We start from the raw sequence: 57,671 nt of genomic DNA, 5'->3' as shown, positions 1-57,671 counted from the left end.
CGGGATATGGAGCCAGCCCGCCGGGGTCCTTAGAGCTTTTGCCGCGGCTTCCAGGAAACCGGACTCTCTTAAAATCCCCACTGTGGCCATAAGACCGATCAGAGTGGGAAGGATGCCCGCAACTGTCTTCATCCCCTCGGAAGCCCCCTTTAAAAAATCATCAAAGACCGGCCGGCCAGACAGTATCCCAAACCCCACAATATAAAAAACCGCCAGCGGAACCATAAATTCCGACAGAAAAACCAGTATGTCCATAAGCTCTGCTCCTCTATGCCTGCTTTGAACCATTGTATTCTCTCCGGAAATCAGATATACTTATAAAAAACAACAGGAGGTTGTGCATATGAGTCTGTTATTTTTAGAGTATCCGCCCTGTTCCACCTGCAAAAAAGCAAAATCCTGGCTGGACGCCCACGGGGTCCAGTATACCTCCCGCCACATTAAGGATCAGAATCCCTCAAAGGAGGAGCTGAAGGCCTGGTATCAGAAAAGCGGACTGCCTTTAAAGCGCTTCTTCAATACCAGCGGCCTTCTTTATAAATCCATGGCCTTAAAGGACAAGCTGCCGTCCATGACTGAGGAGGAGCAGCTGGAGCTCTTATCCACCGATGGAATGCTGGTAAAGCGTCCCATCCTGGTATCTGAAGATTTTGTTCTCGTAGGTTTTAAAGAAAGCGAATGGAGCGAAGCGCTCGGCTGATCAGGAGCCTGGACCCTTGTCCGGGCTTTCGCTTTCTCTCTTTTCTCTTCTTCTGGACATCCATAAAAGCGCCGTGCCTCCCAGGATCATAATGAAAAAACCAGTTCCAAAAACCACTTTGGTCAGATGTTTTTTTATCCAGTACAGGAACCTCTCCGCCGCACTGAGCGTTTTTTTCTGCTCCTCATGCGGAAGCGTTTCCATTTTCTCTGTTTTTATTTCTGTTTCCCGGCTCTTTTCTTCCTCCTGGCTGCTTTCCGGCTCCTGTCGGATCTCCTGGTACAGTCCGATATATTGTTTTCCCTTTACCTCCGGTGTTTTTACCTGTCCGCCGTACCGTACCTCCACATTTCTCACCAGCTTTTCCCCGGTGGCCCGTGCGTCCCGGCACAGGATCCCTTCTTTTTCATAGGTTTCCCCGCTCCATTCCACATTCTCTACACGATAGCACTCTTCCGGAAGGCCCAGGTACTCCAGAAATTCCGTTCCATAAGAGGACAGCTCCGCATCTTTCGGTATTTCCGCGTTCCCCAGCTGGAATACATCTGCATCATAGCCGGACACTGTGATCAGGAACTGAAAGCCGCCGGTCCACTGGGCGCTGGTCTCCTCCGTCTCCAGCCTGGGGATCTCTCTTTCATATTCCTGTCCGGTCTGCTCATCCGTCAATGTGACCCGGGCCGTTTCCGGGGGCTCCTGCCTGCCCTCCAGGACATATGGAACCGTGACAGAAGCATACGTCATGGTCCCTCCCTGGCTGACCTGGCGGATCCGCCTGGAAACGAGCCGGTACTGCTTTCCATCCCGTTCCAGGATCTCCTTTAGCTCCGGGGCCTGTCCCGCATCGGTAAATACCGGGCCTTCAAGGGTAAGCGTCTCCGCCGCCGGTGTCTCTTCTGTACGGTCCGGCAGGTTTTCTGCACCATAAGCGGCGGCTGCTCCGCTTATGGCACAGGAACCGGACCATATCCATGCCAGGCAGAAGCTTATCCCAAAAAGCACAGCCCCGGGGACTGATCCCTGCCTCTTCCATCCTTTATTTTTCAAATGTATCCCTCCTCCAAAGGATCAGACAGATGCTTCCGCCCAGGATCCCCAGAACAGCCAGGGCTCCATATACCCAGGGCCTTTGCTGGTCTCCTGCCCTTGGGATCTTTGTCCGGATCCTGGATGGGCGGCTGATCCGAAGCTCCCCTCTGCCATCCAACTCGATCTCATACCGGGCAGTTATGATTCCTTTTTTCCTGGGCTCCTCCGTCGGCTCAGTTTCCGGAGTCTCTGTCTCATCTGGCGTTTCCGGTTCCGTTTCTCTGTCATCATCCGGTACCGGCCGTTCCGGTTTTTCCGGTTTCCCTGGTTTTTCTGGTTTTTCCGGCTCCTTTCTTTTATCCTCCATGACCACCCGGTCTATGGTCCCATCCTCTGATACTGTAAACGTCACCTCCTCTGCGATCTGATATCCAGAAGGCGCCGTCACCTCTGAAAGTGTATACGCTTCTCCTGCGTTGAGTCTTCCCATAATCCTGTGAGGCGTATTCCCCGATGTCCACCGGTCCACCACATGCCCATTCTTATCCTTCAGGACCAGGACTGCTCCGGGAAGCTCCTCCCCAGTGACCATGTCGGTTTTTCGGATCTCCGCCTGGGTGGGCCTGTCCTCCATCCTCACCCTGTGGATGCCTCCATCCCCGCCGACTGTAAATGGGATCTCCTCCGCCCAGGCATAACCCGTGGCAGGTAAAACCTCGGCTAAAAGATACGTTTCTCCCGGCTTCAGGATTCCCGTGATCTGGATCTCCTCTCCGGATACCCATTCCTTTAGCAGCTTTCCATCCAGGCTTTTTATGGAAAGCACTGCCCCGGAAATCTCTTCTCCTGTGATCAGATCCGTCTTTCGGATCCGCACGTCTGTCTCCTTATTTTTCAGATCTGCCAGGATCATTTTTCCGTTTTCACCAATGGAAACGGATACCCGTCCGGATAAAAATTCGGTTCCATCGCTGAAGACTACAATTTCCTCCAGGGTGTATGCCTCTCCCTTTGCGAAAAGCAGTTCTCCCTGTCCGTTTTCTTCATTCACGATTTCATGGGTCAGTCCTCCTCCCTCTGTTTTCCAGGTATCCAGCACCGTATGTCCTTGTCCGCAGAATACGTACCGTGTCCCGACAGGCACCCTCTTACGGCTTTCCAGGATACGCTCCCGGTTTTCATCCGAAAGGCAGATCGTCTCCCTCTCTAAGAGCATGCTGCTGCCATCGGAAAAACCGATCGCTTCTTCCCAGGTAAGGACCGCTCCTGTATTTTCCTGTTCCACAGCCTCTCTAAAAGCCGTAAGCTCTCCTGTCATGGGAGCCGTAAGGATTTCCTTTCCATCCCTTTTTAAGGTGATCCATCCTCCCTGGACCCTGCGTCCCCTGACAAGAATCGATCCGATCCTGTCCTTTTCTGCGTCATACAGGATCTGGATCAGACTGGATGCGCCGGATATCTCAGCTATGCTCCGTCCGTCAGCCGATACGGTAAACATCACCGGATCCGCTGCGGAGTATCCCTCTGGCGCTTCCTCCTCCACAAGGAAGTACGTTCTTCCTCCGGATAATTTTCCCGATACCAGGTGGGGCTCCGGACCGGAGATCCATGTTTCCAGCGGCTCTCCCCAGGGCTGCATTTTTCCATTTTCTGCCTTTGCATTATAAATGGACAGCCGCGCCCCCTTTACAAAGTGATCCGTATGAAAGCTGCTTTTGGAAAACCACAGCCTGATTTCTTCATTTTCTGCCTTTATTTTCTGCACGGCCACCGGCGTATGGTCATTGCTAAACCAGAATTTCCATACCCTATGGTCCAGACAGAAGCCCTCCGGGGCCTGGATCTCCCGTACCTGGTATTCATACGGCACAGCCCTTCCATCATCTCCCAGATATGCCGCCGGAAGTTCTCCGGACACCGCTTTCCCATCGCTGCCGGTCACCATACGGAAAAGCTCCCCGGTCTTTGCATTTTTCACCTCAAACCATGCTCCCGGAAGCGGTTTCTCGTGCCACTGGGCATCCAGCTTTAAAATCTCGATCCGTCCTCTGGAAAGACGGTTCACCGCCTGGATGATCCCACCGGAATCCTTTCCGATCTCGATCTTCTGCGGCTCCATGGCTGAAAAATGATCCGGCGTCCTAAGCTCTGCCAGGTAATAGGTCCCCTCCCTTACAGGAGGGAGCCGGTGCAGACGCAGGTCGCCTGGTCCATACCCCTCCGGGATCCTTCCCTCTGCCAGATCATCCGCCGTATAGGTCCCTTCCCCTCCCGACGTCCAGGTATCTTCCAGAAGCTCTTCCTCTGCGGAAAATCCCCCGTTTTCGTCTGCCCGGTAAAGGGCCAGCCTGGCTCCGCGGATCTGCCGTCCATTCTCATCAGTCTTGTCTGCATACCACTGTCTGCGCCTGTTCTCCATATAATACCGGATCACCTGGTTCTCTTTCTTCACCTGGACCAGCACCGGCTCTGCCGTTTCATAGCCCCCTGGCGTTTCCGTTTCCACCAGAACATAATATCCTTCCGGGATACGGTCGATCCGGTGGAGGCCTCCCCTTGTATCAAAGCTGCATGCCGCCGGGGCATCCCGGAACATACCTGTTTTATAACGGTACTGATATTCAAATTTCCAGTCCCCATCTGGTCCGGTCCGGGATGCAGTCACCCGCAGACAGCTTCCGTCCGAAAGGCTCCAGAGCTGGACGACCGTTTCCCCATTTCCTGTGCTGCGGCTTTCCGTCCGCTCTCCTGCCCCGGTACGCTTTCCATCGTATACCTTCCAGGAAAAGTGTTCAAAATCCTCTCCGTATTCCCGGAACATGGCCTCATACGCCTGGGAGAGCTCCGTTCCGTAAAAGGAAAGATCATCCGCAGTCCAGGTATCCACAGGGTTTCCCTTCTGGTATACATACGCTCCGTTTTCCGTCATGACCGTTCCATTTTCCTCCAGAACCGCAGGATAAAGAGCGAGCCCTGCTCCATGGCGCTCCGGCAGAGGCCTCCGGATTCCCTTTTCATCCTCCTCATATTTATAAATTTCCACCTTCGTATGATCGTCCTTTAAAACGAAGCTCTGGAGCTCATCCACTGGCCTTATGGTAATCTCCATGGAGGACGGCAGATATCCGGGAGGGGTCTTCAGCTCCTCCAGGATATAATCTCCTGCTGGAATCCCCTCAAAATACATCGGACGCCCATCCGTTATCCACCGGGCAGTCTTTGAAACCGGGTGATTATCCACAGGATCCTCTGTATTCCACACAGCCGGAGTATTTCCTTTTTTCACAAGGTAATAGCCCTTGGGATACTTCTCCAGATCCTTGGAATATACTCTTCTGGCCGGATAAAGGGCCAGCTCTGCCCCCTTCACCATCTGATGGGAATAAAAGCCCTTTCCCTCCACAGTCCATTCCTCTGTCTGCCCGCTTTCCCCATTTACCACAGGGATCCTGTACGTCTCCGTTCCATCTGTTTTCAGTATTTCTACCCGTATTTTTTCATCCGTCATGGCGGTCCTCTGAATGTCCCGGGTCTCCTCTACCCGGACTGCCTGCGGAAACGCCCGCGTATACCCTGGCGGAACACCGGTTTCTTCCATGATATAGGTTCCAGGGATCACGCGCCGGAGCATATCCGCCTGCCCCCAGGTCATCTCCCCTTCAGACGGATCCTGGGGCGACCTCTCCCCGGATATCCACAGATTCGGAATGATCCAGAACTCCCCGTTCCGGTGCCGGACGGGTTTTCCGTCCCCTTCTGTCTCTGGATCTCCCACATCATAAAGTGTTTCCGGCTCTCCTATGGTATAGGAAGCCTTATGGTACTGCTCCAACAGGTCGTCATACCGGAAATACAGATAATCCCCATCCCTGTCATAAACCGCCTCGCCCTTTTTGTACGTTTCCCCATTGACCGGATAGTAACGCACCATCCCATAAGAGTCATAAAACGGCTTCAGCCTTTTCTCCAGTTTTCCTGTCTCCGGATCCCAGGTTCCCGTAAGATACGCATTTTCTGTTCCGGCGTTGACCTCTCCGGGACGTCCGGTGAGGATCTTTTCCCTGGCGATCCGGTTCCCATATGGATCATAAAAGGAGATCACCGGCCATACAAAATAGTGGGCTTCTTCCTTTCCAAGGGGACCGGTTCCGGATTTTTCCACATAAGCCAGCCCCGTGTATGGATCCACACAGGCATCCCGCTGCATCTCCTGGTTCAGATGGTAGATCTCTGTTCCCGGATCCATGGACAAAAACGCCTTTGCCCCAGGGTCATAGACCAGACTGGACAGATCCCCTCCGGCCAGCTCAAGGAACGGCTGTCCGCCCTGGAATGCGTAAACAGACCGGGTATCCGGAGTGATCCTTATTTTTTCCCCATCTCTTCCAAATCCGTATACGATCCCATCCTCTCCTGTCTCCAGTACCTTAAGATTCCCCAGATCGTAGAACAGTACCGAGGTATCATCCCGCTTCTCCTCCTGTAATGACCAGCGGCCATTGTCATCCTTTTTTAACCGGAAAGCGCTGCCTGCATACCCTTTCTTCACCTGGATATCCAGAACGTTTCCATTCCGGTCTCTCTGGATCTCTACCCCCTCCATCCTGTGATCCCCCGTATCGCCGGAAGGACGCACCTCTATGGCTTCAAAAAGAGCCATTTCCGCCCCGGCCACATACCGGTTCTGATCACCGGCTGTTTCCAGTGTCCTGGTCACATAGCCATAGCCCTGGAAGATCCCATTTTCGTAAACGATCTCCACCCGCTCCCCGGCTGCCTTTCTTTCCTCCAGATATTCCAGGGTCCCTTTTTTCCATCCAAAGCCCTGGTACGTTCCCATGGAATTATATGCAGGCTCCAGGTTTTCCAATCCGTAGACCGCTTCCAGGAAGGAAAGGCTTCCCTCTACGCGTCCCGAGACCTTCATCCCCTCGTAAGACGCCGGGGTCTTCACTTTGGATACCTCCAGGCTGACTCCTGTGTTGTTTACATAGATCCTGGCTGTGTCCTCCACAGCTTCATCCTCGCCCTCCTTCCTGGAGCTGAAACGGACCGCCGCCCTTTTATCCTGGGAGTCTCCGGTATAATACCAGATCCCATCGCTGTATATTTCCACGGGAACAGGCAGACTCCTGGCGTACCCGGCCGGAGCCAGAAGCTCTGCCAGAACGTACACCCCTGCTGTCAGCGGCTCTGGTGTCTCCACATAGCCGGTGATCTGCAGTGGTTCCCCTTCATCCCCGTCATAAACGGAGGAAAGGGCCAGAAAGTCTCCCGTCCTCACTCCGGACTGGTCCCTGAAAATAATACAGTCCTCTTCCCGGCATACAGGCGTTCCTGCGGGCACGGTTCCATAAAACAGACTGCCTGGCCCCTGGATCCTGGCAAAGGGCATGATCCCCCTTGCTCCCATGGCCTCCAGAAACGCCCGGCTTCCCTGGATCACCGTCTCTGCTTCATACCGCTTTACAGCGCCGTCCCCATCCTTCTCCTCATTCCGGTCTGCTTTATAAAGGGCAAATACTGCTTCATCATGGAGGATCTGCTCTCCGGTCTCCGCATCCAGCTTTTCGATCCGCAGCCTGGTCCGGTACAGCCTGTTTAAAAAGGTCCGGAATACAAAATCCTCAGTCTGGCTCCACGGCTCTAACATATGGGCATACTTTCCATCCCAGGACGACCTGTCACGCTCCTCCCCATAGGGATATACATAGAAATCCCCGCTGTGGCCATGGCCCTTTACCACATATTTCCCGTCCGGTTCCCTTTCGTTTCCTTTCTTTACTCCGTCAAACCGGATTCGATACCGCCCGGCTGTTTTTTCCGGCGGCTCCTTACTGTTGTACACCAGCTCCTCTGAAAGACGGTCCGGGATCTCCGCCCATCCGTCCTCATACACCGATGGGAGAACGATCTCCTTCGGCGGATCGATCCGGTAATGCCGGTTCTCAAAATCCATCCATTGGGCTTTAAAGGGCTGCTGCTCTGCCAGGACATAGGTTCCATATGGCAGATACTCCGATATCCCGAAGGCGTACTCCGCTTCTCCCCCCTGCATTTTAAGCTGCCAGGCGGACAGGGTCGTCTTATCCCGGTCAATCCCTCCATTTTCCTCACTGTCCCACCGGATGGAATACAGAGAATCCAGATCATACTTAAAAAATGGCTCCAGATACTCCTCCGCCCTGAGGATGGCTTTATAAAGAGCCCGGTCGTATACCTGGTCCCCATAGGCGGCCTCTGTTCCATTCTCTGCCAGTTCCTCCTTTACCTGGTCCTCCAGATACCAGGTGACTGCAAACTGGCGTACTGCATCGGACCGCTTTGCATTTTCCCTGGCCTCCGGCGAGGAATTGACTGTATTTTCTATTCCCGTAAGAAGACTCCTGGCAAATGGCTTAAAGGAGGAATTTACCACCTGGCCCCCCAGGTCCCACTTGTCCTTATCCGCCGTCCGGACCGCATGGAAAAATTTTTCATAATTGTGATCCTCCAGGACTCGTCTTTCCGTCTTTACCGTATACAGCTTCTGCACCAGCTCCGGAAATACCCTGTGGTACTGGTCCACGTCCACAGCCGTTCCGTTTTTATCTGTCCATGTGATCGCTCCGTCCTCGTCACAATACAGCCGTTCCAGATTGGATCTTAAATAAATTTTAAACCGGAAATTCCCCAGGGCCTCCCCGCTGTCCACATTCTTTACGACCTTTACCCTCTGCCTGACGGGGCGCTCCAGGACCTGGACCGGAGCCAGGCCTGTATCGCCATCCTCCGTGATCTTATGCTGGCCTCTGTAAACCAGATGCTTTGCCACAATATATGTATCGGCCCCTCCATCCCCTGTAAAAGCCGAAGCACTTATGGAAATATTTCCAAACCGCGCAAGATATTCTGCAAAGCCGATCGGATCCCCGGCCCGGTAGCCATATACATTCCCTGCTCCCAGGCTGTCGACCTCCGCTTTTGTAAGCACGGTCTGCTTTCTGGGAAGCTTCGCCATAAAGGAAAGCGTCAGCCGGCCATTTTCGTCTGAAAACGCTTTTCCAAAGCTGTCGGTGCCCTTAGAGGCGACCCGGACCCTGTGTATCCCCATTTTCCGGTCATACTCTGCCTGTTCCAGCCTTACATCTGTATCCGCCAGCTCCTTTTCTGTGGTGATCTCAATTTTATCTATGGTTTCTGTGAGGGGGACCTGCCAGCCGTGCTCCGGGTCTCCATCTATATAATCCACGATCCTTTCACCGGCTTCATGATATACCATCACCTGATGGTCCATATCCTGGAGCTGACCTTTTCCATCCACAAGCACCGCCGGGGTCAGGACCACGTCTATGTAATACCGCTTTCCAGCCCCGCTGCCCATATAGTACCGGCGTTCTGTCTGGAAACGGTGGCTTCCTTCCCGTCTGTATTCCTGATACACCCACCGTAAATGGACCGGATCCTCCAGGACGGAATATACCTTATCCACCTCCGCTTTTCCGTTTTCCTCCTTCATGGTAAAAAAACGGCGGCTTCCCCGGACCGACGCGCCCGCATACAGGACCGCACGGCATGTATCTCCGGACATTTCAAAGGCGTCGATGCCGCCAAAGCTCCACTGGGGGTGCTCCGCATACCATAAAAGGATCTTCTCCAATACGGCGGCGATCTCTGCGTCCGGCCCCAGGCCTTCCAGGGAAAGAGTCGTGACCGCTGCTCCATAATGCGTTTTTACTGCTGGTTCCCCGGGAGCGGCTGTCATGCCAAAAATATCCGTCTGGCCCCTTTGGACCCCTCTGCTGTATACCGGAAGCTCTCTCGATGAGCAGGTCCCGTCCGCCATGACAGGGATCTCATATCCATTGCGGTTCAGGATCTCCTCCACCTCTGCCTTCAGATACCGGAACGCCGGGTCCTCCGGATCCGTAAGGTCGTGGTCCGCCGCCTTTTCCCTAAGCATCGGCTCTGCCTCATCCAGCTCCAGATCTGTGAGCCCCATGACCGGCGTCTGCGGAACATGCTCCGCCCTTAAGATCTGCGGCTCTGTCCGGCTCATGGGATGCTGCCCGGTGATCCTGCCGTCCGGCCCATATTCCGGTTCATATCTCACATGGCTCCGGTCTGTGTCCGCAGTTTTCCATACCTGGTCCCCATTCTCATCCTTCACAGGGACCTCCTCTGTGCCAGTCACACGGGGACCCGTCACCTCCTTCTCCCCTGTATCCACCCGGAAAAATTCCGTATCCTCTGGAAATCCGGAAAAAATAAGCTCATATCCTCCGGTTCCCGACTCCGGATCCACAGTCCCGGAAGAGGTCACCATAAATGGAAGCTGGTCAAAGCCGTTTCCGCTTCCACCCTCTCCCTCCATGGAAGCGGAAAGCTCCGGCATGGAGACAACGGACGTCCCCCTTAAGGAGGCTGCCCCCTCTGGCGTTTCAAAGCCAGATCCTTTATTGGTCCACTGCCCGGAGCGTCCGTTGACTGACAGCTCATATCCCTCGCTTCTGGACAGTTCCTTCACATAATACCGTCCCAGGATCAGAGGTCTCCCGATCCAGCAGTTCCCATTGACGGACAGATTTTCCCCATAACGGTTTCCAGGACCTTCCCAGCCTGGATCCGTCCGTCTGACCGTTTTTCCTGCATCATAATCAAAGGTGGTTCCAGGCGCCTCTGTATAAACGGTAAATCCAGCATTTCCATCCCGGTCGGTGGCTGCCACCGCCGTAAGATCATCCTTTTTATAAACAATCCCCGTATTGGTCAGCTGCCCATCCTTTCCCAACTCCGAGTCTGGATGAACGATATCCTCGGCTGCAAACAGGCCGTAAACGGCTCCCTCCAGGCTTCCGTCCCCTTCCGTATCCCCGAAAGAGGAATATTCCTCTGATTCTCCCTTATAAAGGTTCAGATCCCGCTTGTTAATATGGATCTCTCCCTCGGTCCTGTGATCCTTAACGATCCATGAATCCCCACAGCCCTCCTCTCCATTGCAGTGAGAAAAGATCCCAGGATCCCCAGTCTCCAGATGACGGATCCCGTCCGGACGGGCATTCTCCAGATACGACTGGAAATCTCCTCCCCCCTGTTCCTCCCAATCCTCATCCTCCGGCTCCCCTTCGTCTGCCAGCAGCATGGAAAACAGCTTCCAGGCATTGGAGGAAGTAAAGATCCGTCCTGCGTTGGAAGGCGTAAGGAGCCTCTCTGTATCAGACGGGGTGGAGATCCCAGAAGCCTTTAAGGTCTGCACCTTCCTTCCGGCAGTCTCCGCCTGTATTTCTCCGCTGTCTCTGGAGCCCGTATACCAGATGTTTTCTGTAATGTCCCCGCTGTCTCCCTCTGCCCGGCTACATACAGCCCCGTTCTGGGACGATGTGGTTGTCACCAGCTCCACAGGAATATCGTCGTTATGGAGACCATGAAGGATATAGCCATTCCTGGCCTGTATCTCCTTCCACGTATAGGTAAATCTCAAGGAAGTAAAATTCTCATATGTCTCTTCGCAGTCAGCCCTGCAGCCGGACGCCTCAAAGGCGCTGCCGGACCCCGTATCCTCTTCCGGTCCGCCTTTATCCCGCTCTCTGGCCTCTCCCCCGCCGGTGCCGCTTTCCAGAACTCCGGCCACCTGGTCAAACGCGCTTTCATCAGAAACCCAGTGAAAATGAACGCCCCCCTCTGCCTCTGCTTCACAGGCCTCCACCAGGGACAGCCATTCCTCTGCCGCCGCACGGTTCTTATCCCTTGTGACCTCTGCCGCCTCTTCCCAGGAAGCATCCCCGCTCCTATCCTCTTTTCCTGTGCCGGAGCCTGGATCCTTTTGGGGAATATCTGCCCATTGGGGAACTCCATGGCCATCGCAGTACGTTTTGGAATACCCGTAGCTCCGGCTGTCCGTATGGGAGATCTCTCCATTTTCGTCTGTGGTCCCCTCGGCAAAGATCTGAAAGCCATCCCATGGAGCAAAGCTTATATTTTCCGTCGAAAGCCCGGCTCCTCTTTCACCGGTCCCAAGGCTTCCCCCATCCTCAAACCGCTCATACAGATAAAACTGGCTCCCCTTTAAGGGCATTCCAGTCTCATCGTCCAGCTTTTTCAGCCGCACGTTATAATCGGACTGAAAGGTTTCCTCGTGGCGGAAGACCTGGAAAGACAGCTCCGGCTCTCCGCCCCCGTAGGCCGGCTCACGGTCGTCGTCCGGGCCGTCTCCATCCCCCTCCTGGCTTACGACTATATAAAAGACCATATCCGACGGAACGATCTCGATCCCGGCCTTATAAAGCCTCTGGTGCTGCGGAGCATTGACACACGCCTTAAAGTCCATCCATTCATGGAGATAGTCGTCGTTCCAGCTTCCCTCCGTATACCAGCCGGAATTTTTCCGCATGGTGATCTTATAGCGGACCATGGTCTTATTGTATTTCTGCTCCTCTGTCATGGTACTGTCCAGAGCATTCTCATTGGCTGTGGCAGAGCCGTTATTATGGATCTTAATGGAGTCTCCGCTCCAGGTGATCTCATATAATTCCTCTCCCAGAACAGACCTGGCGATATTTTTATCCTGGGATGCGTCCAGCCAGCCCACATTTCCTCCCGTGGAGCCGTTGTCCCAGACGCTCTGGGGCTCGATCTTTGCAATATCCCGGATAAACTCACTTCCCAGGAAAAACTCTGTATCCAGGGCTCCTGGACCATCGGAGAAGGGCAGTACCGTAAACGGTACTGCCGTTTCCTCGGAGGTGGCATCCCGGATGGCGTCCGGCGCTTCTTTTCCTTTCTCCCCACCATCCGCTGCCATCTGCTCCATGGCGGCTATGGCCCTTTCCTCGATCTCCGGGTGATCCGCCACCCACGCAAACCTTGTACTGGGATCGTCCTTCACCCGTTTTACCACATTGGGGCCCGATGCCGTGGAGGCGATCTCCCCATAAAGCTCTGGATCAAATTTCCGGGCCGCCTCTTTTAATGCGGTCCAGTTACTGGGATAGGACCAGAACAGCCGTTTCGTCTGGGTCTCTGTCAGCGGCGACGGCAGGGTATCGTATTCATAGATGTCATACCGGTCCACCTGCTTCCATCCCCTTCCTCCATCCAGACAGTAAAACGGAGCCGTTGCCTTCTGGGGCCATACGCTGGAGGCCCTGGCCGGGAGGGGAAACGGCACAGCCAGAGCCAGCAGGACTGCGGCCATGACCAGGGCTGTCCCCCTTTTTACTGATTTTTTATTCCAAATGCATTCCATCATATCCATGTCCTTTCTTGATCTCCCGGCCAGGAAAACAGCCTGCTGGGACCGGCCTACCGGCCCTCCTCCAGATCCCTTCCCAGGACCTGTACCTTTCCGTTTACGGTCCAGGCTCCGGAGCTGTCCACCGTATACCCGTCGGGCGTCACTGCATCCGACAGCATCCTGCCGCTTTCCGGCTCCAGATAATAGCACCTTCCGTTGATCCAGTTCCATCCGGTCAGCATCCTGCCGCTGGGGCCGAAGGCGTACCAGCTTCCTCCGATCCTGTGCCAGCCTGTATACATACGCCCCAGACCGCCGTCGGAAATATCATGGAGGTAATACCAGTTTCCGTCTGCCGGATCCTGGAACCAGCCAGTCACCATGGCCCCGTCGCTGGAAAACCGGAACCAGGACGTGCTTTCCTGTCCCTCGCCCGCATAAGGATTATGGATATAGGCCCATTCACCGGCATAGGTACGCCCGCCGCTGGTAAAGATCCACCTTCCCGAGCCATCCTGTACCCATACGCCTGTGACGCTTCCTTTGGGAGCCTGTACGTCCGCCGTCTTTTTCCCCCTGGTGGTGATCCCCGAAGAAGCGCTGCCCGAAGAGTGGCCTCCGGAGCTGCCGGAGCCCGATGGACGGTATGTCCGGTCCTCCATTTTGAAATTCAGGACCACTGTGACCTCCTTCTTCTTATCCCCGGAGCCCACAACAGCCGTTGTAGTTTTCTGTGCAGAATACGGATATTTCTTCATGGCCTCCTGGATCCATCTGGCATTCACTGCCGGAGTTACCAGTCCGTCCCCGCTGACGGACAGAAGCTCTCTGTCAGCCTTCCACTCCAGCTCCGGCCAGTCCTCCTCCGCTTCCCCCTCCGGTCTCTGGGGATACAAAACTGCCGTCACCTTCTGGCTCCCTGTCCCGGTCCATGTGAGCACCGGATCCGAACGGCGGCCGGTCTTTGTAAGCACCATGTCAAATTCCAGCTTTTCCCGGTCTGTCTGGATCTCCTCCGCCAGTACCTTTGTCTGATCCACCGTCACAAACGATACCTCTGCCCGGCAGGAAGCCGTCTGCCTGTTTCCCAGGGAATCATCCGCCGTGACGGTCACAAAGGCCGTCCTCTTTCCTTCCCCGCTCCGTCTGGAATATGGATCTGCCTCGTGGACCGCGTCATCCGCTGCCATGATATCCCGGATCCACCGGGTGTCCTTCACAGCTTCCACTCTGGCATTTTTATAATCCTCCTCCGTATTTCCCTGTCCGTAGCCTCCGGCGTCCACCCGGATCACATTTTTATCGTCCACAGACCAGGAAACATCCCTTTTATCAAAATGATCCGGAGAAAAAACGGCGCTCAGTGTCTGCGGGCCGGTGACCGTTACTGTATCCACCGGAGTTTTTCTGTCTCCCGTCAGCGTCCTTGTGACCGTAAAGAAAAGATTCTCCCGGTCTAAGGAGGCCCCCTCTGCCGCCACCCGGGTCCTGTCCTTTATCTGGAAGGTGACCGGGATCCGGCAGTTGGCCGTCAGGGGCTTTCCCTCAAAGCTGGCCGCAGGCCTGGTCTTTGCAGTCAGCACAGCCAGACCTCCCAGGGTGCCGTTTCCATATATGGTATCGGGGATCGGATACTTAAATCCCTTATCTGCCTGTTCCTTTTCCGCCTTCTCTATGATGTCCCGGAAGAAACCGGCCTTCAGATCCAGCTCCATGGATGCGCTCATCTCCGTATAGCCCTCGCTGTCCTCATCGGGATTCTGCTTTAAAAGAAGAAGCTCTCCGTCGTCCACGCTCCACTGGACACGGCTGTCTGCCACATCGTTGTTCTTATCCACAACTGCCTCCACCTTCACCTCCTGGACCTTTGTTCCCTCTTCCAGACTTCCATTTATGTATCTGGCGATCAGCTTTCCCGCGTCATTTCTAACCTCTGTGACGATAGAAGGGGACTTTCTGTTCCCGGTCCTCTCCTCTGTCACATGGAAGGCCAGCTCCTCCGGCGTCACCCGGATATCTGCCGCCACCTTTTTATACACGGCCGAAATTTCCGTATCATGCTCCGGCATCACAAAGGCATAAGAGCCGCCGGTCTGATACGCCATGGGTGTTTTCCCGCCCCCGGGTTCCGTATAAAATGGAACTCCGTCCATCTGATATTTCTCCTCCCCGTTATTTCTGGGGGCCGTGATCACTGTGACCGTGTCTCCTGCCGCCACAGCCCCCCGGTGGGACTTATCCAGCTCCTTACTGTAAGCGGATCCGCCCCGGGCCGTCAGCGACGCCACATCATAATAATTCTGTACGTTGGCTGCCGTATCGATCTGGAGCACCGAGACCAGGAAGCCTCTGGCTGGCCGTCCCGTCTTTCCCGGTGCAAAATGGTCCGGGGAAAATTCCATCTCCTTCACCGAATCCTCTGTGTCGATCACATGAAGCGCTCCTTCCTCCAGCTCCTCATAGAAGTACCGTTCCTCCTCCGGCCTGGTGCTCTGTCCCTGGACCAGGGTAAACCCATTGTCCTTCCCGTGCCAGAAGCCGATATGGGCGTCGTAGCCAAACCGGTTATCGTCCGGGATCCCGGAGCCGCAGACTCCGGCCATGATCTTTCCCTCTGTATCCGCAAACAGATAGGCCAGATCTGCCCCGGCCTCCGTTCCATAGCGGAAATGAAAGCCCGTATCATGGGTCCCGATGAACGTTCCCTCCCGGGCGCTGCTCCCCAGGCCCGAGCTGGCGATCCTTCCCTCAAATCTGGCCACCTTCATTTTGCCCGAGGCATATTTTCCTGTTACGCCCCCAATGGCCTGGGACCCGCTTCCTCCAATGGTCCCCATGACGTGGGCATTGAAAATATCTGTATCGTTCTGGAAGCCTGTGATCCCTCCCACATAGCCGCCGCCCTGGATCCTGGCGTTCAGGCTGTCTCCAGTATTTACCGTGCAGTCTGAGATCACAGAGCCTGCGGCCTTTCCGGTAATCCCCCCGGCAAAGGTCTCCTTTCCCTTTCCCAGATCCATGGCCACATGGTCCGCCGTACAGTTTTCCACCACCGTATCCTCGATCTCCCCGGCAACCCCTCCGGTGTTTCCTGCTGTCTTTAAGGCTCCTGCCACAGCCACATTCCGGATCACACTGTCCTGTACGCTGCCGGCCAGGATCCCAGCCGTTTCACCCGCTGTGATCACATGCCCGGGACTCACTGTAAGATCTGTGATCTCTGAATCCCTTACGGCCCCGAACAATCCCATATGGCTCCAGTCCGGGCGGTAAAGACGGAAATTGGAAATGGTCTTTCCATTGCCGTCAAAACGCCCCTGGAAGGCCGGGATATGATCCGAATGGATCTGGGAGCTGTTCCGGTAAAAGCCTATGGGGATCCATTCCATCCCTCCCAGATCGATGTCCCTTGTAAGCTCAAAGCATGCCCCTGAATAATCGCCCGGATACGTTCCCTCTCCCTCTTTGATCTCCATTTCCATGGCCGCAAGCCTGGAAAGGCCCATGAGCTGTGCCTTTGTGGAGATCTGGAACGGCTTTTCCCGGCTTCCGTCCCCTCTGGTCCCATCCAGGAATCCCAGGTCTCCGACCCAGTTTTCCCACAGATCTTTGGACTCAGGCATCAGAAGCGGACGGCCCAGGGCATTGGAGCCTGTGGCCCTGCGGACGTATTCCGTCTGCTCCCAGGCAAATCCTTTCATCGGATCTCCCAGCACCAGACCTGCGCACAGGCAGAATACTGCTGCCCGGCCGGCCTTCCCGGCCAGTCTCATTTTCATTTCATGTTTTTGAAACTGCATATATTTTCCTCCTGTTACAATAGAAATCCATAACCTCTGTTCCCAGTGCCTGCCAGATCCCGGAGCACCGGCTATGACTGCGGCAGACAGTACGCTGGACGGAGGCCGAAGCTTCCGTCAGAAACCTCTGCCGGGCCTATGGTCCCATCCCTCAGATCCACCGCATATGCCTCCGTTCCATAGATGAAGCCTCCGTTTTCTCCCTCCTGATAAACAGGAGTCCTGAGCCAGTATCCCCGGCTGTACGGACTTTCCTCTGACACTGTGTCCCACAACTCCTCCCTGTATTTCAGCGCCTCCTCCACCGACAGAAGGAACATCCGGTCCGACATCATCTGCGGAAGGAGCGTATATTTCACCAGCTCCGTTTCCGCCGCCTCTCCCTCCGTACCTGGAGACGTCTGCCCGAGAAAAGCCGTGCAGACCCCGACGTTTACAGGCATAAGGGCCCCGGCTCCCATCTGGAGACCGGCTTCTCCCGTACAGCGGTCCCGGAGCCATTTCCGTATCCCCGAGTCCTTATAATTATTGTTTTTTCCAAATGTGATGATCTTTTTCTGGGAATCTGTACTGTCCATATCTGACCGTATGACAGTTTCGCATAAGAATAATGCGTATTTCTGATGATCGGTTCCTGCACTGCTGTAATCGTCGTCCACGCACCGGAACTGGTATGTGTCCTTCCCAAGCCTTCTCGTCTGGATGTCGCCCACGGCCCACCGGCCTGTCTCGATCGGTTCATCCCCGTTCAGAGGATCCCTGCACCGGTCACAGAGCCTGTCCCGGTCCGCATCCAGGTGCCCCAGGGCAGCCGGGGACCGGACCTTTCTCAGCCCGCAGAGGCGGCAGGTCAGTTCCTCCTTTCCTCCCCAGAGACAGGTCCCGGCCTCCAGGATCCTGGTCTCCCACCGGTGGGTACACGCTTCCTGGTCCGGCTGCCGCTCAAACCCGATGCGGCAGGTCACATATCTGCGGCCGTTTTCCTCATATTCCTCGATTTTTGTGTTGGAAATATTGACGGCGGCCGGGAACATCTGGGCGATCACCAGGGTCTCCGGCTCGTAATCCTCCCCGGTGATAAAAAACTCCTCCCTCTCCTTCCCGGCTCCTGCGGAAACCAGTTCCATAAGAAGGCGGCGGCATTCCTGGTCTCCGGAAACCATATATTCCGTCTCTCCGGACATCCGCTCCTTATCCAGCAGCCCGGCGTAGGATTCCATATCCAGGCAGAAAGCCCTTCCTGTACAAAGCCCCGACAGGACAGCCGCCGCCCCGGCCGCTGCCAGAACTCCCCCTATTCTCTTTTTTTTCATAATACCTCCAGGATCTTCTGGCTGATGACGCCAAAGCATTGTGTGTGTTCAAAGAAATGAATTTAGAATATTTACAGACAGTATACCCCTCCGGGTGAATTGGGCGCCTGGATTTTCGCGGTGTACGCGAAAACCAGATGCGCGGTGGTATAATGTCTGTTTTACAGACAGTATACCATTCACCTTTCCGGTGTGTCCATGGCGGATCCATAAAAAATGCATGGCAAAAACCATGCATTCCGCCAAACTTGATAGTAATAAAAAAATGATTTCCTGTCATTCTGCCAGTCCATCGGAAGACAGCCGGGCAGAAAAGCCATGGTCCTGGGGCAGGACCACGGCTCCGCCTCCGGCTGCCTATGGCCTCTGTTCTCCAAAGGTCAGCCGTTCCAGCTCCTCCGCCGTTGTGATCCCCTGGTCCACCAGCCGCAGAAGATCGTCCCGCAGCGTCCTCATTCCCAGGATATTTTCTGCATAGGAGGCGATCTCCTCCTCCCGGCAGCCTCCGGCGATCATTGCGCGGATGGTCTTATCCACCGCCAGTACCTCATGGACAGCGGTCCGCCCCTGGTATCCCGTATAGCCGCAGCGGGCGCAGCCGGTTCCGTACCGGATCCGGCGGATTCCCGGTCCCAGAAGCTTCCTTTCTTCCCCGTCCGGTTCCCTTTCTGTCTTACAGTCCGGACAAATCTTCCTCACGAGCCTCTGGGCCAGGATGCCGCTCAGGCTGCTGGCCGCCAGATACGGCTCCGCACCCATGTCCAGCATCCGCACCACAGTCCCCGCCGCGTTGTTCGTATGAAGCGTGGAAAGCACCAGATGGCCCGTTACCGCAGCCCGGACACTGGTCTTCAGCGTCTGGCTGTCCCTGGTCTCTCCTACCATGATCACGTCCGGATCCTGGCGCAGGGCAGCCCGGAGCCCCGTTTCAAACGTAAGCCCGGCCTGGGTATTGACCTGCATCTGGCTGATGCCCCGGATGTGCTTCTCCACTGGATCCTCAATGGCCACAATGTTCACCGGAAGCTCCGCCAGTCTCTCCAGGATCATATAAAGCGTCGTCGTCTTGCCGGAGCCTGTGGGCCCGGTGATATAAAAAATCCCGTTGGGCCGCTTTAAGATATCCAGTACCTTTCCATAGTTTTCCTCACTCATGCCGAAGGTTTCCGGGCTGTCAATGACTGTATCTGTATTCAGAAAGCGGAGGACCGCCTTTTCGCCGTGTATGGTTGGGATCACGCTGACCCGCAGATCCGTCGCCTTCCCCTGGATGGAAGCCCTTATGTGGCCGTCCTGGGGAAGCCGTTTTTCCGCAATGTCCATATCCGCCATGACCTTCACACGGGTAAGGATCATAGGATGGTGCCTCATTTCCACAGCCGCACATACCTTCAGCCGCCCGTCTGTGCGCATCCGCACGGTCATCTGCTCCTCTCCCGGCTCCAGATGGATATCGCTGGCCTTTTTCCGGAGCCCCAGGGCCAGCAGATGGTCTACAAACTGCACCGCCATGTTTTCTCCGCCCTCCAGGCCCTTTAAAATTTCCATTTCCCTCATGAATCTCCTCCGTCTATGTACCAGACCGCCGGATAAGAAGCTCCCTCCGCGGCAGACTGCCCGGTCCTTCCGCTGCCTTCGAGCCTTCCAGTTCCATAAAAAGGAACGTTCAGAAGCTCCACCCTCCCAGTCCTCTCATATAGAAGCTCTTCTCCCTGGTTTACCCGTACCGTCAGCCAGAGGCTTCTTTCTCCTGCTGCCCGGATCCCGATCTCCACATCGGAAAAGCTCCCGAACGTATCCCCATCGATGCGCTTCCACGGCTTTTCTGAAAGCGATACAGATTCTGCGTATCTGAGCTCCCCGGCTGCCAGCTCAAAGACCGCGTCCCCTCTCATGGCTGCTGCTGTTTCACCGGACAGCCTGCGGGCAGTCCGCTGGGCCATGAGCATCAAGGGAAGGGCGGTCAAAAGCGCCGCTCCTGCCAACATGGCAGCCGCCATCAGCTCCACCAGCGTAAATCCCCTGGTCCCCTTCATTCTGTCTCCCTCTGATCCGAAAACACAGGATCCAAAGACTGCCGTTCCAGCTCTCCTGTTCCCGGCTCCATTCCAAAGCCATAGATAAAAAGCTCTCTGTTACGGCCTGTAACCGTCTGGCGGCGCACACAGCCCTCTCCGGATATGACGGTTCCGTCACCTGTCCGCATCCTGAAGCGCGCCGGGACCTCCCAGACCGTCTCTGTATTCTTCAGCTGTTCCGCCCGTCTCTCCATACGAAGGCCAAAGGAGATCCCCAGGCTCAGAATGCCCGAGGCCATCATCACCAGAGCCACAGCCGTGACCGCCTCCACCAGCGCGTATCCCTTCTTTCCCATTTTCATTCCTCCAAAGGCTCTGCCGGAGCATACCGCACCGGCCTCCAAACCGGCGCTGCCGCAGATGAAGGCGTGACACCGCCGCCGCTTCCTTCCGTTTTCTCCAGGAGCAGGGAGACGGCCTCCGTCTGCCCTCCATAGGCGCACATCCCGTACAGGACCAGATTTCTGCCTTCCTCTCCGGCCCAGACGGTGACCGGGACCGTAAACGTTCCCAGACCGTCCTCCGGGATCACCTCCAACTCCGTTTTCTCCGGCTCCATTTCCTCCCCTGGTCTGTTTCCTTCCATAATATCCTGCGCCAGAAGCCTCACCGCTGTCAGAGCCCCATCCCGGGCCACATTTTTCTCCAGAGTCCTCACGGTCTGCCGGTTCAGGGCCCGCCCAGACGCAAACAGGACGGAAGCCATCACCAGAAATACCAGGATCACTGCCATGGCCTCCAGCATGGCTGACCCCTTCATCCTCCGGAGCCGGCCTGCCCGGCGGCAGAAAATCTCCTTCCTGCACCGGGACCGTCCATTCCTATCCCATGTACCCATACATCCTCCAAAGCGGAACCATGATCCCCAGAAGGACTGTGCCGATGACCGCTCCCAGCCCCAGGATCATCACTGGCTCCACCAGGCTCACCAGACGGGAAACAGCCATATCCGCCTCGTATTCAAAGCTGTCTGCGGTATTTTTTAACATCACGTCCAGCTTTCCCGTTTCCTCCCCTGTGAGGACCATGAGAGCCAGCCTCCGGTCCAGCCCGTCCACATCTCTTATGGCCAGGCTGAGGGCCTCCCCGTTCTGAAGCCGTTCAGACAGGAACCGGGTCTGAAGCTCCACATACCGGTTTCCCACAGTCCTTCCTGCCATTTCCAGACACGTCAGCATGGGGATGCCGCTGGCATACAGAATGCTTAAGGATTCAGCAAACCGGAAGGTATAGACCGACCGCAGGAGCCTTCCAGCCACTGGAAGCCTCAGACACAGACGGTCCAGAAACAGCCGGATCCTCCGTTTTTTCCCCGCGCGTTCCCAGACCGCTGTCCACAGGACCGTGAAAACCAGGACCAGATACCACCATTCCTTCAGAAATATACTGGCCGCCATGAGAAAACGGGTGAACCGCGGAAGCTCCATTTCTCCAAGCAGCGGCTCCAGCGTGGGCATGATCACAAGAAAAACCGACAGAACCAGAAAGACCGACAGGATCCCCAGAAATTTCGGATACAGGAGCGCTCCCTGGATCCGGCGCTGCATCCGGTGCTCCTTCCGGTAATGGACCGCCAGCCTTCCGGCCATTTCCTGCACGGTCCCTCCCGCTTCCCCTGCACGGATCATGTTGACGGCCATTTCCGGGAATACGCCCGTCTGCTCCATGGCGCTGCTGGCCAGGGTCCCCTTCTCCATCTTCCTGCGGAGTTCTTCATATATTTTCCGGAACCTTCTGATGTCCGTACAGTCCCCAAGGATCCCCAGAGCCCTGCATAACGGGATCCCCGATCCGGTCATCACCGCCATCTGCTGAAAAAAATCAGCCAACTCCCCGGATCCCCATTCCTTTTTTCTTTTAATGCCTTCCATATATACGTCTCCCTGCGCGTACTCAGCCAAAAAGCCCCGCATACCAGAAAAAGATCCTCTCTCCATAAAACAGGCTGATCCCAAGTCCCAGGCACAGGGCCGGGCCAAAGGCCATATGGGCCCCCTCCCCAGGCTTTGCCCGTCCCGATGCCAGAAACCATACCGCCTCCAGCCCGCCCAGCAGAAAGCCAATGAACACGCCGGGAAGGAGCGCCCTCCAGCCCAGATAAAAGCCCATGATGGAAAGCAGAAGGATATCTCCGCCGCCAAAGGCCTCCTTTACGACCATGCATAATGTATACATAGGAACCGACACACAGACCATGCCCATCAGACGCTCCCCCACAGGCAGCCCCGGGAAAAGAAAAAAGTCCGCCAGGGCACATATGGCCAGAGCGCCGCTTAAGGCGTATGGGATCTCCATGGTCCTCCCATCGATCCAGCCAATGACTGCCAGCAGACCCGCTGTGACGAGCTCCAGTAAAAGTTCCTCCATTCCTTGCCTCCAGTATAGCAAAAGCGCCGCACATCTTTTCATGCGCCGCGCCAGAGTTTATGCTTCTGTATATGTCCCGTCCACGGTATCAAAGACCCAGTCTGAGCCTTCACCATGAAAGACGACCGCCGTACAGGCGGCTCCGTCCCTTCCGTTTTCCAGGTAAATGGAAAAGGTTCCGGCAGAGCCTCCGCTCCCCGGCGTTCCCTCTCCGGACCCGATTCCGCCAACACCGGAAAGCTCCTCCACATCCTTCAGAAACCTTTCCATATCCAGGTCCTCCACTGTGACCGTGCCTTCTCCAGCCTTCAGAAAAGCCTCCTCCAGACAGGACTGGGCCGCCACATAAATGGCCCGGCATTCAGACAGATGCTCTGCCGCCCTGGCCTTTTTCACATAGCCCGCAAAAACCGGAGTTGCCGCAGCGGCCAGGACCGCCATGATCACGATCACGACCATCAGCTCCACCAGAGTAAACCCCTTCTTTGCTTTCTTCATCCTGCTGTCCTCCCAGATCGTACTCTCCCGCCGTCAAATGCGCGTCAGCACCCTAATCTTAATAAAATTGCCAGAATTTGTCAATCTTATCCAGATATTGCGGATAGATGGAGGATCCGGCTGCAGATCTTTTCCAAAAGCTCCTGAGAATGGCTCACTGCCACCAGGGAGATCCCACGGCTCTGGGTCTCCTTTAAAAGGGCGCTCCAGATCTGCCTCTGGGTGATCAGATCCAGCATGGCCGTGATCTCGTCGGCCAGAAGGATCTCCGTTCTCTGTCCCAGGGCCCGGGCGATGCTAAACCGCTGGAGCTCCCCGCCGGATACCTCTGCCGGATACCGTTCCTTCCACTCCTCCAGGATCCCCATTTCCTTTTCTATACGCCCTCTCATGACGCCGCCGTCCTCCGGCCAGTCCCCCTCCGCCAGCACCGTTTTCAGCCGTCTGGCCGGGTTTACCGAAAGCTCCGGGTGCTGCCAGATCATCTGGACCGGAACATATCCCCGGAAGCGCTCCAGAGGAGTCCCGTCCAGCAGCACCTCCCCGCTTTCCGGCCTTTCATATCCGGCCAGGATCTTTAAAAGCGTAGTCTTTCCAAAGCCGCTGGGGGCCATGATCCCCACCCGTTCCCCGCTTTCCACAGTCAGATCCACGTGGGCCAGGACCTGTCTCTCTCCTTCCCCATACCTAAAGGAAATATCCCTTGCTTCCAGCTTCATCGTCCATATTCCTTTCTCATATATTCCAGGATCCATTCACCGGGGATTCCGTCCTCCCGGTCGTTTTCCAAAGCGTCCGCGGACGGCCATTTCCCCGGCATGGACCGGCACAGGGCCTTTGTATACGGATGCTTTAGCAGACCTTCATCCAGAAAGGAGGAGGCTTCTGTTTCCTCCACGGTCCTGCCTCCGTAAAGCACCGTCACCCGGTCCGCCGACCGGACCGCCAGCTCCAGATCATGGGTGATGAGGAGCACACCGGCCCCCCGCTCTGCCATCTGCCTGAAATGATCCATGACCCCCATGGCCGTTTCCTTATCAAGCCCTGACGTGGGCTCATCGGCAATGACTAACTCTGCGTCCTCCATGGCCGCCGTGGAGATCAGCACCCGCCTGGCCATACCGCCCGAAAGCTGGAAGGGGTACCTGTCCATGACCTCCAGGCCCAGTCCACAGGAGCTCAGGATATTTTTGCATTTTTCCAGAATTTCCGGATTTTTTCTTCCTTTTGTTAGCTGCTGCCCGGTCTTCATCAGCGGATCCAGATACGTCACGCTCTGGGGCACCAGGACCAGCTCATGGCCCCTCAGCCGCCGGACACGCCCACTGGTCAACGGCGTTCCTTTAAACAGGATCTCCCCGCTCATGGAGGCATTATATGGAAGGATCCCCATGACCGCATGGGCCAGCAGGCTCTTTCCTGATCCGCTGGCGCCCACCACGGCCACGATCTCCCCGCTCCGGATCCTCAGATCCAGGTCTGTGACCGCCTGGATCTCCTTCCGTCCAAAGCCCCGGTCATACTGGGTGAAGGATACGGACAGGCCCTTTACTGTGAGGATCTCCTCCTCTGATCTGTGATTCTCCATATGTTCCTCCTCTTTACTCATGGACACTGCCCGGAGCCGCCATCCGGCATATGGTCTGCCCCGCATAATGGAACATCAGCACCACCGCCGTCAGAAGAAGCCCCGGAAACAGCGCCAGCCACCATTTTCCCATGGCCAGATATTTCATGCTCTCCGATAAAATGATCCCAATGGCCGGTTCCTCCGGCGAAAGGCCGAACCCCAGAAAGGTGATGCTGGCCTCGTGGAGGATGGCATGGGGGAACATGAGGATCAGCCCGGTGATAAACTGCGGCAGAAGATTCGGTGCCATATGATGGAACGCAAGATAAGCCCTGCTCTTTCCCAGCTTCCCGGCGATCCGGATATACGGACTCTCCCGGAGCTGGAACACCTCCCCGCGGATCAGCCTGGCCAGAGACGCCCAGTGGGTAAGTGCGATGCCAAGGGTCACGCCCCAGAAGCCCTTTCCGCAGGCAAAGGAGATCAGGATCAGAAGCAGCATGTGGGGGATCCCCATGACCAGATCGATCAGAAGGGTCACAAGCCCGTCCACTGCCCGTCCCAGGACCGCGGCCGAAAGCCCCAGGAGAAAGGCGATGACCGCGCTGACCGCGGCCGTTAAAAGTCCCAGGCGGATGCTCATGGAAAGGCCCGCCACAGTACGGACAAACATATCCCGCCCCATCCAGTCAGTGCCGAACAGATATCCGGCACAGGGAGGAAGGTTCTTCCTTGAAAAATCCGTGACCGATGCCGCATCCTGCCATACATACCCAAAAACGGCCACCAGGAGCAGGAACAGGACCGACGCCCCAAACAATCCCATGGAAAAAAGGCGGCGGTTCCCCAGCCTCTTCCCGTTTTCTCTTTTCTTCATACCGCTCATCGGGCCGCTCCTTTCCGGATCCTGGGATCCACGATTCCATAAAGAACGCTGGCCGCCAGGTTCCCGGAAGCTGCCAGTACCGCCGTGACCACTGTGATCCCCAGAAGAAGGGGCACGTCGTTTCCCAGTCCGGCTGTCACTGCCGCCTGGCCCAGTCCCGGATAGGAAAATACCTGCTCCACCAGAACAGAGCCGCCGATGATCTCGCTGATGGATGCAAACTGCAAGGTCATGGCAGGGATCAGCACATTCCGGAGGCCGTGGCGGAGGACGATGGACGTTTCCGACTCTCCTCTGGCCCTGGCAAACAGCACAAAGTCGCTTTCCATGATGCTGACCATTTTTTCCCTGGTATGGAGGGCCACTGAGGAGATCCCCGTAAGACTTAAGGCCGCTGCCGGCAGGACCGCATGGCGGATCCTGTCTCCGAGGGCGATCTCCTCCGCCGTTACGCCGATGGGGACGCTTAAGCCGATGGGAAACCACTTAAAATAAACGGCAAAGACCATAAGAAGGACCATGGCGGTCCAGAAGGCGGGGGTACTGGCCGCCAGGAGAGAATATCCCGTCACCAGCCGGTCACAGAGCCCTCCCCGTTTTCTTCCCGCCAGGACGCCCAGGGTAAAGCCCAGCAGGCCCGACAGCAGCCAGGAAGAGGCCAGGAGCCAGAGAGAGTTGGAAAGCTTTTCCCAGATCACCTCCGCCACTGGTCTCCGATACAGAAGGGAGGTCCCCATATCTCCTCTCAGAACATCCGCCGCCCAGGAAAGATACCGCTCTGCCGGAGGCAGGTCCACTCCCCAGTATCCCTTAAGCCGCTCTACCTGCTCCGGACTCATGGCTCCAAGGGCCGCCTGGCCCACATTGGTCTGAAGGGGATCCACCGGAGAAACAGAAAGAAGGACAAAGGCCAGGATGCTCACCAGGGCCACCAGAAGGGCCATGCGGGCAGTCTGGAAGACCAGAAGCCCCCAGACTGTTTTTCCAGTTCCATAGCCCGTCCTTCCGCTCCGGCGCGCCTTCCGGCCTACTCCCATGTCCACTGGTCCACATTATTTACGATGGACCAGCCATGGCCGTGGGGATGGAGCTTCTGCTCCGCCACCTGGAGCCCATCCTTCACCCAGTACAGATGATCGATGTTCACCAGCCAGATCCAGGGAAGATCCCCCTCCTGGGTAATGCCGGACTCTCCGTCCCACTGGGCCTTTTTCCACAGCTCATAAGAAGCCTCCAGATCCGTACAGGCCAGGGCCTCGTCCATATAGGCGTCCACAGCCCCGTTGGCATAGGGAGAATACTGGGCATACTTCCCGCCCGGCCTTGTGTGGTAGATATTATAAAGCTCCATGGGCGTGTGGGCTCCCCATCCCCACATCAGAGGCTCCGACTGGGCCCGGTCATAGGCCGTATCCCAGCCCACGCCTTCCACAGTCACATGGATCCCAAACGCTGCCAGCTGGTTGGCCGTATCCTCTGAAAGGGCCTGGCGGACCGAATCTCCTGCGGAGTAAAGCATTGTGAATCCAGCCTTCTTTCCATCCTTTTCCCGGATCCCGTCCGCTCCTGTCTTCCATCCGGCTTCATCCAGAAGCCGCTCCGCCTCCTGGGGATCGAAGGCAGCTTCAGAATCCTTGCTGTACCAGGGCATCTTGTCGCAGACGCTGTACGCAATGGTCCCGTGGCCGTTGAGCACATGGTCGATCATGGCCTGCCGGTCGATGGCCAGGTTAATGGCCCGGCGGACACGGACGTCACTGGTGAAATCATTTCCAATGGGAACTCCGTTTTCATCGGTCTCCCCGGCCGGCACAGCCGGAAGATTAAAGCCCCGGTTGTCCACCGTCTCACAGGAAAACAGCGAAAAGCCGTCCATGGTCTGGTCCGAGTAGGCCGCCGAGGTGTAGGCCAGATCCACCTGGCCGGAAAGAGCCGCCGCATAGGCCGCGTCCTCCTCCATGAACAGCACCGTCACCTTCTTCATCCTCGGAGCTTCCCCGTAATAATCCGGATTGGCCTCAAAGATCACCTGCTGCCCCTTGTCCCACTGCTTTAAAATATATCGTCCGGAGCCAATGGGCTTCTGTCCGTAATCCGGGCCATAGGCGTGTTCCGGCACGATCCCTGTGATGGCCATGGTATAAGGCCAGATGGAGTAGGGCCGGTTCATATGGAACTCCACGGTGGTATCGTCCACCGCAACGGCCTCCTTCAGCATGGTAAAATCGTTGACAGAGCTTGTATCCTTCAGCGTGTTATAGGTAAAGGCCACATCCTCTGCGGTCAGCGGCTCTCCATCCGTAAATCTCACATCATCCCGGATCTTCACCTGCCAGGTGAGCCCGTCCTCACTGGCCTGGACGTCCTCCGCCAGATCATAGCCGATCTTAAGGTCCGGCGTGGTCACCGTCAGAGTGCTCTGGATCAGAGGCTCGTGGACGTGCTCACCGGCTCCCCAGCCGTATGCCGGGTCAAAGCCTGCCTCCGGCTCCGATGTGGGGCCCATGACCACGACGACCGAATCCCTGGTCTCAGTCTCTGCGGACTGGGAGCTTCCGCTTTCCGCCGTCCCGGCTCCCTCTGTCCCCTTACTGCCTTCTGCCTCTGTATTTCCTGCCGTTTCTGCGTTTTCCTGTCCGCCGGAGCAGCCCGTCACACAGGAGGCCGCCAGCGCCGCCGCCAGAAGGGCGGCTGTCACTCTCCATTTTTTCTGATGTCTCATATACGTTTCCTCTCCTTTTTCTGCAAAACCATAAGAAATACGCTGCGCAAGTTTCTCATGGCTATCGCGGTAGTCGCCAAGGTCTCGTGCACACGCAGACTTTGGCTCGCTGCCCGCGCAAATAAAAAGGTACCAGAAAAATCAGGGAGCTTCTGTTCCCTGTACCTTCCTGGTACCTGATATCTGCGTGTTTTTTAGTCGCGGCCCATGCCGCCTGCATCCTTCTGGGTGCGGTATGCGGCTTCTGCCGCGCATATGTATTATCATAAAGTCTCCCGCCGGAAAGGTCAACTATTTTTTAAATTATACCGGACACCATATAAATCGTTCTCCTTATATGATACCATATCTTTGCTGTCGACTCTTTCCAGCGGGAGGAGGTGAGCAGATGGAGCTATTGGCTTCATTTTTAGTTTCTGTCGGAGCAAGTGTAGTAAGTTACTACATATGCAGATGGCTGGATAGAAACTAACGGACAGTAACAGCCTGAACGGACCAGCTCACCGAAACGAGCGAGAAACCCCAGCGGAGTCAGCACCTCCTCTGGGGTTTCGCTTTTGCAGATGAAACTATTGGCTGTTTTCATATTGATGATATATATATAAATGAAAAATGTCAAGTGTCTCCGGTATAAAATCGTATCAGGATCTCCTCACCTCCTCCGTTTCAGAAGACAGTACGCCACCCCTGTCAGAGTGCTCACCGCCGTCGCCGCCAGCGCCGGGCCCACGATGGCAGACGGGCTCACGCTGCCGTACTGGCTCCGGTAGGCGATCATATTAATGGGGATCAGCTGAAGGGACGAGATATTGACGATCAGAAATGTACACATTTCATTACTGGCCGTTCCCCTTCCGAAGGCCCCCGGCTTTTTCTGCCTTCTCCGCTCCTCCTCCAAAGCTTCCAGTTCCTCCATGGCCTTTAGCCCGGCGGGAGTCGCCGCCCAGCCCAGGCCCAGCATATTGGCGATCATATTGGTGGAGATATGGGCCGCCGCCGGATGGTCCTCCGGCATATCCGGAAATAAAAGCCTGATCACCGGCCTCATCTTTTTTGTCAGCGCCTCGATGAGCCCGGCCTCTTCCCCGACCTTAAGGATCCCGCACCAGAAGGACATGATCCCCAGCATCGTTAAGCACAGGGTCACCGCCTCTCTGGCCGAATCCAGCGCTCCATTGGTCACCTGGGCCAGATTTCCATGGAACGCTCCCCACAGGATTCCCAGGGCCATCATCCCGGCCCACAGATAATTTAACATATAAAAATCCCACCCTTCTGCCAGATTTTATGACAGAAGGGCGGGATTTATTCGCTTTCCTCCTCCGGCTCCACGCCGCAGAGCTTCCGCATTACCTCCGGCACAGTCTCGATCCTCTTGCACCGGTACGCGTTGCTTCCGCAGAACAGCAGGGCTTCCTCTATATTTCCCTCAGCAGCATGGATGAGCGCCCGGGTGATGCAGTACGGGGTCTCCGCCGGATTGCAGTGCTCCAGGCACCGGAAGCACCCCTTCACCGGGATCCTTCCCTCCTGGACCCTTTCCAGGAACCGGTTCCGTATGGCCCTTCCAGGCATTCCCACCGGACTCTTTACGATCACGATGTCCTTTTCCTCCGCATCCAGATACGCCTGCTTATAGGCAGGATCCGCGTCACATTCCTCTGTGGTCACGAAACGGGTCGCCACCTGGACGCCGTCGGCCCCCAGACGGAGCTGGCGCAGCACGTCCTCATGGTCAAAGATCCCTCCGGCCATCACCACCGGGATCTCCTTTTTATACTTTCCGGCAAACTCCTTCACCACGCCGATGATGCCGCGGATCTCCGTTTCATACTTCTCTCTTTTATACGTTTTTGACACGCACTGAGTGTCAACTTCATATTCAGAAAGCTCTTCCCTGGAAAATCCCAGGTGGCCTCCGGCACATGGCCCCTCCACCACCACAAAGTCTGGAGCCATTTTATGCTTCCGGTCCCACATCTTGCAGATCACCGACGCCGACTTGATGGAGGAAACAATGGGAGCCAGCATGGGACGGCGAAGACACTCTTCCCCCATTTCCTCTGCAGTCTCCTTCACATATCTGGGCAGATCCACCGGAAGCCCCGCGCCGGAGATGATCACATCCGCTCCAGCCTTCACGGCCTCCTTCACATACCGGGCGTACTCCTTCGTAGCTACCATGATATTAAAGCCCAGGATCCCATCCGGGGCGGTCTTCCTGGCTTTTTTAAGCTCCTCATGGATGGCTCTCAGATTGGCTCCCATGGGATCCTTAGAAAAATCCGGATCCTTAAAGCCGATCTGGGCCGTGGAAATGATCCCGATCCCTCCGGCCTTTGCCACAGCCCCCGCCAGGGACGAAAGGCTGATCCCAACGCCCATGCCGCCCTGGATCACCGGGTATTCTGCCGTCAGCGGACCGATCTTCAACGGCTTTAACTGTAACGCTGCTTCTCCCATAACTCCCTCTTTTCCCCGGCTTACGGCCGGTCTGTCCTAAAATCTGCGGAACCGCTCATACCGGAGGAGTGCCGTCTCCTCCGGATCCACGTCTCTCCAGTCCTCCAGGAACCGGCTTAAGGCCTGGTCCAGATAAGAAGCAATGGCCGGAAGCGTTTCCTTACATGCCGGCTCCTCCTCCGGGATCACCCGCTCGATGATTCCCAGCTCATAAAGTTCTCTGGCCGTGATCTTCATGACTCCGGCCGCCTCTCCGGCCCGCTTGCTGTCCTTCCAGAGGATCGAGGCAAAGCCCTCCGGCGACAGTACGGAATAAATGGCATTTTCCATCATCCATACCTCGTTGGCCACGGCCATGGCCAGGGCGCCGCCGCTCCCGCCTTCTCCAATGACAATGGAGAGCACCGGAACCTTAAGCCCCGACATCTCCATAAGATTTCTGGCAATAGCCTCGCCCTGGCCCCGCTCCTCGGCCTCAAGGCCGCAGAATGCGCCGGGGGTATCCACAAAGCAGATCACCGGACGGCCGAAGGTCTCCGCCTGCTTCATGAGCCGCAGGGCCTTCCGGTAGCCATCAGGAGAAGGCATCCCGAAATTCCGGTGGATATTGTCCTTGGTGGTCTTTCCCTTCTCCTGTCCGATCACCGTCACAGGGATCCCATGGAACTCTGCGATCCCGCCGATGATGGCCCCGTCGTCTTTGAAGTACCTGTCTCCATGAAATTCTATGAAATTTTCAAATAATGCATCAATATAATCAGAAGCCACCAGCCGGTCAGCCTTCCTTGAAAGGAGCACCGAATCCCAGGCGCTCCGGATCACGGCTCCGGCCTTGCTCTGGACGGCTGAAAGAAGAGAGCCTTTGATGCCGTCGGAGTTCTCTGCCTGCTTCCGTGTCCCGCCGCCGTTCCTGGCGCTGTCTCCGCCAGCTGTTCCTTCCTCTTTCCGGTGGAGCCGCAGGATGGTCTCCAGGGTCTGTTTTAATTCCTTCCGTTCCACGATCTTATCCACAAAGCCGTGCTCCAGAAGAAACTCTGCTCTCTGGAACCCCTCCGGCAGCTTCTGGCCGATGGTCTGCTCGATGACCCTGGGGCCCGCAAAGCCGATAAGGGCCCCCGGCTCCGCCAGGATGATATCTCCCAGCATGGCGAAGCTGGCGGTGACGCCTCCGGTGGTGGGATCCGTCAGCACGCTGACAAAGAGCTGGCCTGCGTCATGGTGGCGCTTCAGGGCTGCCGCCGTCTTGGCCATCTGCATCAGGGAAACGATCCCTTCCTGCATCCTGGCGCCGCCGGAGCAGGCAAAAAGCACCACCGGAAGCTTTTCCCTGGTGGCCCGTTCCACAGCCCTGGTGATCTTCTCACCCACATTGTGGCCCATGCTGCTCATAAGGAACCTGGCATCACAGACGCCGATCACCGCCGGATTGCCGCCGATCCTTCCGCAGCCGGTGACGATGGCCTCGTTGAGCCTGGACTTTTCCCTGGCTGCCTCCAGCTTTTTTTCATATCCAGGGAAGTTTAAGGGGTTGGAGACCTCCATCTCCCGGTCCCACTCCTCAAAGGTGCCTGGATCCGTCACCATCTGGAGCCTCCTCCAGGCATGGACGCGGAAATAGCCTCCGCATTTGGGGCAGACGTAAAAATTCTCCCTTACATCCTCCACATAGATGGGTTTCCCACACTTATTGCACTTTCTCCACATTCCAGCCGGAATCCCCGGTTCCTCTTCCTGTTTTTCCGTCTGCTCCTCCTCCGGGGCACGGTATCTGGTGTCGATCTTTGTATATGTTTTCTTGAACATATCCCGCAGCATGGAAAACCTCCTTCACTATCAGCAGTCTGGAAAATGGGACGGGATAAAATCCGTATCCACATTTCCCTCTTCAAAATCCCTGTCTCCGATGAGCTCATACTGGAAATCCACATTGGTGGTGATCCCCTCAATGACCAGCTCTCCCAGGGCGCTCCGCATCTTGGCAATGGCCGATGGCCGGTCCTTGTCGTGGACGATGAGCTTTAAGATCATGGAATCATAGTTGGGCGGGATCGTATAATTATTATAGACCGCCGTATCCACCCGGACCCCGCGCCCGCCGGGAAGATGGATATCCGTAATGGTGCCCGGACACGGCATAAAGTGCTTATCCGGGTTTTCGGCATTGATCCGGCACTCAATGGCATGGCCGGTGATCTGGATATCCTCCTGGGTCACAGACAGCGGCTCCCCCGCCGCGATCCGGATCTGCTCCTTAATAAGGTCCAGATCCGTCACCGCCTCGGTCACCGGATGCTCTACCTGGATCCTGGTATTCATCTCCATAAAATAAAATTCTTTATTTTTATCCAAAAGGAACTCAATGGTCCCTGCATTCTCATAATGTACGGATCTTGCGGCCTTCACCGCCGCCTGGCCCATACGCTCACGAAGCTCTTCTGAGATAGCCGCCGACGGGGCCTCCTCCAAAAGCTTCTGGTGGCGTCTCTGGATGGAGCAGTCCCGCTCTCCCAGATGGACCACATTTCCAAAGCTGTCCGCCAGGATCTGGAACTCGATGTGTCTGGGACGCTCCACAAACCGCTCGATGTACATGGTATCGTCGGAAAATCCCTTGACCGATTCCATCTGGGCATTCTGGAAATTGGACGCAAAATCGTCTTCCCCATAGGAGACCCGCATCCCCTTTCCGCCGCCGCCGCTGGACGCCTTGATCATCACAGGAAAGCCCACCTCTCTGGCAGTCTTTAAGCCCTCCTCCACCGTAAATACCGGCTCCTTACTTCCAGGGATCACCGGAACTCCGGCCTCCATCATGGTCTTTCTGGCCTCGGACTTATTTCCCATCCGGTGGATCACCTCTGCCGGAGGGCCGATGAACCGGATATGACATTTCTCGCACAGCTCTGCAAACCTGGCGTTTTCCGACAAAAATCCAAATCCTGGATGGATGGCATCTGCCTTCATGGCCACGCAGGCCGTAAGGATCTGCTCCATATTCAGATAGCTTTCTGCCGACGGGGCGGGGCCGATGCAGATGGCCTCGTCCGCTAACAGCGTATGAAGGGCGTCCCGGTCTGCCTCCGAATAGACAGCCACCGTTTTGATCCCCATTTCCCGGCATGCCCGGATGATCCGCACCGCGATCTCCCCGCGGTTGGCGATCAGAATTTTCTGAAACATATCTTCACCAGCCCTAACCGATCATAAACGTAAGCTCTGCGCTCACTGCGATCTTTCCGTCCACGGTGGCCGTGGCCTTTCCAACGCCCACCGGCCCTTTCCGCTTAATGATCTCACATTCCAGGCGGAGTCTGTCGCCGGGAACTACCTTTTTCTTAAATTTCACCCGGTCCATGCCGCCGAAATACGCCATTTTTCCCTTATTTTCCTCCATGCTGAGGACGGCCACGGCTCCTGTCTGGGCCAGGGCCTCCACGATCAGAACGCCCGGCATCACCGGCTCCTCCGGGAAATGGCCGGAAAAATACGGCTCATTATATGTGACTGCTTTATATCCAACAGCCCGCACGCCCGGCTCCAGCTCCTCGATGCAGTCCACCAGAAGAAATGGATGGCGGTGGGGGATGATCTCCTTGATTTCCTTGATTCCCAGCATATCTCTGCCTCCTGTTGTTTAACGGATCCTGAAAAGCGGCTGACCGTATTCCACGGTCTCCTCGTTTTTCACAAGGATGGCCTCCACCACGCCGTCATACTCGGATTCGATCTCATTCATCAGCTTCATGGCCTCCACGATCCCGATGACCTGGCCTTTTTTTACATGGTCCCCGACCTTTACAAAGTCCTCGGCATCCGGAGCCGGAGAGGAATAAAACGTTCCCACCAGCGGGCAGGCAACGACCCGGTCGGATACAGCCGTATCCGTCTGCGGAGCAGGACTGCCCTGGTTCCCGTTTAACGGCATTCCGGAAACGGTCTGGACGGTCTGGGTCACGGCTCCATCGGCCGGCTGGCAGCCAGCCAGCGCCGGAACCGCCTGGATGACTGCCGGCTGCTCCTTTTTAATGACGATCTTCGTATCGCCCTGCTCGATCTTAAAGCCCGTCAGCCCATTGTCTGAAACGGCTTTGATCAGTTCGATGACATCCTTGATCTCCATGGCTTTCCCTCCTCTTTATTCTTCAAACTTCTTTACAAGCAGGCTGGCGTTGTGACCGCCAAAGCCCAGGGAATTGGAGATCGCACAATCCACATCCATGGAAACGCCGCCGCCCATTACATAGTCCAGGTCACATTCCGGATCCGGAGTACGAAGGCCCGCTGTCTCATGGACAAAGCTGTCTTCAATGGATTTCACACAGGCGATGAACTCCACTCCTCCGGCCGCTCCCAGCAGATGGCCCACCATGGACTTGGTGGAGCTGATCTTTGTTTTGTATGCCTGGTCTCCCAGGGCCAGCTTAATGGCCTTTGTCTCAAACAGGTCATTGTGGTGGGTGCCTGTGCCGTGGGCGTTGACATAATCGATCTGCTCCGGCTTTACTCCGGCATCCTTCATGGCGTATTCCATGGCCTTTGCAGCCCCGCTGCCGTCCTCTGCCGGAGAGGTGATATGATAGGCGTCGCTGGTGGCCCCATAGCCCGCTAACTCTGCATAGATCCTTGCGCCCCGGGCCTTTGCGTGCTCCAGGGATTCCAGTACCACGACGCCTGCGCCTTCGCCCATAACAAAGCCGCCGCGCTCTGCATCAAAGGGAATGGAGGCCCGCAGAGGATCCTCCGCTGTGGAAAGAGCCGTCAGGCTTGTGAAGCCGGCCACACCAATGGGAGTAATGGAGCTTTCCGTGCCCCCGGCCACCATGACCTCTGCCTCTCCGTGCTGGATGGCCCGCATGGCCTCTCCGATGGAGTGGGTCCCGGTGGCGCAGGCCGTCACCACATTCAGGCTCTTGCCCTTTAAACCAAACTGGATAGACACGTTTCCAGCGGCCATGTTGCTGATCATTAACGGCACCAGAAGGGGATTGATCCGTCCCGGCCCTTTTTCCAGAAGCTTCTGATACTCCCGTTCAATGGCCTGGAGGCTGCCGATGCCGGAGCTGACGCAGACGCCCACCCGGTAGGGATCCTCTTTTTCCATATCAATTCCCGCATCCTCTAAGGCCTGCTTTGACGCGGCCACAGCCAGCTGGGAGAACCGCTCCATTCTTCTGGCAGCCTTGGGATCCATATACTGCTTCGGGTCGAAATCCTTCACCTCTGCCGCCAGCTTTACTTTATAATCTGCTGTATCAAAGCTGGTGATGGGCCCGATGCCCACCGTTCCCTGCTTTAAGCTGTTCCAGAACGTATCCACATCGTTTCCAACGGGGGTGATGGCGCCCATGCCAGTTACTACAACTCTGTTCATTCTCTTGCTCTCCTTTTTGTCACACTGACTCCTACATGGCCATGCCGCCGTCCACCTGGAGGACCTGGCCGGTGATATATGCTGCCCCGTCGGATGCCAGGAAGGCCACTGCCTCCGCCACATCCTGCGTCTCCCCGAACCGTTTTAAGGGGATCTGGTCCCCCATGGCCTTTTTCACATCATCGGGCAGAACGTCTGTCATTTCTGTATGGATAAAACCGGGAGCCACTGCGTTGGACGTGATCCCGCGGCTTCCCAGCTCCCTGGCCACGGATTTTGTAAGGCCGATGAGCCCCGCCTTGGAGGCGCAGTAATTGGCCTGGCCTGCATTCCCCATGACGCCTGAAACCGAGGAGATATTGATAATCCGGCCGCTTCTCTGCTTTAACATCTGGCGGGAAACGTGCTTCACACAGTTGAACGCACCCTTCAGATTGGTGGCGACCACCGCGTCAAAATCGTCCTCCGACATTTTCATGATCAGATTATCCCTGGTAATCCCGGCGTTATTGACTAAAATATCCAGCCGCCCGTATTTCTTTACGATAGCGTCGATCAGCTCCCTGGACTGGGAAAAATCTGCCACACTGCACTGGATGGCCTCCGCCTGGCCGCCGTTTTCCTCGATCTCCTTCACTGTCTCTTCTGCCTTTTCCTTAGAGCCATTGTAATTTACGATCACTGTGGCTCCATATCCGGCCAGGGTCAGCGCGATCTGACGCCCGATGCCTCTTCCAGCCCCTGTCACCAGAGCAATTTTTCCGCTTAAATCCATGGTCCGCCTCCTATTACAGTTCTTTTAACTTTTCCAGATCGTCCAGCTTTTCAATATTAACGGCCTTCACATCCCGGCTGATCTTTTTCACAAAACCGGTCAGGGTCTTTCCAGGGCCGATCTCCACGAACCGGTCCACGCCGTCTGCGATCATCCGCTCCACACTCTGCTGCCATTTTACAGAAGAATACACCTGTCTTTCCAGCAGAGGCTTTACCTCCTCAGCCCGGGTCACATATTCTGCGGTCACATTGGCCGCATAGGGGATCACGGGATCCGAAATCTTCACATTTTCCAGGAATTTCCCAAGCTTTTCTCCAGCTTCCTTAAGGAGCGCGGAATGGAAGGGGCCGCTGACGTTTAACGGCAGAACTCTTTTGGCTCCTGCCGCCTTTAACTGCTCTGCGGCCTGTGCCACTGCTTCCAGACTTCCGGAAATAACGATCTGTCCCGGACAGTTATAATTCGCCACCTGAACTCCGTCTATGGGATCCACAACCTGGTCGATGGCCTCTGCGTTCATTCCCAGGACAGCGCTCATTCCCCCGCTCCCGGCAGGAACAGCCTCCTGCATGAGGATGCCCCGGCGGCGCACCGTAAGGATGGCGTCCTCCGGAGTCATAACGCCGGAAGCTGCCAGGGCGCAGTATTCTCCAAGGCTTAAGCCAGCCGTCACATCCGGCCGGAAGCCCTGCTCCTCCATGACCTTTAACATGGCAACGCTCACTGTCACCATGGCCGCCTGGGTATACTCTGTGATATCCAGCCGGTCATTTTTTTCAAAGCAAAGCTCGGGCATGGAAAATCCCAGAAGCTCTGAAGCCCGGTCAAAAATTTTCCGTCCCGTCTCTGTATGTTCATAAAAATCCTGGCCCATGCCGCAGACCTGCGCGCCCTGTCCCGGAAAAATAAACGCCGTCTTTCCCATCTGTTCTCCCGCCTTTATCTTGCCAGCAGCTTTTCTGCCTGCTCCATCATCTCTTCGATCATTTCCTTACAGGTCTGTTCCTTTTTCACCATACCTGCGATCTGTCCGGCCATGACCACACCGTCGGTCACATCGCCGTCCATGACTGCCTTTCTGAGGCCGCCCAGGGTCAGGTACTCCAGCTCCTCAAAGCTCTTTCCCTCTTCCTCCAGCTTCACATACTGTCTGGTCATCTGGTTTCTTAAGCAGCGCACCGGATGGCCGTGGCTCCTGCCTGTGACGGCGGAGTCGATGTCCTTGGCTCCGATGACCCGCTTCTTATAATTTTCATGGACGATGGACTCCTTTGCCACCACGAACCGCGTTCCCATCTGAACCGCCTCCGCTCCCAGCATGAAGGCCGCCGCGATGCCGCGTCCGTCTCCGATGCCTCCGGCGGCGATCACCGGAATGCTGACCGCATCCGCCACCTGGGGAACCAGGGTCATGGTGGTGGCCTCACCGATATGGCCGCCGGACTCGGTGCCCTCTGCCACAACGGCGTCAGCGCCGCCCCGTTCCATGAGCTTTGCAAGGGCCACGGAAGCCACCACAGGGATCACCACGATCCCGGCGTCCTTCCACATCTTCATGTACTTTCCAGGATTCCCGGCCCCGGTGGTCACCACCTGGACGCCTTCCTCCACGACCACCTTTGCCACCTCGTCGGCGTAGGGGCTCATGAGCATGATGTTGACGCCGATGGGCTTTTTCGTCAGCTCCCTGGCCTTTCGGATCTCCTGGCGGACCACCTGGCCCGGCGCGTTGGCGCCGCCGATCAGTCCCAGGCCTCCGGCCTCAGAAACGGCCGCTGCCAGATGATGCTCCGCCACCCAGGCCATTCCGCCCTGGATGACCGGATATTCAATTCCCAACAATTCTGTGATTCTAGTTTTCATTCCGTTTCCAACCCTTTTCGACCGCTCTGCGGCTTATTCTACGCCCTTATCCTTTAAATACTTCATTACGTCGCCCACAGTCAGCAGATTCTGAAGATCCTCTGCCGGGATCTCCACAGAATACTCGTCCTCCAGGGCCATTACCATCTCAAACAGATCCAGGGAATCGGCTCCCAGGTCATCCTTAAAGGAGGATTCCTCTGTGATGGCTGCTGCGTCTGTGTTTAACTGCTCTGCGATGATCTCTTTCATTCTTTCTAACATGGTCATGATCTCCTTTTTTTCCTTTTGATTTTTTACCATTCCATGAGTACGGCTCCCCAGGTCATCCCTGCGCCGAACCCGGACAAAATAATCTTATCTCCCGGCTGAAGCATATTTTTTTCCGCCATATCATTTAAAAGCAGCGGAATGGAAGCCGAAGAGGTGTTTCCATATTTACTGATGGTCATGGGGAACTTTTCCATGGGCTCCTTTAACCGTCTGGCGGCTGCCTCCACGATCCTCTCGTTGGCCTGGTGGAGCACATAATACTTGATCTCCTCCCTGGAAATATGATTCCGTTCCAGAAGGATCTCAATGCTCTCGGGTACCTTTTTCACTGCGAACCGGAATACCTCCTGGCCGTCCATGGTCATGAGCCCCAGCTCCGGCTTCGTTCCCGTAAGGAAATTTCCCAGGGTCCTGGAGGTGCAGGAAAGGATCGGCCCCTTCGTCCCGTCGGAACCCATGAGCATATCCTCGACTCCCGTTTCCTCTGCCTTTAAGACTGCCGCCCCGGCTCCGTCTCCAAACAGCACGCAGGTTCCCCGGTCCGTCCAGTCCGTCACCTTGCTTAAGGTCTCGGCTCCGATGATCAGGGCCGTCTTATAGATCCCCGCCTGGAAAAATCCATGGACGATGTTCATGGCGAAGATAAATCCCGCGCAGGCCGCCGAAATATCAAAGGCCACGGCGTTTTCCGCGCCGATCATGGCCTGGACGCTGCATGCGTCGCTGGGATAATTGTTATCTGGCGACGAGGTTCCCAGGATGATGATGTCCAACTCCCGGGCATCCACGCCCGCGGCCTTTAACGCCCGCCTGGCCGCCTCCGCCGCCAGGTCCCTGGTGGTCTCCCCTGTGGAGATCCGCCGTTCCGATATGCCGGTGCGGCTTCTGATCCACTCATCGCTGGTATCCACGATCTCTGATAGCTGGTCGTTGGTCACGACTCTCTCCGGTGCATACGCGCCGATTCCTGCAATTCTGGCTTTCATACTCTGTCCTTGTCGAATTTTGTTTTTGGTTTCAAATATTTTGATATTCAAATTATATTGCCTATGGTACGTCCTGGAAGAAGATTTGTCAAGAGGTTTTTCTGGATTTTTGTTCATATCCGCCCTTTGGCAGCTTTTTTTTGTTTTTTCCTCCCGCCCTCTCTATCTGGCCTGGTCAAATATTCCAAAATTGGCTATTTAAACAATGCCATTTTTTCTATATGATGATGCCATAAAGTCAATCGGCTTCCAGGGGATCTCAGATCCCCACGATTTCCCCATGATCCTGGAAGCCAGAAAAGCCAGCCGGAAAGGAGAACCCGTCATGTACACAGATACTACATTTGCACGCTTCAAAAAGATCGACGCCCACACCCACATCGGCGCCTTCGGAAGCCCCTTTAACATCCACTTTGATACGGAACGTCTCTTACAGCAGATGGAGACCTACAAGATAGAAAGGACTATCCTGGTGGCCAGCGGCCCCCACGCCAACGAAGATACCGCGTCGGCCTTCCGGGCAGAGCCCCAGAAGATCATCCCCTTAATGTGGATCAACTGCGCCGAAGGAAAGGAGGCTTACGATGCCCTGGAACACTATATCCGGGACGAGCATTTTGCCGGAGCCAAGCTCCAGCCCCTCTTTGACGGCTACACCGCCGACGCTCCCTGTGTGGATCCCGTGGCAGAGATCTGCGAAGCATACGGAAAGCCCCTGTTCGTCCACTCCGGCCACCCGCCCTTCTCCCTTCCCTGGCAGATCGGCCTCTTAGCGGAGCGTCACCCGAAGCTTCCCATGGTAATGATCCATATGGGCCATGCCCACGGCGTCTATGTGGACGCAGCCATCACCATGGCCAGGAGATACGAAAATATCTGGCTGGAGACCTCCGGCACGTCCATGAGCTGCCAGATCGCCAACGCCTATGAGACCGTGGGCCACGAGCGGGTCATGTTCGGCATCGACTCCCCATTCCACCATCCCACTGTGGAGATCCAGAAGGTCATGGCCTGCGGAGTAAACGACGAGGGCCTGGAAAATATTTTCTATAATAACGCTGCAAAATTCATGGGACTGAAATAAAATCCCGGAACAGAAACGAAAAGGAGCGCCTGCTATGCAAAAAACTCATTCCTCCGGACCAGCCCGTGCCTGCGATCCCACCCTGGATATGGCCATCACCGGCCTCATGGCCGCCCTGGTATTCACTGGAACGTATTTTTTCAAGATCCCCACAGCCTTTGGCTACACTCACCTGGGAGACTGCATGATCATCCTCACGGTCTGCCTGTTCGGCACCCGCAGGGGAATGCTGGCCGGAGCCATCGGAGCCGGACTTTCCGACTTCATCGCCGGATACGCCGCCTGGGTCCTGCCTACCATTGTCTTAAAGGGCGGCTGGGCGCTGATCATGGGACTCATCATGTACCGGCTGCTGCCCCATTTTAAATATTCCTGGCTGGCCGGGGCCGTCACCGGCGGCATTTTCCATGTGATCGGCTATACCTTAGTAAAGATCCCCCTTTACGGCGGAGGCGTTGCCATGGCCGAATGCTTCACCCTGATCGCCCAGACTGCTGCCGGGATCGTCCTGGGCGGCGTGGCCTACACGGTCCTGGCCAAGTCTCCGGCCATCCGGAACCTGCGGGTGAAATTTCTTTAAAAAGTAAAAAAAATTACTTTTTTCCAGTTTTTTTATAATTTTTATTCCTAGCGGAAATATTTTTACAAAAATACGCATCCTGTACCATAGTATAACGGATCCTTATATAGTAAAATTGTGTCATTCTTTTAAAAAATTTTATTGAATCCGTTAAAGGAGGTACTCTTATGGATGCAATGCAGCTTGCAAACAGTCTTCCCATGTGGCTGGCCTGCGGAACCGCCGTACTTCTGGTGGTATTCCAGGCTGTGATCTTCACAAAAAAGGCCATGGACGCCGCCCCGAAGGTGGGCCTTACCAACGACCAGGTGAAACGGGCAATGAAAAGCTCCGCCCTCACCTCTCTTGGCCCGTCGGTCGTGATCCTGAGCGGAATGCTTTCGCTCCTGGTATCAGTGGGCGGCCCCATGGCCTGGATGCGTCTTTCCTTCATCGGCTCCGTTATGTTCGAGTCCATCGCAGCCGGAATTGGAACCGCATCCGCCGGTGTCCAGCTGGGCGTGGATGAAATGACCACCTTTGCCTTCACAATGGCTGTCTGGACCATGATCCTAGGCTCCATCGGCTGGATCATCGTTTCCACTCTCACCGCTGACAAAATGGAAAAGGTACAGAACAGAATGGCAGGCGGAAACTCCGCTTTAGTGGGCGTGATCTCCGGGGCTGCCATGGTCGGCGCCTTCGGCGGCATGGTGAGCCAGAAGCTGGTTGCAGTGGATAAATCTGCCCTTTCCTGTGTGCTGGGCGGCGTATTTATGGCCATTCTGCTCTATGTTTCCGGAAAATTCAAAATCTCCTGGTTAAAAGAATGGAATCTGACCATCGCGATCCTGGTCGCCATGGTCATCACAGCACTGGTATAGGGGGGCTTATTTTTATGGACAAACATTATTTCACCAACGATTACTTACCAAAAATGCACCGGATCGGAAAGATCACCGGCATTCTCGGCGTTTTCGCCTCTTTCCTTCCCGCCCTTGTTCTTGGCTTTGGCCATGGTCTCTGGCCGGATCTTGCGCTGTTGGCTACCTGCTTCATTACCGTTACCACCAGCTTCGGCTTCCTCTGGGTCATTGAGCCGATCTCCTATTATCCGGTCCTGGGGCCTGTGGGAACCTACATGGCGTTCCTTTCCGGAAATATCTCCAACATGCGCGTTCCCTGTGCCAGCATTGCCCAGGTTTCTGCCGGTGTGGAGCTGGGATCCGAGCAGGGCTCCATCATCTCCACCATTGGAATGGGCGTTTCCATTATCATCAACATCATCATTCTTTCCGTTGGCGTCATTGCCGGAAGCTCTATTCTGGCCATGCTCCCGCCTTCTGTTACCGCAGCCTTAAACTACCTGCTTCCGGCCCTCTTCGGCGCTCTCTTCGTACAGTTCGCCATGAACCAGAAAAAGCTGGCCGTGATCATGCTGGTATTCGGGTGTGTCGTTTATATTGCCATCAACAAAGGAGTATTCAACTTCCTTCCGGGAGCCAGCAGCTATCTGGGAACCCTGTTATGCGTATTTGGTTCCATTTTTATCGCCATGGCCATGAAAAAAATGGAAGGCAAAAAAACGGAATAGATCCCGTCTCTCTTCCTCCCTCTTTCTGCTCACGCTGTTAAAAAACAGCAAAATGCACAATATGTCCTATATTTTTTGTCTATTTTATGGTATGCTAGACTGAATACGACAATATTTTGCATGAAAGAACCGGTTTGGAACCAGCTTCCATCCGGGTGACAGAAGAGGGAGGTCCCGCAGTATGGGAATTTCAGTCGGCGATTTGCTCAGTATGGACTTTTTTAAGGATTTTCACGTCATTGCCGGCCATAAAGGATTAAACCGCGAGATCCAGGGCGTCAGCTTCCTGGAGGTGCCGGAAGGCCATCGCTGGAGTATTGGAAAAGAGCTTATTTTCACGTCCGGTTATATTTTTGCTGAATTTGAAGGCTACCTGGAGAAATTCTGTGAGAATTTTATTCCCAGCCACGCAGCCCTGGTGATAAAAAGGGGCAGCTATCTGGATAAGATCCCGGAGAAACTGATCGAGATTTATGACAGGAACAGCATTCCCCTGATCACCATGCCCTACTCCCCGTCCTGGATGACCGTGGTCAACCAGGTAAACGTGGGCGTATTAAACCATGCGATCCAGAGTCTCAGGATCGACATCAGCCAGGGCCCCGGCTGCTACAATCAGAATTACAAGGAACAGGCCATCCAGAAAATCTTAAAGACCCTGGAAACCGAAATGGAATTCCCCGCTTTTCTCTATGATGTGACCATGGATAAGCGGTATTACAGCTCAGACAACTTCAAAAAGGCCAGTGAAAAATATGGGATCCGCGAATCCGATTACTGGTCTCCCCAGCTTCCCCATACCAGCCACGCCCTCTGCGACTGTATCCACATGAAACGGTACCGTCTCCTCAAAGGAGAGGCTGCCAATGAACCCCGGATCAGCTGGGTCACCATCCCCATTGAGTCCGCGGGGATCACCCAGGCGTACTTCTGCGTGATGGAATCCAGGAAATTCCTGGATTTTTACGACGAATATTCTATGCGCATCGCATATCTGATGCTCCAGGGAATCTTCGACCAGCAGGTGGTCGCCCGGGATGCCAGCAATATCGGGTTTGAAAATCTGATCCACCTGGCCATGGAAAGCACTCCTGCTGACGCCCGGCAGCTGATCTACCAGGCGGACCAGCTGGGGCTCTCCGTGGAGCAGCCATACCTCTGCATCCTGTTCCGTCACGACCAGGATGAGCTGGATATCCGGAGCCACAGGATCTCCATGCTGGAGGCGTTCAAACGCTGCCGAATGAACCGGATCGGCCGCGTGGCATTCCTGTCATCCGCAGAAGGAGTCATCCTCCTCAACGCCGTCCGGCTGTCCCCCATAAATAAGGAAGAGATCCGTGGACTGATCCTGGAGTTCCAGAAGCTCCTCCGGGGGACTTTCCCCGACGTATCCTGGTTTTTCAGCTTTACGGGAGATTCGGGAGATCTCCATGATCTCCGTCCTCATATTGAAAAATGCCGGAAGGTCCTGAATATCGGAAGACTTACCGATTCCCGGAAGACCCTCTTTGATTACGACGCACTGGGGATCCTCACCTGGATCAATATCCCTGAGGACGAACTGGGCCCTCTTTTAAAAAAGCTCCAGAAGCTCATCGACTCAGAAAAGAACCAGGAACTCCTCTATACTTTAAAAACCTATCTTGAAAACAATTTAAATTACAGCCTGACAGCCGAAAAACTTTTTGTCAATGTCAATACAGTCCGGAGGCGGATCGAAAAGGTCAATGAACTGATCCCGGTCCACTGGGACGACTATGTTGAACGCACAAAACTGGGGCTGCTGCTGCAATATCTGCAGCCTGGCCCCGATTCAATCATTCATTTAAAAGAAAGGCGGAATGGATCATGAACATGTATAACGAAGCACTTGCCATGAAGGACACTTTAACGGCGGACCGCCGCCACTTCCACCAGAACCCGGAGCTGGGTCTGGAACTTCCGAAGACCGCGGCCTATGTGGAGGAAAAATTAAGGGAAATGGGATATGAGCCCCAGAGAATGGGAAGCGGCGTAGTGGCTGTCGCCGGAAAGAAGCCGGGAAAATGCTTCCTGATCCGCGGTGATATGGACGCCCTCCCTGTAACAGAAATGACAGACCTGGAATTTAAATCTGAAAACGGATGCATGCACGCCTGCGGCCATGACTGTCATACAGCCAATATGCTGGGCGCAGCACGTCTCTTAAAGGCCCATGAGGATGAGCTGGAGGGCCAGGTAAAGCTCATGTTCCAGCCGGCCGAGGAAACCATGGACGGAGCGAAGATGATGGTGGAAAACGGGATCTTAAAAGACCCGGACGTAAACGCCGCCCTGGGCATCCACGTATTCACAAACCTTCCGCTGCCGGCAGGCACTGTGATCATGACCGGCGCAGACTCTAAAATGGCTGCCGTGGACTGGTTTACCATTAAGATCACCGGCAAAGGCTGTCACGGAGCCCAGCCCAACAACGGCGTGGATCCCTTAAACGTCATGTCCCACATCCATCTGGCTCTCCAGGCCATCAACGCCCGGGAAATGGATCCGGCGGACAATATGGTCCTTACCATCGGCCAGATGCACGGCGGAAACACCTCCAACGTGATCCCCCAGGAGGCCATGATGTCCGGAACCATCCGCACATTAAAAAATACCACCCGGGAAATGGTAAAGACCCGTATGGACGCCATCGTAAGCACTGTGGCTGCCGCCTTCAACGCCGAGGCCCATGTGGAATATGGAAGCGGCTGTCCTGTCTTATTCCATAACCAGGAGCTCTACGGGGAAGTAAAGGGATATCTTGGAGAACTGGAGGGCGTTCACTTTGTGGACTTAAACGACATCGGCCAGCACATGAGCAACATGGGCTCTGAGGACTTCTCCTATGTAGCCAACGAGGTTCCCACCGTGTTCCTTGGCATCGCCGCCGGTCAGCCCGAACAGGGCTACTGCTACCCCCAGCATCATCCAAAGGCCATGTTCCATGAGGACGCCCTTCCTGTGGGAGCAGCTGTTTACGCCCATGTGGCTATGGAGTGGTTAAAGAACCACTAAAAAGCATCCGTCCGGCTATAAAATAAGAAAACGGAGGAACAGACAGATGGAATACACTCTGGCAACCATGAACGATCTGCCGGCGATCAAAGCCCTGCTGGCAAGATATCATAAAGATACCATTTCCCAGGAGGATATCGCCGGCGGCTTCGTGACCACCAAGCTCTCGGACCAGCAGTTTGAGGATCTCATCGTAAACCGGAAGGGCGTGACCTTGGCAAAGGATGAAAACGGGACCGTAAAGGCCTTTGCCCTGGCTGCGGGATGGGATTACTGGATGCAGGTCCCTATCATGAAGCGGATGACCGAGGTGCTGCCGGATATGCCGTTTGAGGGAACCGCCTTAGACGAAACGAACACCTACCAGTACGGCCCCGTCTGCGTGGATGTTTCCGTCCGGGGCACAGGCGTTTTTGAAGGGATCTTCAAGGCCTCTCTGAAGCAGTTCGAGGACCAGTATCCCGTCATGGTGACCTTCATCAACCAGATCAACGGACGCAGCTACGCCGCCCACACAAAAAAGGCTCATATGACGGAGATCGGCACCTTTGATTTCAACGATAATCATTACTGGATGATGGCCATCAAGACCAGATAGTACACCTTTTACGATTTTAAGGGATCACCGACGGTGATCCCTTATTTTCAAATATAAAAATGGAGGAATCCCATATGAACAAACTTGGCTTTGGCTTCTTACGCCTCCCAGTAACCCCGGCCGGAGAGATCGACTTAAGCCTGTTAGATCAGATGACAGACGTATTTTTAGCCCACGGGCAGAACTATTTTGACACCGCCTACACCTATCTGGATGGAAAAAGCGAATGGGCCATCCGGGAATCCCTGGTAAAGCGCCATCCCCGGAGCTCCTTTCTTCTGGCCGACAAGCTGCCTGGCTATAAAATGACCTCCCACGAAGACTGTTACCGGTACTTTAAGGAACAGCAGGACCGCTGCCAGGTGGATTTCTTTGATGTATATCTGCTCCACTGGCTCAATGGAAAACATTATGAAATTGCTGAAAAATATAGGGAATTTGGATTTCTTGAAGAATTAAAAAAGACTGGAAAAGCTATAAAGACAGGATTTTCCTACCATGATTCTGCTGATCTTCTGGATGAGATCCTTACGCGCCATCCGGAGGTGGATTATGTACAGCTCCAGATCAATTATCTGGACTGGGAAAGCAGCTCCATCCAGTCCAGACGCTGCTATGAGACTGCCGTAAAGCATGGAAAAAAGGTCATCGTCATGGAGCCTGTCAAGGGCGGAGCGCTGGCTGCTCTTCCCGAAAAGGCCGGACGGCTCCTGGAAAAACTTTCACCGGACGCCAGCCAGGCCTCCTATGCGATCCGGTTTGCAGAAAGCCTTCCGCAGGTGGAGATCGTCCTCAGCGGAATGAACACCATGGAGCAGCTCCTGGATAATCTGGCGTGCCGCCAGCCGCTGACAGAATACGAACAAAGCGTTCTTTTTGAAGCTGCCGGCCTTTTAAGGAACTCCATCGCGGTTCCCTGTACTGGGTGCGGCTACTGTGTCAGCGGATGCCCGAAAAAGATCCATATACCGGAATATTTCAGGCTGTATAACGAATATAAGCAAAATCCCGGAGACGGCTGGAAGATCGCTCCTGTTTACCAGAACATGACCGCTTCAGGCGGAGGTCCGGCAGACTGCATCGGCTGTAAAAAATGTGAAGGCAGCTGTCCTCAGACGCTGCCCATCACAAAATTTCTTTCTGATGTAAGGGAAGCCTTTGATGACCGTCATTCTTAAATCATAGATCCTGCCTCATATTTTAGAAGCGTATTTTAGCTGCATATTCAAATAGCACCCTTATTCAGTTGCTTTTACACTTCTAAAATGTTATACTCATGAAGAGGTGATTGTGATGTCCCAGGAATATGCAGCGTTAATTATAGATCTAAGAAATTCCAGATCCTATACGGATTCAGACCGTTTTTTGATCCAGACTCATATGATCTGGGTTCTGGATTTTTTAAATAAGGCGTTTTCCGGCGATATACTGCGAACAGTAGAATTCAGTGCCGGAGACGAAATACAGGGATTATTTTCTACGGGAGAATCTGCTTATTTATTTTACAGATTTTTTTCCATATGGCTGTATCCAGTTAAGATCCGGGCCGGAATAGGGATCGGAAACTGGAACCTGCAGATGAAAGGCCGGGGAACAACCAGTCAGGATGGCGAAGTTTATCATAATGCACGAAATGCGATCCGCTGCACAGACCCTGCACTGGGATATCCTGTACTGATGTACAGCGCCTCCAGAAATGATCGAACGCTCAATACACTAATGGGAGGAGCTGCAAATGTTACTGAAAATCTGAGCATCACCCAGAATCAACTGTTCCTCATCACTGAAATTCTGTTTCCGCTCTGCCTGAAAAATGACTTTCAATGGCCCTATGACTCTCTGGCTTTCAATCGGTTATTAATTGAAAAAAGCTGTTTTGATCATAAAATATCAAAAACAGACAGGGAACTTCCTCTTGATCATATAAATTTAACCGATGATTCAGTCGGGCAGATACCGGCCCGGGCCAGAAATGATATTTATAGAAACACAGAACCGAACGCCTTTTTTGTCACTGGCGGCAAGCAGCGTGGGATCCCAACTGAAGCAGCAAAAATCCTTTCTATAAAAAGACAGACCATTGCGCGTTCATTAGAAAGCGGAAATATATATTGGGCACGCAGCATGGCGTTAACCGTGTTGTATGAAATGAATACAAATATGAAGGAGGTATAGTTTTGTCACTTTTATTATTGATTTTATCCGTACATTTCCTTGCTGACTTTCATCTATGGCCAGGTTCCCCGGATGTAAAAAAACATCCCTGTTTCAGATGCCTGCTCCCTCATTTTGGGATGTATTCTCTTATTTTGGGACTTATATTTATTCTATGTGTTTCATTTCCCAGTGCAGTCATCGCATGGATGTTCATTATCCTGTCTCACTTTATAACCGACGTTCTTACATTCCACTATTATACCAGAAATCACATATCTCCCCGCAGTCAGCTGACTGCATTCTGTACCAGCCAGCTTATTCATACCGCATCGATCCTCGCTGGATCCTGTTTTTTCCATCTCCCCGAAAATCTTACAGAAACTTTCAAGTCCCTGTGTATACAAGTCCCGCTTCTTCAGAATATGCGTTATCTGCTGCTGGTAATCCTTCTTCTGACCCCGGCTTCCCAATTTGTAAAAATGCTTACCGCATCTATTTCCCTTCAAAAAAATCCTGATTCACCAAAATCCAGTGATTCCTCCGCCGGAAGCATGATCGGAAAATTAGAACGGCTGATCATTGCCATGCTGGTCATATATGGTGAAGCCGGGGCGATCGGATTTGTGCTGGCCGCCAAGAGCCTGGCAAGGTATAAACAGTTTGAAGACCAGAAAACATCTGCTCCCTTGATGTTATAGCTTTCTCTCCACCAGCACCTGGTATACATCCCTTTTGCTGATCCCCCGGTCCTTTGCCACCTGCTTCATGGCGTCCTTCCGGTCCATACCCTGTTCCAGGTACAGGTCCATGTGCTCCTCCACTGTCATGTCCTCCCAGGCCGCTGCCTTTTCCTTTTCGATCTCCTCCAGGCTCTTCCCCTCTACGACGATGACGCACTCGCCTCTGGGCTCTTCGTTCTCATAGTGGGCCAGAGCCCCGGAAAAGGTGGTCCTGAAGGCCGTCTCATACTTTTTCGTCAGCTCCCGGCAGATGGTGATATTCCGGTCCCCCAGAGCCTCCATAAGCTCCTCCAGGGTCCTGACCAGCCGGTGGGGGGCCTCATAGAGGATCATGGTCCTGGTCTCCTGCTTTAATTCCTCCAGGATCCTCTGCTTCTCCTTTTTATCCGGGGGCAGAAAGGCCTCAAAGGAAAAGCGCCTGGTGGCCATGCCGGAGATGGTCAGGGCCGTGATACAGGCGGCAGGTCCCGGAAGGGAGGTCAGCTCGATCCCGGCCTCATAGCACTGCTTCACCAGCTCCTCCCCGGGATCCGAGATCCCAGGCGTTCCCGCGTCAGTTATCAACGCAATGTTGGTACCTTCCCTCAGCTTATCCACAAGATACCTGGCCTTCTCCACCTTGTTATACTCATGGTAGCTGGTCATGGGCGTTTTAATATCAAAATGATTTAAAAGCTTGATGCTGTGGCGGGTATCCTCTGCGGCGATCAGATCCACCTCTTTTAATGTATTTAACACCCGCAGGGTGATATCATCCAGATTTCCAATGGGCGTTGCACATAAATATAGCTTTCCCGCCATGTCTGTATCTCCTTTCCGACGGTTTCTGTTATCCCCGGCAGGGGCACCATGTCCCCCGGACGCGGCTCCTAGTATCCGTATATCTCATAGATCTCGTCCGTATAGACCCCCGGCTCCTTATAAACGATCACCGGCGGTTCCAGCTTAAGCCAGGCTCCCCCGCCCCGGACAGCCTCAATGAGGACCATGTTGGCGTCCTTATCTGCAAAGGGATGGACAAATTTCATCCGCTTGGGCTCCAGCTTATACTGCCTCATCACCGTAATGATCTCTGCCAGCCGGTGGGGCCTGTGGACCATGTAGAAACGGCCTCCGGGCTTTAACGCCTTTGTTCCCTCCCGGACCACGTCCTCTAAGGTGCAGAGCACCTCATGACGGGAAATGGCCTTCACATCCCCGGGATTCTTAAGGCCATGGGCATCGTTCATATAGGGGGGATTTGAGGTCACTACATCAAAGGAAGCCGCTCCGAAGATCCGGCTGGCTTCCTTAATGTCTCCCTGTATGATGTCGATCTTTTTTTCCAGGCCGTTTAAGGCCACGCTCCTCTGGGCCATTTTCATGATCTCTGTCTGGATCTCCAGCCCGGTGAAATGCTCTCCTTTTGTTTTTGCCGAAAGGAGAAGGGGGATGATCCCGGTCCCAGTACCCAGATCCAGCGCCCGTTCCCCGGGCTTTACTGATGCAAACCCGGAAAGCAGCACCGCGTCCATTCCGAAGCAGAAGCCGTCGGTCTTCTGGATGATCTTCAGCCCGTTTCTCTGAAGGTCGTCCAGCCGCTCATTTTCCATCAGATCAGTTATCATCCAGCTTCGATTTCCCTTCTTTTTTCTCCAGAGCCTCCAGCTGCTTTAATTCTGCGTCGCTGATGCTCATTTTTTCCTTTTTCCTCTTGGGACGGAATTTCAGCTGATCCACCTTATATTCGCGGATCTCCTTTTCATCTCCGTTGACGGTGACAACCACCTTCACCAGCTGCCTTAGGATGCTGACGCTGTGGACCTCTCCCTTTAAGCCGTCGTCGGTGGTCACATAATCCCCGATATTGGGAAGCCGCCCATTTAACTCCTCATACGTCTCTTCCTCGTACTTTAAGCAGCACATGAGCCTTCCGCAGACGCCGGATATCTTTGTGGGATTTAAGGACAGGTTCTGTTCCTTGGCCATCTTAATGGACACCGGGATAAACTCAGACAGGTAGGAGGCGCAGCACAGCGGTCTTCCGCAGATCCCGATGCCGCCGACAATCTTCGTCTCGTCCCGGACGCCGATCTGGCGCAGCTCGATCCTGGTCTTAAATACGGATGCCAGATCCTTTACCAGGTCCCGGAAATCGATCCTTCCGTCGGCTGTGAAATAGAACAGCACCTTATTATTGTCAAAGGTATATTCCGTATCGATGAGCTTCATATCCAGCTCATGCTTTTTGATCTTTTCCAGACAGATCTTAAAGGCTTCCTTCTCCTTTTCCTTATTCCTTCTCTCGATCTCCTCGTCGGCTGCCGTAGCCATCCGGATCACAGGCTTTAAGGGCTGGATCACCTTTTTATCGTCCACCTCGTGGCTTCCGAGGACCACGTGGCCGTATTCCACGCCCCTGGCTGTCTCCACGATCACGTGCTGTCCGGCTTTGATCTCCTCATCTCCCGGACTGAAATAATATACCTTTCCCGCTTTGCGGAAACGGACTCCGATTACTTTTGTCATTCTTATCTCCTTACGACGGGTTCTTCATGGTCAGGAACAAAAGCTCCATCACCAGTTCCAGGTTGACGTTGGCCTCCAGTCTCGCCCGCGCCGTGTCGATGGCGCTGAGGATCTGCTCCAGCCCCGCATAGTCAGCCTTTTCCCCCAGTTCATTGATCATTTTATATTCATCCTTAAATATCAGCAGGTTCATATCCTTTGTCACCTTGAACATAAGGACGTCCCTGTACCAGAGCTGCATCAGATCCAGCACCTCTTCGATATCAAAGTTCATTTCCTTGATCTCGCGGATACAGTCCAGAAGCACTGCAATATCCATGGATCTTACATTTTTCACGATATTCATGACTTTCTGGAACAACTCCTTAAATTCGTCGGAGGATGCCAGGTGGATGGCCTTTCCCAGATTTCCACGGGCAAAGGCTGCGCAGATCTCCGCCTCCTTTTCCGGAATATCCAGATGCTCCGTCAGATAGCTTTTCACTGTAAAATCCTTTAAGGGCTTTAATTTCAGCTGGACGCACCTGGAGAGGATCGTGGGAAGAAACGCCTCCTGGTTGGTGGTGATCAGGATGATGACCGCATAAGACGGCGGCTCCTCCATGGTCTTTAAAAGGGCGTTCTGGGCCTGTACCGTCATCTTCTCCGCCTCGTCCACAATATAGATCTTATAATAGCTGCTGTACGGCCGGATCATGATGGTATCGTTGATCTGTTCCCGTATATCGTCCACGCCGATGCTCCCCGGCTTGCTGTGGGTCACATAGATGAGATCCGGGTAGTTTCCCCCCAGAACCTGTTTGCAGGAATGGCATACCATACAAGGCTCATTGCCTCCTTTTTCACAAAGGAGCGTCATGGCAAATGCATTGGCGATGGATTTTCTCCCCATTCCAGCCTCGCCTGTCAGAATATATGCGTGAGATATTTTATGATTTTCGATGGCCTTTTTAAAATGCTCTTTGACCATATCGTTTCCAAGAATATCCTGAAAACCTGTAACCTTACCCTCCAGCATAACCATCCCTCCAATCTTTTATCGAAACTTCCTTCTATTATATCACATTTTTCAGTGTGATTCCATTTCCTTTAAAATTTCTTCCAGACAGGCCTCCAGGTCTGTGTTGGAAAACCGTTTTCCGATCCGGAGCCTGGAAAGGAGCTCTTCAGAAAAATCATCCTCGTCGGCCAGATACCTGCGGCAGACCTCCCTGTAATTGGGATTTTTCTGTTTTCCCTCCCGTTTCACGGCCCGAAGGAGCCGGATCCCGTCGGGGACCTCTATATAAACCGGGACCAGCGCCCCGTTTCCGTAGTACCGGCACATCTTTTCATAGGATTCCAGGGTCCCGATCATCAGACAGTCCCCTTCTCCATGGATATCAAACTGGCCGTCGTCCATGGTAAAATAGCTCCACGGCCCCATGACCGTCTCATACGTCCTAAGCTCCACGATCTTTCCGGAATTTTTAAACTGTTCCAGTTTTTCTGACGAAGTAAAAAAATACTCCACCCCGTCTGTCTCTCCCTCCCGGATGGGACGGGTGGTATAGGGAACCACCGTCGTAAGCTCCGGCCTCCGCTTTAAAAGCTCCTTAAATACCGTATCCTTACCTGTGGCGCTCTTGCCCATGATATAAAAGATCCTGCCCATTTTCTGCGCTCCGTTCTCTTTTGCTGTACAATCCTGGAGCCATGCTGCAATATTGGCCCAACTGACTGACATTGTAACATAAACCCTTATTTTTCCGCAACCGTTATTATGTTGGAAAGGGATGGGTCCTCCAGGCCCTGGACAGACAGCCCCATAGCTTCATACCAGGCTGCCCGCTCCAGAACGTCTTCTGTGATCTCCTCTCCCGGAGCCAGGACCGGGATCCCCGGAGGATACAGATAGATAAATTCCCGTGACACGCTGCCGGCGCTTTCTGACAGCCTTTTCCTGATCCCGGGCATTTCCATGGCCTCCGCCGGAGAAAGCCGCAGAGGCGGCTGTGGAAGCTCAGAAAGCCCTCTGTCTCCATGGCCTTCCCCCGTTCTGCCGGAAACGCTTTCCGGCTCTGTGTCCAGCTCCTGATCCAGCTCCCAGAGGGCCTTTTCCAGCCGCAGAAGTCCTTCCTCCGTGTCCATTACCGACGTCATTCCAATGACATATTCCGGCGCACACATCTCCATTTCCAGATGATACCGCTCCCGCAGGATGTTTCCCAGAGCCTCTCCGCTTAACCGCTGCCTTTCCCCAGAGACGTTCTTAAACCAGACTCTCTTACAGGAAATAACGATCTTTGAGGGATCCCAGCCGTACACAGAAATCGTTCCGGGAGCTGCTCCGGCTTTTCTGGAATGATCTGCCTCCACGATCTTCTCCCAGTCCAGTACCTTTAAGTTCCTAAGATCCTTTACCTGCTGGAAAAACCGCTCCAGCCGCTTTCCATAAGCCGCCATCTCCCGGCGTCCGTCCCCGTCCATGAACCGGATGCACTGCTCCATAGCCGCCATGAAAACATACGACGGGCTGGAGCTCTGGAACATCCCCAGATATCGGCAGATCCTTTCCCGGTCCGCCAGATCCCCCTTCATATGGAGGACCGCCGTCTGGGTAAAGCATGGGAGCGTCTTATGGAGGCTCTGGATCACCACGTCCGCCCCCATGGACAGCGCTGGCTCCGGAAAGCCGTTTTCCTTTCCGCCAAAGGGAAGGTGCGCGCCGTGGGCCTCGTCCACGATCAGCTGGATCCCATGCTCATGGGCCGCTGCCGCGATCCCTGCAATGTCCGATACGACGCCTTCATACGTAGGAGAGACCACCAGAACCGCCTGGATCTCCCGCTTTTTATCCTGCTCCAGGATCCTTCTCACATCTGAAGGACAGACTCCTCCGCTGATCCCCGGCCCCTCCAGATAAGACGGATACACATATACAGGCTCCAGATGGTTTAAGATCAGCCCGTGATACGCCGACTTGTGGCAGTTTCTGGCCATAAGGAGCTTTCCGCCCCAGGCCGTGGAGCCGCAGACAGCGCTTAAGATCCCGCAGGTGCTGCCATTTACCAGATAACACGTCTGGTCCGCCCCATAGATCTCTGCCGCACGCTCCATGGATTCCTTTAAGATCCCTTCCGCATGATGCAGGTTATCGAAACCGTCGATCTCTGTAATGTCGATGGAATACGGATCCGGAAAACCATTCAAAAAATCCTGCCTTTTATGGCCTGGCATATGAAACGGATAAAAATCCGATTTTCCATAATTTTCTAATTTTTCCAATAAACTATTTTTTCTAATCTCCATCGGCTTCTCCATTTTCCATGGCCTCCCTGGCCCTTTCTCCGGCTTCTTCTCTGGCTTCTTCGCTCTCTTCTCCGGCTTCCTCTCTGGCTTCTTCATTTTCTTCCCCGGTTTCTTCTCCGTCTTCCCCTTCGTTCTCTTTCTCTGCCTCTTCTCTGGTTTCCTCTTTCTTTTCTATGTCCATATCTGGCTCAATATAAGAAGGCCGGAACCCGCATCGTTCCTCTGCGATCCGCAGGGCCGGAGCCGTGACCGCGCCACCATCTATATCCTGTTCCTCATACGTTTCCTGGCTCACAAAGAACTCCAGTCTGTCTCCGTCCTCCAAAGGAACCGGTTCTTTGGAATCCAGGATCTCCCGCTCCTCCTCCCGTGTCAGAGGAACGTATTCTGTGCAAAGCTCTCCGTCCCGTTCCACCTCCACTGCCAGGTATGCCTCAGTATCCGGCGGCGTAAAGCGGACCTGCCGCTCCAGCACATCCCGGACATAGGCTGCACCTGCGGCTCCATGGCAGTATCCCAGGTCAAAGGCATTTAAAAGCTCCTCCGGCGTCTCCAGATCCTCCGGCTGCAGATACAGGACCTCATTTAAAACCCCATTCTGGGATGAACCCGAAAGAAATACCGATATGCCATCCAGCTCATAAACGGTATCATAGCCACCGTCCTGGTCATTCTGGATCACTGCCTCCATATGATCGTCCTCTCCATACACCGTAAGCCCGTCCAGAAGGCTCTCCTTCCGTATTTTGATCCCCAGGACATAGCCTGCCCCGTCCTCTGTTTCACGTCCGTAAAACGCGTAAGAATCCTCCAGGGGACCGCCGTAAGCAGCTGCCCTTTCCCGGTCCATATCCCGGAAGGAAAGGCTGCTCTCAAACTGCTCCAGAAAAGAAACCGTTTCCTCTGCCCTCTCCTTTGGATCTCCCAGCAGCTCCTGTCCAGCCTGGGTCTCTGTCCTATCCGCAGCTGCCGTTTCCGCCTCCATGATTACCTGGGCTTTGGGAGCCCCACAGCCGGCCAGAGTCAGCCAGATCCCTGTCAGGATCCCCATATTTATGATCCATTTTCTCATTCTGATCACCATCCTGCGTTCATTCTAACATCCGCCCGGAATCCACACAAGTGCCCGCAGAAGAATTAATAAAAGCGTAACGTTTTTGAAATGTTTCCATCTGTTCATCCTGCGGCCTGTATGATAAAATGATAAAAACAGTATGGCCCCGCCTCTGCCGCACGCCATCATGAGGATCATGGGCTGCCATTCATGTATCATTCTTAAAGGAGGGACCCATATGAAATATCGTATTGTAGGTGACACAATGCCTGCTGTGGAGATCATGTTCGATTCGAAAGGTGAGAGCGTATTTACCCAGTCCGGAGGCATGACATGGATGAGCGACGGGATCGCCATGGCCACCAACACCCGCGGCGGTCTCATGAAGGGAATCGGCCGCATGTTTGCAGGAGAATCCCTGTTCATGGCCACCTATACTGCCCAGAGGCCCGGCGCTCTCATTGCCTTTGCTTCCACTGTGGCTGGCCAGATCTACCCTCTGGATGTCAGCGCCACCGGCGGCCTGATCTGCCAGAAGGGGGCCTTCCTGTGCGCCCAGGATTCCGTCAATGTCAATATCTCCTTCACGAAAAAAATCTCCTCCGGCTTCTTTGGCGGGGAAGGCTTTATCCTCCAGGATATCAGCGGCCAGGGTATTGCGTTCCTTGAGGTGGACGGTGATCTGGTGGAAAAGCAGCTGGCTCCCGGCGAGATCCTAAAGGTCGATACAGGCAATGTGGTGGCCTTTGACCGCAGTGTCCGCTACGAGATCGAAACCGTAAAGGGCCTTGGAAATATCTTCTTCGGCGGAGAAGGCCTGTTCCTCACAAAGCTCACCGGCCCCGGACGCGTTCTTCTCCAGACCCAGAACCTGGCAGAATTCGCCGGACGGGTGGCGCAGTTTGTTCCGACGAATAATTGATCGTATTTTAAAGCAAACTTATCAAAAAACCAGTTCCCACACTGACAGGAACTAGGAACTGGTTTTTATATATCAGATTCATACAAATCACAACCACCCGTCCAACGGGTGGTTTGCTCTAGGGCTATAAGCCCTTGTTGCTAGGCCAGCGTCTCAAGGCGCTGGCTTTCTCTTTTAGCTGTGGGAATTCTGTTTACACAGCCTTCCCACAGCCCC

Annotated in this window: 48 protein-coding genes (1 of these 48 running past the window's edge); 12 read left to right on the top strand and 36 right to left on the bottom strand. The window is 54.7% G+C overall.

Annotated features, from left to right (window positions below; genetic code table 11):
* On the bottom strand, positions 1-255 hold the start of the coding sequence (locus OCV69_RS10305; protein ID WP_158358996.1) for a nucleoside recognition domain-containing protein. 273 nt of this gene lie to the left of the window's left edge; the window shows 255 of its 528 coding nt (coding positions 1-255); its start codon is at positions 253-255; its stop codon lies off the left edge, out of view.
* A gap of 88 nt (positions 256-343) precedes the next feature.
* On the opposite strand from OCV69_RS10305, the gene OCV69_RS10300 reads away from it, so the two are divergent.
* Complete coding sequence (locus OCV69_RS10300) at positions 344-700, top strand: arsenate reductase family protein (protein WP_022274246.1); 357 nt, start codon at positions 344-346, stop codon at positions 698-700.
* On the opposite strand, the gene OCV69_RS10295 is transcribed toward OCV69_RS10300, so the two are convergent.
* From OCV69_RS10295 to OCV69_RS10160, 28 genes are all read right to left on the bottom strand, one after another.
* Positions 701-1,747 (bottom strand): hypothetical protein, encoded by a 1,047-nt coding sequence (locus OCV69_RS10295; protein ID WP_158358994.1) that lies wholly within the window; start codon positions 1,745-1,747, stop codon positions 701-703.
* On the bottom strand, positions 1,737-12,956 hold the full coding sequence (locus OCV69_RS10290) for a SpaA isopeptide-forming pilin-related protein (RefSeq protein ID WP_158358993.1): 11,220 nt from the start codon (positions 12,954-12,956) through the stop codon (positions 1,737-1,739). The genes OCV69_RS10295 and OCV69_RS10290 overlap by 11 nt, the downstream gene beginning before the upstream one ends.
* Positions 12,957-13,009: 53 nt before the next feature.
* Positions 13,010-16,741 (bottom strand): N-acetylmuramoyl-L-alanine amidase family protein, encoded by a 3,732-nt coding sequence (locus OCV69_RS10285; protein WP_158358991.1) that lies wholly within the window; start codon positions 16,739-16,741, stop codon positions 13,010-13,012.
* A gap of 71 nt (positions 16,742-16,812) precedes the next feature.
* Positions 16,813-18,054 carry a DUF6273 domain-containing protein gene (locus tag OCV69_RS10280; protein WP_158358989.1) on the bottom strand — a complete coding sequence of 414 codons (1,242 nt, stop codon included), beginning with the start codon at positions 18,052-18,054 and terminating at the stop codon, positions 16,813-16,815.
* 357 nt (positions 18,055-18,411) lie between these two features.
* A complete protein-coding gene (locus OCV69_RS10275) occupies positions 18,412-19,611 on the bottom strand; it encodes a GspE/PulE family protein (RefSeq protein ID WP_158358987.1) in 1,200 nt (399 codons plus the stop codon).
* A complete protein-coding gene (locus tag OCV69_RS10270) occupies positions 19,608-20,090 on the bottom strand; it encodes a prepilin-type N-terminal cleavage/methylation domain-containing protein (protein WP_158358986.1) in 483 nt (160 codons plus the stop codon). Before OCV69_RS10270 ends, OCV69_RS10275 begins: the two co-directional genes overlap by 4 nt.
* Positions 20,087-20,428 (bottom strand): hypothetical protein, encoded by a 342-nt coding sequence (locus OCV69_RS10265; protein ID WP_158358984.1) that lies wholly within the window; start codon positions 20,426-20,428, stop codon positions 20,087-20,089. Before OCV69_RS10265 ends, OCV69_RS10270 begins: the two co-directional genes overlap by 4 nt.
* A 2-nt stretch (positions 20,429-20,430) precedes the next feature.
* Entirely contained in the window at positions 20,431-20,970 is a 540-nt protein-coding gene (locus OCV69_RS10260; protein WP_158358982.1) for a TadE/TadG family type IV pilus assembly protein, read from the bottom strand.
* Entirely contained in the window at positions 20,954-22,003 is a 1,050-nt protein-coding gene (locus OCV69_RS10255) for a type II secretion system F family protein (protein WP_262563090.1), read from the bottom strand. Before OCV69_RS10255 ends, OCV69_RS10260 begins: the two co-directional genes overlap by 17 nt.
* Positions 22,004-22,025: 22 nt before the next feature.
* Positions 22,026-22,499, bottom strand: a complete 474-nt coding sequence (locus OCV69_RS10250) for a prepilin peptidase (RefSeq protein ID WP_262563089.1) — start codon at positions 22,497-22,499, stop codon at positions 22,026-22,028.
* A 57-nt stretch (positions 22,500-22,556) separates the two neighbouring features.
* The gene (locus tag OCV69_RS10245) at positions 22,557-22,997 is read right to left on the bottom strand and encodes a pilin (RefSeq protein WP_158358976.1); all 441 of its coding nucleotides are present in this window, start codon (positions 22,995-22,997) and stop codon (positions 22,557-22,559) included.
* An 86-nt stretch (positions 22,998-23,083) separates the two neighbouring features.
* A complete protein-coding gene (locus OCV69_RS10240) occupies positions 23,084-23,716 on the bottom strand; it encodes an ABC transporter ATP-binding protein (RefSeq protein ID WP_158358974.1) in 633 nt (210 codons plus the stop codon).
* The gene (locus OCV69_RS10235; RefSeq protein ID WP_158358972.1) at positions 23,713-24,585 is read right to left on the bottom strand and encodes an ATP-binding cassette domain-containing protein; all 873 of its coding nucleotides are present in this window, start codon (positions 24,583-24,585) and stop codon (positions 23,713-23,715) included. The genes OCV69_RS10240 and OCV69_RS10235 overlap by 4 nt, the downstream gene beginning before the upstream one ends.
* 13 nt (positions 24,586-24,598) lie before the next feature.
* Positions 24,599-25,444 carry an ABC transporter permease gene (locus OCV69_RS10230; protein WP_416782601.1) on the bottom strand — a complete coding sequence of 282 codons (846 nt, stop codon included), beginning with the start codon at positions 25,442-25,444 and terminating at the stop codon, positions 24,599-24,601.
* Positions 25,445-25,449: 5 nt separating this feature from the next.
* Positions 25,450-26,397, bottom strand: coding sequence for an ABC transporter permease (locus OCV69_RS10225; RefSeq protein ID WP_262563091.1), 948 nt, complete (start codon positions 26,395-26,397; stop codon positions 25,450-25,452).
* Positions 26,398-26,480: 83 nt separating this feature from the next.
* Positions 26,481-28,175, bottom strand: a complete 1,695-nt coding sequence (locus OCV69_RS10220; RefSeq protein WP_158358969.1) for an ABC transporter substrate-binding protein — start codon at positions 28,173-28,175, stop codon at positions 26,481-26,483.
* A 652-nt stretch (positions 28,176-28,827) separates the two neighbouring features.
* Positions 28,828-29,433: a nucleoside recognition domain-containing protein gene (locus OCV69_RS10215; RefSeq protein ID WP_022272965.1), complete on the bottom strand. Its 606-nt coding sequence runs from the start codon at positions 29,431-29,433 to the stop codon at positions 28,828-28,830.
* Positions 29,434-29,480: 47 nt separating this feature from the next.
* Complete coding sequence (locus OCV69_RS10210; protein WP_158358966.1) at positions 29,481-30,638, bottom strand: NAD(P)H-dependent flavin oxidoreductase; 1,158 nt, start codon at positions 30,636-30,638, stop codon at positions 29,481-29,483.
* A gap of 36 nt (positions 30,639-30,674) precedes the next feature.
* A complete protein-coding gene (locus tag OCV69_RS10205) occupies positions 30,675-32,453 on the bottom strand; it encodes an acetyl-CoA carboxylase carboxyltransferase subunit alpha (protein ID WP_158358964.1) in 1,779 nt (592 codons plus the stop codon).
* 18 nt (positions 32,454-32,471) lie between these two features.
* Positions 32,472-33,818: an acetyl-CoA carboxylase biotin carboxylase subunit gene (locus tag OCV69_RS10200; protein WP_158358962.1), complete on the bottom strand. Its 1,347-nt coding sequence runs from the start codon at positions 33,816-33,818 to the stop codon at positions 32,472-32,474.
* A gap of 13 nt (positions 33,819-33,831) precedes the next feature.
* Positions 33,832-34,254: a 3-hydroxyacyl-ACP dehydratase FabZ gene (gene fabZ, locus OCV69_RS10195; RefSeq protein WP_158358960.1), complete on the bottom strand. Its 423-nt coding sequence runs from the start codon at positions 34,252-34,254 to the stop codon at positions 33,832-33,834.
* A gap of 18 nt (positions 34,255-34,272) precedes the next feature.
* Positions 34,273-34,758: an acetyl-CoA carboxylase biotin carboxyl carrier protein gene (gene accB, locus OCV69_RS10190; RefSeq protein WP_158358959.1), complete on the bottom strand. Its 486-nt coding sequence runs from the start codon at positions 34,756-34,758 to the stop codon at positions 34,273-34,275.
* A gap of 15 nt (positions 34,759-34,773) precedes the next feature.
* Positions 34,774-36,009 carry a beta-ketoacyl-ACP synthase II gene (fabF, locus tag OCV69_RS10185; RefSeq protein ID WP_158358957.1) on the bottom strand — a complete coding sequence of 412 codons (1,236 nt, stop codon included), beginning with the start codon at positions 36,007-36,009 and terminating at the stop codon, positions 34,774-34,776.
* A gap of 31 nt (positions 36,010-36,040) precedes the next feature.
* Positions 36,041-36,784: a 3-oxoacyl-[acyl-carrier-protein] reductase gene (fabG, locus tag OCV69_RS10180; RefSeq protein WP_158358955.1), complete on the bottom strand. Its 744-nt coding sequence runs from the start codon at positions 36,782-36,784 to the stop codon at positions 36,041-36,043.
* Between the two features lie 13 nt (positions 36,785-36,797).
* Positions 36,798-37,712: an ACP S-malonyltransferase gene (gene fabD, locus OCV69_RS10175; protein WP_158358953.1), complete on the bottom strand. Its 915-nt coding sequence runs from the start codon at positions 37,710-37,712 to the stop codon at positions 36,798-36,800.
* 14 nt (positions 37,713-37,726) lie between these two features.
* Positions 37,727-38,650, bottom strand: coding sequence for an enoyl-[acyl-carrier-protein] reductase FabK (gene fabK, locus OCV69_RS10170; RefSeq protein WP_158358951.1), 924 nt, complete (start codon positions 38,648-38,650; stop codon positions 37,727-37,729).
* 33 nt (positions 38,651-38,683) lie between these two features.
* Positions 38,684-38,914, bottom strand: a complete 231-nt coding sequence (acpP, locus tag OCV69_RS10165; protein WP_022272955.1) for an acyl carrier protein — start codon at positions 38,912-38,914, stop codon at positions 38,684-38,686.
* 32 nt (positions 38,915-38,946) lie between these two features.
* Positions 38,947-39,909: a beta-ketoacyl-ACP synthase III gene (locus OCV69_RS10160; RefSeq protein WP_158358949.1), complete on the bottom strand. Its 963-nt coding sequence runs from the start codon at positions 39,907-39,909 to the stop codon at positions 38,947-38,949.
* 325 nt (positions 39,910-40,234) lie between these two features.
* Here OCV69_RS10160 and OCV69_RS10155 point away from each other — a divergent pair, with 325 nt between their 5' ends.
* The 10 genes from OCV69_RS10155 to OCV69_RS10110 all read left to right on the top strand — a co-directional run bounded on the left by OCV69_RS10155 (position 40,235) and on the right by OCV69_RS10110 (position 49,638).
* Positions 40,235-40,993: an amidohydrolase family protein gene (locus tag OCV69_RS10155; protein WP_158358948.1), complete on the top strand. Its 759-nt coding sequence runs from the start codon at positions 40,235-40,237 to the stop codon at positions 40,991-40,993.
* A 34-nt stretch (positions 40,994-41,027) separates the two neighbouring features.
* Positions 41,028-41,573, top strand: coding sequence for an ECF transporter S component (locus tag OCV69_RS10150; protein WP_158358946.1), 546 nt, complete (start codon positions 41,028-41,030; stop codon positions 41,571-41,573).
* Positions 41,574-41,740: 167 nt separating this feature from the next.
* Positions 41,741-42,436 carry a DUF5058 family protein gene (locus OCV69_RS10145; protein WP_158358944.1) on the top strand — a complete coding sequence of 232 codons (696 nt, stop codon included), beginning with the start codon at positions 41,741-41,743 and terminating at the stop codon, positions 42,434-42,436.
* Positions 42,437-42,450: 14 nt separating this feature from the next.
* Positions 42,451-43,146 carry a hypothetical protein gene (locus OCV69_RS10140; RefSeq protein WP_158358942.1) on the top strand — a complete coding sequence of 232 codons (696 nt, stop codon included), beginning with the start codon at positions 42,451-42,453 and terminating at the stop codon, positions 43,144-43,146.
* Between the two features lie 181 nt (positions 43,147-43,327).
* A complete protein-coding gene (locus OCV69_RS10135; protein WP_158358940.1) occupies positions 43,328-45,001 on the top strand; it encodes a PucR family transcriptional regulator in 1,674 nt (557 codons plus the stop codon).
* The gene (locus tag OCV69_RS10130; RefSeq protein ID WP_158358938.1) at positions 44,998-46,185 is read left to right on the top strand and encodes a M20 metallopeptidase family protein; all 1,188 of its coding nucleotides are present in this window, start codon (positions 44,998-45,000) and stop codon (positions 46,183-46,185) included. Before OCV69_RS10135 ends, OCV69_RS10130 begins: the two co-directional genes overlap by 4 nt.
* Positions 46,186-46,231: 46 nt before the next feature.
* Positions 46,232-46,783: a GNAT family acetyltransferase gene (locus OCV69_RS10125; protein WP_158358936.1), complete on the top strand. Its 552-nt coding sequence runs from the start codon at positions 46,232-46,234 to the stop codon at positions 46,781-46,783.
* A 74-nt stretch (positions 46,784-46,857) separates the two neighbouring features.
* Complete coding sequence (locus OCV69_RS10120; protein WP_158358934.1) at positions 46,858-47,961, top strand: aldo/keto reductase; 1,104 nt, start codon at positions 46,858-46,860, stop codon at positions 47,959-47,961.
* 115 nt (positions 47,962-48,076) lie between these two features.
* A complete protein-coding gene (locus OCV69_RS10115; RefSeq protein WP_158358932.1) occupies positions 48,077-48,958 on the top strand; it encodes a SatD family protein in 882 nt (293 codons plus the stop codon).
* 2 nt (positions 48,959-48,960) lie between these two features.
* Positions 48,961-49,638: a DUF3307 domain-containing protein gene (locus tag OCV69_RS10110; RefSeq protein WP_262563088.1), complete on the top strand. Its 678-nt coding sequence runs from the start codon at positions 48,961-48,963 to the stop codon at positions 49,636-49,638.
* Here OCV69_RS10110 and rsmI read toward each other — a convergent pair.
* From rsmI to OCV69_RS10075, 7 genes are all read right to left on the bottom strand, one after another.
* Positions 49,633-50,481 (bottom strand): 16S rRNA (cytidine(1402)-2'-O)-methyltransferase, encoded by an 849-nt coding sequence (gene rsmI, locus OCV69_RS10105; protein ID WP_158358929.1) that lies wholly within the window; start codon positions 50,479-50,481, stop codon positions 49,633-49,635. The two genes, OCV69_RS10110 and rsmI, sit on opposite strands and share 6 nt — an antisense overlap.
* Before the next feature lie 68 nt (positions 50,482-50,549).
* Complete coding sequence (locus OCV69_RS10100) at positions 50,550-51,287, bottom strand: tRNA1(Val) (adenine(37)-N6)-methyltransferase (protein ID WP_158358926.1); 738 nt, start codon at positions 51,285-51,287, stop codon at positions 50,550-50,552.
* Complete coding sequence (locus OCV69_RS10095; protein WP_022272941.1) at positions 51,277-52,188, bottom strand: PSP1 domain-containing protein; 912 nt, start codon at positions 52,186-52,188, stop codon at positions 51,277-51,279. Before OCV69_RS10095 ends, OCV69_RS10100 begins: the two co-directional genes overlap by 11 nt.
* 10 nt (positions 52,189-52,198) lie before the next feature.
* Positions 52,199-53,206, bottom strand: a complete 1,008-nt coding sequence (holB, locus tag OCV69_RS10090) for a DNA polymerase III subunit delta' (protein WP_158358924.1) — start codon at positions 53,204-53,206, stop codon at positions 52,199-52,201.
* 51 nt (positions 53,207-53,257) lie between these two features.
* Entirely contained in the window at positions 53,258-53,842 is a 585-nt protein-coding gene (locus tag OCV69_RS10085; protein ID WP_022272939.1) for a nucleoside/nucleotide kinase family protein, read from the bottom strand.
* A gap of 86 nt (positions 53,843-53,928) precedes the next feature.
* Positions 53,929-55,479, bottom strand: a complete 1,551-nt coding sequence (locus OCV69_RS10080; protein ID WP_158359002.1) for an aminotransferase class I/II-fold pyridoxal phosphate-dependent enzyme — start codon at positions 55,477-55,479, stop codon at positions 53,929-53,931.
* Positions 55,469-56,551 (bottom strand): hypothetical protein, encoded by a 1,083-nt coding sequence (locus OCV69_RS10075; RefSeq protein WP_158358922.1) that lies wholly within the window; start codon positions 56,549-56,551, stop codon positions 55,469-55,471. Before OCV69_RS10075 ends, OCV69_RS10080 begins: the two co-directional genes overlap by 11 nt.
* A 220-nt stretch (positions 56,552-56,771) precedes the next feature.
* Here OCV69_RS10075 and OCV69_RS10070 point away from each other — a divergent pair, with 220 nt between their 5' ends.
* Entirely contained in the window at positions 56,772-57,455 is a 684-nt protein-coding gene (locus OCV69_RS10070; RefSeq protein WP_022272936.1) for a TIGR00266 family protein, read from the top strand.
* Positions 57,456-57,671 lie beyond the last annotated feature (216 nt).

This window comes from Alitiscatomonas aceti, from assembly GCF_025567195.1.
In the GTDB taxonomy this organism is placed as follows: Bacteria; Bacillota; Clostridia; order Lachnospirales; family Lachnospiraceae; genus Alitiscatomonas; species Alitiscatomonas aceti.
Note: the sequence above shows the minus strand (reverse complement) of the source record. Positions and strands in the feature narration are given on the sequence as shown.

Bases quoted from the DNA above. Each gene is read 5' to 3' on its own strand.
- OCV69_RS10300 (WP_022274246.1), top strand. From the start codon at position 344: ATGAGTCTGTTATTTTTAGAGTATCCGCCCTGTTCCACCTGCAAAAAA.
- OCV69_RS10290 (WP_158358993.1), bottom strand. From the start codon at position 12,956: ATGATGGAATGCATTTGGAATAAAAAATCAGTAAAAAGGGGGACAGCC.
- OCV69_RS10285 (WP_158358991.1), bottom strand. From the start codon at position 16,741: ATGCAGTTTCAAAAACATGAAATGAAAATGAGACTGGCCGGGAAGGCC.
- OCV69_RS10280 (WP_158358989.1), bottom strand. From the start codon at position 18,054: ATGAAAAAAAAGAGAATAGGGGGAGTTCTGGCAGCGGCCGGGGCGGCG.
- OCV69_RS10275 (WP_158358987.1), bottom strand. From the start codon at position 19,611: ATGAGGGAAATGGAAATTTTAAAGGGCCTGGAGGGCGGAGAAAACATG.
- OCV69_RS10270 (WP_158358986.1), bottom strand. From the start codon at position 20,090: ATGAAGGGGACCAGGGGATTTACGCTGGTGGAGCTGATGGCGGCTGCC.
- OCV69_RS10265 (WP_158358984.1), bottom strand. From the start codon at position 20,428: ATGGGAAAGAAGGGATACGCGCTGGTGGAGGCGGTCACGGCTGTGGCT.
- OCV69_RS10260 (WP_158358982.1), bottom strand. From the start codon at position 20,970: ATGGGTACATGGGATAGGAATGGACGGTCCCGGTGCAGGAAGGAGATT.
- OCV69_RS10255 (WP_262563090.1), bottom strand. From the start codon at position 22,003: ATGGAAGGCATTAAAAGAAAAAAGGAATGGGGATCCGGGGAGTTGGCT.
- OCV69_RS10250 (WP_262563089.1), bottom strand. From the start codon at position 22,499: ATGGAGGAACTTTTACTGGAGCTCGTCACAGCGGGTCTGCTGGCAGTC.
- OCV69_RS10245 (WP_158358976.1), bottom strand. From the start codon at position 22,997: ATGAAGAAAGCAAAGAAGGGGTTTACTCTGGTGGAGCTGATGGTCGTG.
- OCV69_RS10240 (WP_158358974.1), bottom strand. From the start codon at position 23,716: ATGAAGCTGGAAGCAAGGGATATTTCCTTTAGGTATGGGGAAGGAGAG.
- OCV69_RS10235 (WP_158358972.1), bottom strand. From the start codon at position 24,585: ATGGAGAATCACAGATCAGAGGAGGAGATCCTCACAGTAAAGGGCCTG.
- OCV69_RS10230 (WP_416782601.1), bottom strand. From the start codon at position 25,444: ATGAAGAAAAGAGAAAACGGGAAGAGGCTGGGGAACCGCCGCCTTTTT.
- OCV69_RS10225 (WP_262563091.1), bottom strand. From the start codon at position 26,397: ATGGCCCTTCTGGTGGCCCTGGTGAGCATCCTGGCCTTTGTCCTTCTT.
- OCV69_RS10220 (WP_158358969.1), bottom strand. From the start codon at position 28,175: ATGAGACATCAGAAAAAATGGAGAGTGACAGCCGCCCTTCTGGCGGCG.
- OCV69_RS10215 (WP_022272965.1), bottom strand. From the start codon at position 29,433: ATGTTAAATTATCTGTGGGCCGGGATGATGGCCCTGGGAATCCTGTGG.
- OCV69_RS10210 (WP_158358966.1), bottom strand. From the start codon at position 30,638: ATGGGAGAAGCAGCGTTACAGTTAAAGCCGTTGAAGATCGGTCCGCTG.
- OCV69_RS10205 (WP_158358964.1), bottom strand. From the start codon at position 32,453: ATGCTGCGGGATATGTTCAAGAAAACATATACAAAGATCGACACCAGA.
- OCV69_RS10200 (WP_158358962.1), bottom strand. From the start codon at position 33,818: ATGTTTCAGAAAATTCTGATCGCCAACCGCGGGGAGATCGCGGTGCGG.
- fabZ (WP_158358960.1), bottom strand. From the start codon at position 34,254: ATGCTGGGAATCAAGGAAATCAAGGAGATCATCCCCCACCGCCATCCA.
- accB (WP_158358959.1), bottom strand. From the start codon at position 34,758: ATGGAGATCAAGGATGTCATCGAACTGATCAAAGCCGTTTCAGACAAT.
- fabF (WP_158358957.1), bottom strand. From the start codon at position 36,009: ATGAACAGAGTTGTAGTAACTGGCATGGGCGCCATCACCCCCGTTGGA.
- fabG (WP_158358955.1), bottom strand. From the start codon at position 36,784: ATGGATTTAAGCGGAAAAATTGCTCTGGTGACAGGGGCTGGAAGAGGC.
- fabD (WP_158358953.1), bottom strand. From the start codon at position 37,712: ATGGGAAAGACGGCGTTTATTTTTCCGGGACAGGGCGCGCAGGTCTGC.
- fabK (WP_158358951.1), bottom strand. From the start codon at position 38,650: ATGAAAACTAGAATCACAGAATTGTTGGGAATTGAATATCCGGTCATC.
- acpP (WP_022272955.1), bottom strand. From the start codon at position 38,914: ATGTTAGAAAGAATGAAAGAGATCATCGCAGAGCAGTTAAACACAGAC.
- OCV69_RS10160 (WP_158358949.1), bottom strand. From the start codon at position 39,909: ATGAAAGCCAGAATTGCAGGAATCGGCGCGTATGCACCGGAGAGAGTC.
- OCV69_RS10155 (WP_158358948.1), top strand. From the start codon at position 40,235: ATGTACACAGATACTACATTTGCACGCTTCAAAAAGATCGACGCCCAC.
- OCV69_RS10150 (WP_158358946.1), top strand. From the start codon at position 41,028: ATGCAAAAAACTCATTCCTCCGGACCAGCCCGTGCCTGCGATCCCACC.
- OCV69_RS10145 (WP_158358944.1), top strand. From the start codon at position 41,741: ATGGATGCAATGCAGCTTGCAAACAGTCTTCCCATGTGGCTGGCCTGC.
- OCV69_RS10140 (WP_158358942.1), top strand. From the start codon at position 42,451: ATGGACAAACATTATTTCACCAACGATTACTTACCAAAAATGCACCGG.
- OCV69_RS10135 (WP_158358940.1), top strand. From the start codon at position 43,328: ATGGGAATTTCAGTCGGCGATTTGCTCAGTATGGACTTTTTTAAGGAT.
- OCV69_RS10130 (WP_158358938.1), top strand. From the start codon at position 44,998: ATGAACATGTATAACGAAGCACTTGCCATGAAGGACACTTTAACGGCG.
- OCV69_RS10125 (WP_158358936.1), top strand. From the start codon at position 46,232: ATGGAATACACTCTGGCAACCATGAACGATCTGCCGGCGATCAAAGCC.
- OCV69_RS10120 (WP_158358934.1), top strand. From the start codon at position 46,858: ATGAACAAACTTGGCTTTGGCTTCTTACGCCTCCCAGTAACCCCGGCC.
- OCV69_RS10115 (WP_158358932.1), top strand. From the start codon at position 48,077: ATGTCCCAGGAATATGCAGCGTTAATTATAGATCTAAGAAATTCCAGA.
- rsmI (WP_158358929.1), bottom strand. From the start codon at position 50,481: ATGGCGGGAAAGCTATATTTATGTGCAACGCCCATTGGAAATCTGGAT.
- OCV69_RS10100 (WP_158358926.1), bottom strand. From the start codon at position 51,287: ATGATAACTGATCTGATGGAAAATGAGCGGCTGGACGACCTTCAGAGA.
- OCV69_RS10095 (WP_022272941.1), bottom strand. From the start codon at position 52,188: ATGACAAAAGTAATCGGAGTCCGTTTCCGCAAAGCGGGAAAGGTATAT.
- holB (WP_158358924.1), bottom strand. From the start codon at position 53,206: ATGCTGGAGGGTAAGGTTACAGGTTTTCAGGATATTCTTGGAAACGAT.
- OCV69_RS10085 (WP_022272939.1), bottom strand. From the start codon at position 53,842: ATGGGCAGGATCTTTTATATCATGGGCAAGAGCGCCACAGGTAAGGAT.
- OCV69_RS10080 (WP_158359002.1), bottom strand. From the start codon at position 55,479: ATGGAGATTAGAAAAAATAGTTTATTGGAAAAATTAGAAAATTATGGA.
- OCV69_RS10075 (WP_158358922.1), bottom strand. From the start codon at position 56,551: ATGAGAAAATGGATCATAAATATGGGGATCCTGACAGGGATCTGGCTG.
- OCV69_RS10070 (WP_022272936.1), top strand. From the start codon at position 56,772: ATGAAATATCGTATTGTAGGTGACACAATGCCTGCTGTGGAGATCATG.